Origin of the sequence: Paracoccus sediminilitoris (assembly GCF_003259195.1) — a bacterium.
GTDB lineage: Bacteria > Pseudomonadota > Alphaproteobacteria > Rhodobacterales > Rhodobacteraceae > Paracoccus > Paracoccus sediminilitoris.
This window is the reverse complement of sequence record NZ_QJPK01000025.1, coordinates 1-52,126: the sequence shown is the minus strand read 5'-3', so window position 1 is coordinate 52,126 and position 52,126 is coordinate 1. Positions and strand designations below refer to the sequence as shown.

Below are 52,126 nucleotides of genomic sequence, written 5' to 3'. Positions count from 1 at the left end.
CGGTTTCAGGCGCTCAATCCGCGCCTCGGCCAGCCAGTAAAGATTGCTCATAGAGCAGGTCTCCTTGCGGAGCCTGGATCACGGCAACGGACTGAAATCAATGGGTCTGGAGCCTAAATGAACAGGCTTGGGCGGACCGATCCCAACCTGCCTGTGCACGGCGGTCAGGAGTATTGTGCGACCGACGACCACCCCGCGGACGGCGGATGGCGCTTCATCGTCAACCAGCAATGCCATTCTGGATTGACGAGGCCGGGAGGCTCTTCGCAAAGATTGGAGGCTAGGCGCACCGTCCGCGCCCTGTCACTGAGATCCTCGACAACTGGTCCGAACCTTATATTTCGTCCTGCGGGACCCCGCGGTCTGGAACACATGCAGAGGGGCGGCGCGACCTCGTCCAAGCCTGTTTTTGATACTTCGTAACGACGACACAACTGCATTGTCGCGGTCGCGCGACAGGGCGCCATCGCGGCCAGAGGCCCGGTCACCGGGTTCATCATCCTGCGGAGTAAGGAGGGATGCCCGGATGAAAACCGCCGTGCCGGGCTGCACAATCCGCCGAGCGCGGTGATCATGGGCTGCATCGCTGCGCCGGAGGGAGGATTAACCTCGCAGCGGATGAGGCACCAAGCAGCAGGGGACCTGAACTGACCGCGAAAACAAACTTTAAGCATCTCAACCTCAGTCAAATATCATCGCGCATAAGGGTCAATAAAGTTGACCTTACGTCGCCTGTTGCAGATCATGCAGAAAATATTCCAGACATTTGCGTAAATGATGGAACGTGGTTCCGGCAGGTTGTATGCCTAAGGAATGACCATCATGAAACCGGCGCGAAAAGTCGGGCACGAAGACCAAGGTTCAACAGAGACTGGAAGGATAATCCGAATGACATATCTCTCGCGTGGCATGATCGCGGTTTCGGCGCTGGCGCTGATGACCGTGGCGGCGCAGGCCAAGACGTTCGTTTACTGTTCCGAAGCATCGCCCGAGGGTTTCGACCCGGCGCCCTATACCGCCGGCAGCACCTTCGACGCCTCGGCGCATCCGATCTATAACCGCCTGACCGAGTTCAAGAAGGGCACGACCGAGGTCGAGCCTGGTCTGGCCGAAAGCTGGGAAGTGTCCGAGGACGGCACTGAATACACCTTCAAACTGCGCCAAGGCGTCAAGTGGCACTCGAACGAGATTTTCACGCCCACCCGCGATTTCAACGCCGATGACGTCATCTTCTCCTATGAGCGTCAGGCGAATGCCGATCACCCGTGGCACCAGTACATCCCCGGCGTGACCTATGAATACTACACCTCGATGGCGATGCCGTCGCTGGTCAAGTCGATCGAGAAGATCGATGACTATACCGTCAAGTTCACCCTTAACCAGCCCGAGGCCCCGTTCCTGGCCAATATCGCGATGCCCTTCGCGTCGATCGTGTCCAAGGAATATGCCGACAAGCTGGTGGCCGACGGCCGTCAGGAAGACCTGAACAACATGCCGATCGGCACCGGTCCCTTCACCTTCCTGGCCTATCAGAAGGATGCCGTGATCCGGTACCAGAAGAACGCCGACTACTGGGGCACCGCACCCAAGATCGACGACCTGATCTTTGCGATCACCCCCGACAGCGCCGTGCGCCTGCAAAAGCTGAAGGCCGGCGAATGCCAGCTGATGCCCTATCCCGCGCCCGCCGACATCGAGGCGATCCGCGCCGATGACAGCCTGAAGCTGGACGAACAGCCCGGCCTGAACGTCGGCTATCTGGCCTATAACACCACCGTCGCGCCCTTCGACAATCCCAAGGTCCGCAAGGCGCTGAACATGGCCATCAACAAGCAGGCCATCGTGGACGCCGTCTTCCAGGGTGCTGCCGAACCGGCCAAGAACCCGATCCCGCCGACCATGTGGTCCTATAACGACGCGATCCAGGACGATCCGTACGATCCCGAAGCCGCCAAGGCAATGCTGGAGGAAGAGGGCGTCACGGACCTGTCCATGAACATCTGGGCGATGCCCGTCCAGCGTCCCTACATGCCCAACGCGCGCCGCACGGCGGAGCTAATGCAGGAAGACCTGTCCAAGGTCGGCGTCAGCGCGCAGATCGTGTCCTATGAATGGGGCGAATACCTGTCCAAGTCGATGGAGCCGGGCCGCGATGGCGCCGTGCTGCTGGGCTGGACCGGCGACAACGGTGACCCGGACAACTTCCTGTCGGTGCTGCTGTCCTGCGATTCCGCGGGCGAGGGCGGTGCGAACCGCGCCTTCTGGTGCAATGAGGAATTCTCGGGGCTGCTGAAGGACGCCAAGGTCACCGCCGATCAGGCAGAACGGACCGCGCTTTACGAAAAGGCGCAGGAGGTCTTCAAGGATCAGGCGCCCTGGTTCACCATCGCGCATTCGACGCAATACGTGCCGATGTCCAGCAAGGTCTCGGGCTTCGTCATGAGCCCGCTTGGCGATTACACCTTCGAGACGGTCGACCTGGCCGAATAATCAGCCCGATCGCAACTCTGCAACCGGACGCGCGGGGCCCATGCCCCGCGCTTTCCTCAAGGTAAAAGGGCAAATGGTCCGTTTCATCCTCTCAAAACTGTTGTTCCTGATCCCGACCTTCCTGGGCATCACGATCATCGCGTTCGGCTTCGTGCGCATCCTGCCGGGCGATCCGGTGCTGCTGATGGCCGGCGAACGCGGCGTCACGCCGGAACGTCATGCCGAACTCAGCGCGCAGCTGGGCTTCGACCGTCCGCTGGTGATGCAATATCTGGAATTCCTGAACCGGCTGTTCCATGGCGACCTCGGCAATTCGCTGGTCACCAAGAAGCCCGTCCTGACCGAATTTCTGGCCCTGTTCCCGGCAACGGTCGAACTGGCCCTGTTCGCCATCATCATTGCGACTGTCATCGGCGTTCCGGTCGGTGTCCTGGCAGCGATCAAGCGGGGCAGCTGGTTCGACCAGGTGTCGATGACCGCCGCGCTGGTCGGCTTTTCGATGCCCATCTTCTGGTGGGGTCTGCTGCTGATCATCTTCTTTTCCGGCATCCTGGGCTGGACGCCTGTGTCCGGTCGGATCGACCTGCTGTATTATTTCCCCGACGCCACCGGCTTCATGCTGATCGACAGCCTGATGTCGGGGCAGGAGGGGGCCTTCACCTCGGCCGTCAGTCACCTGATCCTGCCGTCCGTGGTGCTGGCGACGATCCCCTTGGCCGTCATCGCGCGCCAGACCCGTTCGGCGATGCTTGAAGTGATGGGCGAGGATTACGTCCGCACCGCCCGCGCCAAGGGCATGCCGCAACGCCGCGTCATAGGCGTGCATGCACTGCGCAACGCGATGATCCCGGTCGTCACCACCATCGGCCTGCAGATCGGCGTGCTGATGGCCGGAGCCATCCTGACCGAGACGATCTTTTCCTGGCCCGGCATCGGCAAATGGATGATCGACAGCATCTCGCGCCGCGATTACCCGGTGGTCCAATCGGGCCTGCTGCTGATCGCGGGCATGGTCATGGTGGTCAACCTGCTGGTCGACCTGACCTATGGCCTCATCAACCCCAGGATCCGTGCATCATGAGCGATACGACCGTCAAACTCTCCGACGCCGCCATCCGCCGCAGGATGCTGGCCGAATTCTGGTTCTATTTCAGCCAGAACCGTGGGGCCGTCGCGGGCCTTGTGGTCTTTTCACTGCTGGTGGTGGTGGCGATCTTCGCGCCGCTTCTGGCCCCGCATGGCGCGGCCACGCAGTATCGCGACGCGCTGCTGTTGCCGCCCGTCTGGCAGGAGGGCGGCAACAGCCGCTTTCTGCTGGGCACCGATGCGGTCGGGCGGGACATGCTGTCCCGCCTGATCTATGGTGCGCAATATTCGCTGTTCATCGGCGTCGTGGTCGTCTCGATCGCGCTGGTCGGGGGCATCATCATCGGGCTGGTCGCGGGCTTCTTCCGGGGCTGGGTCGATGCGATCATCATGCGCATCATGGACCTGATCCTGGCCTTCCCGTCGCTGCTGCTGGCACTGGTGCTGGTGGCGGTCCTGGGACCGGGACTGACCAACGCAATGATCGCCATCGCCATCGTCTATCAGCCGCATTTCGCCCGCCTGACCCGCGCCGCTGTCATGGGCGAGATGGAGCGTGAATACGTCACCGCCGCCCGCGTGGCCGGTGCCGGCAACATGCGCCTGATGTTCAAGACCATCCTGCCCAATTGCCTTGCGCCGCTGATCGTCCAGGCCACGCTGTCGTTTTCCTCGGCGGTGCTGGATTCCGCGGCACTTGGTTTTCTGGGCATGGGCGCGCAGCCGCCCACGCCCGAATGGGGCACCATGCTGGCCGAGGCGCGCGAGTTCATCCTGCGCGCATGGTGGGTGGTGACATTCCCCGGCCTTGCCATCCTGATCTCGGTGCTGGCCATCAACCTGATGGGGGACGGTCTGCGCGACGCCCTTGATCCCAAACTGAAGCGGAGCTGACGAATGGCCATTCTGAACATCCGCAACCTGACCGTCACCTTCGCGACCGCCACCGGCAGCTTCACGGCCGTCAACGGAATCGACGTCCATGTCGACCGGCACGAGGTTCTGGCGATCGTGGGCGAATCCGGGTCGGGCAAATCGGTCTCGATGCTGGCGGTGATGGGCCTTCTGCCCGACACCGCCACCGTCACCGCCGATGAGATGACCTATGACGGGCGCGATCTGCTGAAGATGTCGCCCGCCGAACGGCGCAAGCTGATCGGGCGCGAGATCACCATGATCTTCCAGGAACCCGTCGCATCCTTGAATCCGTCCTTCACGGTCGGTTTCCAGATCGAGGAGGTGCTGCGCATCAATCTGGGCCTTTCGGGGCGCGCCGCACATGACCGCGCGGTCGAATTGTTCACCGCCGTGGGCATCCCCGACCCCGAGGCCAAGCTGAAGGCTTATCCGCATCAGATGTCGGGCGGGCAATGCCAGCGCGTCATGATCGCCATCGCCATCGCATCCGAGCCTCGCCTGCTGATCGCGGACGAACCGACGACGGCGCTGGACGTGACGATCCAGAAGCAGATCCTGGACCTGCTGATGAAGCTGCAGGAGGATTACGGCATGGCCCTGATCCTGATCACCCATGACATGGGTGTCGTGGCCGAAACAGCCGACCGGGTCGTGGTGCAGTACAAGGGCCGAAAGATGGAGGAGGCCGACGTGCTGTCCCTGTTCGAGGCCCCTCAGAGCCCCTATACGCGGGCGCTGCTGTCGGCCCTGCCGGAACATGCGACGGGCGACCGCCTGCCGACCGTGTCCGACTTTTTCCAAGAGGAGCCCGTGCGATGACCCCCGTAGTCGAAGGCCGTGCCATCACCCGCGATTACCACGCGGCGGGCGGCATGTTTTCCAAGGGCAGCACGGTGCGCGCCCTGAAGGGCATCGACTTTCAGGTGCAGAAGGGCAAGACGCTGGCCATCGTCGGCGAAAGCGGTTCGGGGAAATCCACCCTGGCCCGCATCATCGCGCTGATCGACCCGCCCAGTTCCGGCGAGATCCTGATCGAGGGCAAGCCCGTCGACATCGCCGCCCGCCGCCCGGGCCCCGAGATGCGGTCCAAGGTGCAGATGGTGTTCCAGAACCCTTATGGCAGCTTGAATCCCCGCCAGAAGGTCGGGGACGTACTGATGGAGCCGCTGATCATCAACACCAAGGTCCCCGCCGCCGAACGCCGCGAAAGGGCGCAGGCGATGCTGGCCAAGGTCGGGCTGCAGCCCGAGCATTTCAACCGCTATCCGCATATGTTCTCGGGCGGGCAGCGGCAGCGGATCGCCATCGCTCGGGCGCTGATGCTGAACCCCTCGCTGCTGGTGCTGGACGAACCGGTCTCGGCGCTGGATCTTTCGGTGCAGGCGCAGGTGCTGAACCTGCTGGCCGATCTGCAGGACGAACTGGGGCTGACCTATGTCTTCGTCAGCCATGATCTGTCGGTGGTGCGCTATATCGCCGATGACGTGATGGTCATTTCCAAGGGTGAGGCAGTCGAACAGGGCAGCCGCGAGGAACTGTTCGCCAATCCGCGCCACCCCTATACGCAGCAACTGTTCGCCGCGACCCCGGCGACCGACCTGGAGGCGATCCGCGCCCGCGTAGAACGCCGCAAGGCCGCGCGCATGGCGGCAGAGGCGTGACCTGATTGTCGCCGCCCTTCGGGGCGGCGGCGGTTTTCAGCGGCGTTTGCCGCCGCGGGGCAGCGTGACGCGATTGTTGCGCGGACCTGTCTGAACGGGCGTATTGGCGGTGTTTTCCTGATCCAGCTTGCGCCACCGTTCCAGCCGATCGGCCGACAGATCGCCCGCCTTGACGGCCGCCTGCACCGCGCAGCCCGGTTCATGTTCATGGGTGCAGTTGCGGAACCGGCACAGCGGCGCCAGTTCGGTGATTTCCGCAAACAGCACCTCCAGCCCCGCCGCCACGTCGCTGACATGCAGCGTGCGCATGCCCGGCGTGTCGATCACCCAGCCCCCGCCCGCGATGCCGTGCAGCGACCGCGCGGTGGTCGTATGGCGGCCCTTGGCGTCGCCTTCGCGGATGCCGCCGGTCAGCTGCTGCTGGTCTGGGGCCTTTTCCGCCAGGGTGTTCAGCAGCGTCGATTTCCCCACGCCGGACGATCCGACCAGCGCCACCGTCTGTCCCGGCCCCGACCACGGCAGCAGCGCATCGGTCGCATCGGGGTCCTTGGCATTGACCATCACCACCTGCAAGTCACGCTGGAGTTCCAGCGCCTGGTCGCGATAGCCAGCCGCGTCATCGGTCTTGTCGATCTTGGTCAGGACGATCACGGGGGTTGTGCCGGCTTCGTTCGCCAGCGCCAGATAGCGTTCCAGCCGCGCCGCGTTGAAATCGTCGTTGCACGAGGTGACGATGAACAGCGTGTCGACATTGGCTGCGATCAGCTGGGGACTGCGCATGTTCTCGTTCCGGCGGCGCAGCAAGGACGCCCGTTCCAGCCGCCGCATGGCCACGCGGCTGTCGGGATCGACCAGCACCCAATCTCCCACGGCGAAATCGTTTGTGGTGACATGCAGCGGCAGTTCCAGCCGGATCTGGTCCTGTCCCGTCTGCGCCGAGAGCCGCGACCGATGGACCGAGGCGATGCGCATGGGCACCAGTCCCGCATCCTCGGGGGTGATCTGTTCGGCATAGAAATCGGTCCAGCCAAGGCCGGAAAGCTGGGGAAATGTCATCTGCTGCACCTGTCCTGTCCGTCCTGAATGGGCATGCAGGGGTTCGGATGCAAGCCTTTCCTTGCGCGCAGGGCTGCCCCGCATAAGGTCTTATGGACAGGAAACGTCCTGCGTGCTGCCATCGGGTGGGGGACAGGCCATGCGCGACACCGACCACATGACCGAGATCGACCGCGTTCTGCGCGGACAGGCCACCGGGCGCGACGACGTGGTGCGCAGCAGCTGGCGGCGTTGCGTCGAAAGCTGGGGGCTGGACCCCACGCGCCCTTCGCCCGCCCATGTCGTGTCCGATGCACAGCTGCGCAGCCACCGGGAACAATCCGAACGCCTGATCGCCATCGCGCGGTCGGGCCTTGATGCGCTGTTCCGCCAGGTGGCGGGGCAAAGCTATGTCCTGCTGCTGGCCGATGCCAAGGGCGTGACGGTCGATTTTCTGGGCGACCTGCGCCAGGCGGATGATCTGCGCGGCGCGGGGCTGCATCTGGGCGCCGACTGGTCCGAACCGCTGGCCGGGACCTGCGGGGTGGGGTCCTGTATCGTGACGCAGAAGGCGATCACCATCCACCAGACCGACCATTTCGACCTGCACCATACGCCGCTGTCCTGCACCGCGGCGCCGATCTTCGACACGTCGGGGCAATTGGCGGCGGTGCTGGACCTGTCGCTGTTGCGGTCGCCCCGTGCCAAGGCCAGCCAGGATCTGGCGATGGGGCTGGTGCGGACCTCGGCCCGGCGGGTGGAAATGGCGAACCTGATGGCCATGACCCGCCGCGACTGGGTGCTGCGGCTGTCGTCCAGCCCCGAATTTCTGGATGTCGACCCCGAGGCCGCCATCGCCCTTGACAGCAATGGGCGCATCATTGGGCTGACCCATGCGGCGCAGGCGGCCCTGGGCGGCGACGCACCCCTGCTGGGCCAGCGGCTGGACCAGGTGGCCGAACTGTCGGTCGATGAGCTTCCCGACCTGATGCGCGGCCGCCCGACCGAGGAACGCCTGATCTGCCTGCGGGACGGTCGGGCGCTGTTCGGCCACGCGATCGCCCCGCAAAGCGCGCGCCTGCCACGGGGCCGGCCGGTTCTGCCGGGCGGGTTGTCCAGCCTTGCCGGACCGGACCCCGCGATGCAATCGGTTCTGGCGCAGGCGGCGCGCCTGTCGCGCAGCGCCGTGCCGTTGCTGATCACCGGCGAAACGGGCAGCGGCAAGGAACGGCTGGCGCGCGCCATCCACATGTGCCTGCCATCCGGCACGCCCCTTCACCGCATCGACTGCGCAGGGCTGGCGGCGGATGCGCTGGTGAATGCCGACTGGCCGGACCATGGCACGCTGGTGGTGAAAAGTCCCGGCGATCTGGACCCGGCGGGGCAGGCGGCCTTGCTGCGGCGGCTGGCCGACACGCGGCTGAGGGTCATTGCGGCCTCGGGCACCGATCTGGCGGCGATGGTGCGGCGGGGCGAATTCCGCGCCGACCTGTTCTTTCGCATTGCGGGGGCGGGGCTGGACATTCCGCCGTTGCGGCTCAGGCAGGATCTTGATTGGCTGGTGGACCGGATGCTACGACGGGGCGACGGGGACGGGTTGCGCCTGTCGGCGGCGGCGCGCGCCGAGCTGCGGTCGCGGCTGTGGCCGGGCAATCTGCGCGAACTGGCCATGACGCTGGATACCGCCGCCCTGCTGGCCGAGGGGCGGGTCATCGACGTTCCCGACCTGCCGCCCGCGCTGCTGGACCCGCGTGCCGAACCCGAGCCCGCCGAGGATCTGCGCGCCATCCTGCTGGCCTGCCACGGCAACATGGCGCAGGCCGCGCGACGGCTGGGGGTCAACCGATCGACCGTGCTGCGGCGGATGCAGCGGGCGGGGCTGAAGCCGCAACCGTGATGTTGCGCGCTGTTGCAGGCGCAACAAGGCTGCGCCGCAGCGATGAATTGCCGCGATGCCGCGTGGGTTTTTCCTGTCGCGATGCCCGGCAAGGGACCAGCCTGACCCCAGGGAGACCATTTCCGATGGGAGGAAAACATGCTGGATTCATCCGTGGCCGACCGCGCACAGGCGGCCCTGACCGAATTGGGACAGGCGTTGGAGGCGGGCGATATCGACCGTGCTACCCAGCTTTTCGTGACCGACTGCTATTGGCGCGATCTGGTCAGCTTCAGCTGGAACCTGCGCACCTTTGAAAGTCGCGACCAGATTGCCGACATGCTGCGCGCCCAGCTGGATCACATCGAACCCACGGGCTGGGAGCTGGATCCCGCCGAGATCCCGTCCGAGGAGGATGGTGTCATCACCGCCTGGTTCCGGTTCGAAACCAAGGTCGGGCGCGGCTATGGCCTGATGCGGCTGCGCGACGGCCGCATCTGGACCCTGCTGACCGCGCTGCAGGAACTGAAGGGCCACGAAGAGGCCAAGGGCTTTGCCCGCCCGATGGGCGCCAAGCATGGTGCCGACAAGAACCGCCAAAGCTGGCGCGAGGAGCGCGAGGCCGAACAGGCCGAACTGGGCTATGACCGCCAGCCCCATACCGTGATCATCGGTGGCGGGCAGGGCGGCATCGCGCTTGGCGCGCGGCTGCGCCAACTGGGCGTGCCCACGATCATCATCGAAAAGAACGACCGCCCCGGCGACAGCTGGCGCAAGCGCTACAAGTCTTTGTGCCTGCATGACCCGGTCTGGTACGACCATCTGCCCTATATCAAATTCCCTGACAATTGGCCGGTCTTTGCGCCCAAGGACAAGATCGGCGACTGGCTGGAAATGTACACCAAGGTGATGGAGCTGAACTATTGGACCCGCAGCGCCTGCACCCGCGCCAGCTATGACGAGGCGAAGGGCGAATGGACGGTCGAGGTTGATCGCGACGGCGAAAAGGTCACGCTGCACCCCAAGGAACTGGTGCTGGCCACCGGCATGTCGGGCAAGCCGCGCATCCCGGTCTTTCCGGGACAGGACAAGTTTCGCGGCGAACAGCAACATTCCTCGGCCCATCCCGGACCTGACGCCTATGCGGGCAAGAAGGTGGTGATCGTGGGGTCCAACAATTCAGCCCATGATATCGCGGCGGCGCTGTGGGAACATGATGCCGACGTGACGATGGTGCAGCGGTCATCGACCCATATCGTCAGATCCGACAGCCTGATGGAGATCGGGCTGGGCGCGCTTTATTCCGAAGAGGCCGTGCAGAACGGCGTCACGACCGAAAAGGCCGACCTGATCTTTGCCTCGCTGCCCTACAGGATCATGCATCAATGGCAGATCCCGCTTTATGACCAGATGAAGGAACGCGACAAGGATTTCTATGCCGGGCTGGAACAGGCGGGGTTCAAGCTGGATTTCGGCGATGACGGGTCCGGGCTGTTCATGAAATACCTGCGCCGCGGATCGGGCTATTATATCGACGTGGGCGCCAGCCAGCTGATCATCGACGGCCAGGTCAAGCTGGCCCATGGGCAGGTGGCCGAAATCACCGAAACCGGGGTGCTGCTGGACACGGGGCAGGAACTGCCTGCCGATCTGATCGTCTATGCCACGGGCTTCGGGTCGATGAACGGATGGGCTGCCGACCTGATCGGTCAGGACGTGGCAGACCGCGTCGGCAAGGTCTGGGGCCTGGGGTCGGACACCACCAAGGACCCCGGCCCGTGGGAGGGTGAACAGCGCAACATGTGGAAGCCCACCCAGCAGCCCGGCCTGTGGTTCCATGGTGGCAACCTGCACCAGTCGCGTCACTATTCGCTGTATCTGGCGTTGCAGCTGAAGGCCCGTCAAGTGGGGATCGCGACCCCGGTCCATGGGTTGCAGACGGTGCATCACCTGGGCTAGGGGATCAGCCCAGCTTTTCCTTGCCGATCAGGGCGGCCTGGGTGCGGTTCACCGCGCCCAGCTTGCGGCAAAGCGTCTTGACATGCAGTTTGACCGTCACTTCGGCCAGCTGCAGGTCGTTGGCCATCACCTTGTTGGATTTCCCCGCGCAAAGTCCGCGCAGGACGTCCGTTTCCCGCTTGGTCAGGTTGGCGATGGGGTTGTTTTCCTCCTGCTCCATGAACTCATAGGGCACGAAGACCTGCCCCGAGGCGATCAACCGAATGGCCATGCCCAGAGAGGTCGAGGCCAGGGTCTTGGGCAGGAACCCGCGCGCCCCGGCATCAAGCGCCTGTCGCGCGACCGTGGGCGAGGCCGCCCCCGAAATCAGCGCCACGGCGGCATCCGGGGCAAGCTGCATCACGCGATGCAAGCCCGCCAGTCCGCCCATCCCCGGCATGTCATAGTCCAGCAGGATGACATCGAAGGGATGTTCGACAGATGCCTCGATCGCCTCGACGGCCAAGGGCAGGGACGCCACCCCGGTGACATCCGCGAAGCCCTGGCCCTTCAGCAGGGCGGCAATGGCTTCCCGGACAAGATCATGGTCGTCGGCAATCAAGAGGCGCATCAATCAACCTGTTTAGCAATGGCACGACCCGGGCGGGTTGCCATCAGGTCCTGATCTGAAGCTTCGTGCAATCCGTGGTTGCACGCAACAGCGAAGCGTCCTTGCGCATCATTTCGCGCGATTGCGGCGTGCGGGCGGCCCGAAACCCGGTCTCCAGCCGGGCCAGCGCGACGCGCATGCTTTCCTGGCCGATGACGGCGGCGCTGCCGGCCATCTTGTGGGCCAGGCGGGCCAGGTCATCGGGCTCCATATCGGCGGGCGCCTCGGACAGGCGGGCCAGCCCATCGTCCAGCTCGCGGCGGACCCGGTCCAGAAGATCCGCGGCTGCATCCGCACCCAGCAGGGACGCAAGATCGGACGCGGGCCTGGGGTGCGACAGGGGGGCGCGGCGTACCAGATGGCGGTCCAGAAGCGCCTTGAGCACGGCCCTGTCCAGCGGTTTGATCAGCGCGTCCTCCATCCCGGCGGCCCGGAAACGGGCCAGATCCTCGGGCGTGGCATGGGCTGTCAGCGCGATGATGGGGGTCGCGGCATTCGCACCGTCGCCCGCCCGTATCCTGCCGGTCGCGTCCACGCCGTTCAGGCGCGGCATGCTGATATCCATCAGGACAAGGTCGAAGGGGTGATGCTGCGCCGCCTCGACCCCGGCCATGCCATCAACGGCTTCGGTCACGACGCAGCCATAGCTTTTCAGTATCTCGCGGGCGACAAGGCGGTTGATCTCATTGTCCTCGACCAGAAGGATCCGACGGTCATCGTGGCGGTCATCGCGATGGGCCACGACGTTGGCAGGGGTCAGATCCTGCGCTGCGATGCTGGCCGTTTCATCGGCGATGGCCAGGGGCAGGCGGATGGTGAAGGCGCTGCCTTCACCAAGCTCGCTGACCACGTCGATCTCTCCGTTCATGGCCGTGACCAGACGCTTGACGATCGCAAGGCCCAATCCGGTGCCTTCGGCCTTGCGGTCAAAGAACGAACCCAATGTGACGAATTCGTCAAAGATGCGGTCCAGATCCTGATCGGCGATGCCTGTGCCGGTATCGCCGACCTGCAATTCGATCAGGCCCGATCCGCCGATCCTGTCCAGCTGGACAGTGATCTGGCCGCCTTGGGTGAATTTGATGGCATTGCCGACCAGGTTGACCACGACCTGCCTTATCTTTCCGACATCGCCCAAAAGCAGCCGGTCGTCCTGGCCAAAGCTTTCGAAGGTCAGCTCGTTGCCGCATTGGCGGGCGCTGGCGCGCAACCCGTCCAGCAGATCCCGGATCGTGGCTGCGGGATCGAAGGGGGTCAGGTTCAGCTGGATCTGTTCGTTATAGGTGCGGGATGCGTCCAGCACATCGTTGACATGGTGCAGAAGCAGGTCGGCAGAGTGCTGCATGGCGGCCAGATAGCGCGCCTGATCGGCCGTCGGTGCGGTATCCCGCATCAGGTCGAGCGTCCCCAGGATGCCGTTCAGCGGCGTGCGCATCTCGTGGTTCATGACGGCGATCATGCGCGCCTTGGCCTGTTCCCCCTCCAACGCGCGGTCGCGGGCGGCGATCAGTTCGGCCTCGGTCTCGACCCGGTGCGTCACGTCGCGGACAAAGGCGACCAGCAGATTTCCGTCGCGGTCCTCGTTGAAGGAAACCGAAACCTCGACGGGGATGGTGTGGCCTTGCTTGTGCAGGGCGCGCGACTGGGTGATGCCGGCGGCATTGTCATCGACCAGCAGTTCGCCGCGGCGCAGGCGTTCCAACAGGGCTTCGACCGCTTCCAGCCTTTCGGGCGGGGTCAGCAGATCGCGGATATCGGCGCCGATGGCCTCGGCGCGGGTATAGCCATAGATCCGCTCGGCGGCCGAGTTGAAATTGCGGATCGTGCCGCGATGATCGGCGACCACGATAGCGTCGATCGAGGTTTCGAAAAGCGCGTTCAACCGGTTGCGCGCCAAGGTGATGCTGTCGCGCTGGGCGATGATCGAACCGATAGTCAGGAACAGGAACAGCACGCCTCCTGCCAGAACGATGAACAGCAGCAGGATGATGCCCGCCAATTCGTCCAAGGTGGCGACGACCGTCTGACGCCGCGCGTCCGACGTCTGGGAAAAATGGCTGATGCCCTCCAGGGAAATCGTGCGCAGGTCAGGCGCCACGGCATTGATCCGGTCCAGCAGGTCGGGCGCTGCGGCGCGCAGCGTGGCGTCATCGCCGTCAATCAGCGGGATCGCATCCGCCAGCATTGTCTTGACGGATTGCAGCGCCGTCGCCACCGCGGGCTCCTGCCGCAGTTGGGCAAAATTCTGCCCGAATTCGACCGTGTTAATGCGCGAATAAAGGATGTCGAAGCGGTTGCGCAGCGCCTCCAAATCCCCGCCCGGGGCTGCGATCAGCGCCATTGCGGCATTGCGCAGGGCGAACATCTCGACCTCGGACTGGGCCAGGAACCATTGGGTGCTGTCGGAATTGGCCCTGCTGAGTGCCTGGATCTGGTCGCGCATGTCGCGGTTGAAATGCAGGACGCCCACGACTGCCGTCACGATCACCAGGAAGAAGAGCCCAAGCCCGATCCGGGCGCGGCGCGACCCGAAGCCATACCGCATCAGGCGCAACCCCGATCCGTGTGCCACAGGGCGGACCTAGTCGGCCTGCACGATCCGGTCCAGTTGCCAGATGCTGCGCGAGTAATTGGTCTCGGTCTGATAATCCACCGACATGTCATAGGGATAGACGATCCAAAGCGGTCCCTTGTCGCGAACGGACATCGGTTCGCCATTCAGATGATAGGCGACGATGGGGGCAATGTCATCGATCTCGTCCAGGGGGATCTCGACGGCGTAATCGTTGATGGCGGTCGCCATGATCTCGCCGTCGGTGATGCCCGCATCGGACAGCAGATCCGACAGCAGCACACCGGTGAATTCCTGTTCGCCCTCGGTCCAGATGGTCGAGGTGGAAAAGCTGGTCTGCGGCAGCGCCTGCAGCGCCTGCAGGTCGTATTCGCGCTCGCCCTCGGTGGTTGTGATGGTCATCAGCACCTCGGATGCGACGACGGCATCCGCCATCGCGGCTTGCAGGCCTGCAAGACTGATTGCGGCAATCGCCGCCGATCGAAGCATGTTCATGGCGAAATTCCTGACAAATCCTGAAAAAGGGCGGTCCCGGCGTTATCTCATGGAACGGGGGCGGGCGACAAACCCGCAAAGGTATAAAGCGCTAGCCTTTGGCATAGATGCAGGGGAAACGTCATTCGGTCATGGCGTGGCGAAACATCGTGCGATAGCGGCTGGGGGTCGTGGACCTTGCGGCCCTGAACTGGCGGGCGAAATGGGCCGCATCGCTGAAGCCGCAATCGGTCGCGATCAGCGCCATGCTGCGATCGGTGCGGACCAGCAGCTGGCAGGCCTGCCCAAGGCGCAGCTGGTTCACGTATTGGCTGATCGACATGCGGGTCGCGCGCTTGAAGACGCGTTGCAGCTGACTTTCGGTCAGATTGGCCAGATCGCACAGGGGGGCCAGCCGCAACGGTTCGCGGTAATGCAGGTGCAGCCAGTCCAGCACGCGTTGCATCCGGTCGCGGTCGCGTGGGATCTGGCCGACGACGATCTCTCCGGCGGCCAGGGGTCGCGCGTCCGGGGCGCGGGCCAGCTGACCCAGGATCGCCTGCATCTCGATCGCGCGCTCCATGTCGGGCAGGTTCGGCATTGCCAGCATCCGGTCGCGCAAGCGGTCCGAGGTCGCCTGCCCGAAGGCCAACCCCCGGCGCGCCCGATCCAGCAGCGCGGCCATGGGGGCCAGTTCGGGGACCAGTTCGGTCAGGCGCATCGCCCATGTGCCGTCGAACCAGCAGACCAGCGCCCGATGCAGGTTTCCCGGACCCGAATGCCCGGCAATGACCGCGCCTGATTGCCAGGCATGGGGAACATTGGGGGCCAGCAGAACCAGATCGCCGTCACCATAGGGCTCGACGCTGTCACCCACGAACCGCATGCCGCGGCTGTTCAGGGTCAGGGTCAGTTCGTATTCGGGGTGATAGTGCCAGTTGAACGGGAACTCCGCCAACTGGCGGTCGTAAAGCAGCCACGATCGATCCTGTGGAATGCCCACCTGTTCGAAAAAGGGTTGCATGATGGTTCCACCCCTTTGGCGCCCGCAGAATGCGGCAATCCTACAAGAAAAGGCGGCCCGTGGGAATGGCGTCCTCTGCCTGTGGGGCTACTGTCCAAGCCCGAAAGACAGGGAGGCCGCATGGATCAGGATATTTCGCCGGATGTGATCATCATCGGCTCGGGCGTGGGCGGAGGGGCGGTGGCCCATCAGCTGGCAGGGACGGGGGCCAGGATCCTGATCCTGGAACGCGGCGATTTCCTGCCGAACGAGCCGCAGAATTCCGATCCCGACGCGGTCTTTGCCCAGGCCCGCTATCGCACCACCGATGAATGGCAGCATGCCGATGGGCGCCGCTTTCGGCCGGGGCAGTATTATCACGTGGGGGGACACACGAAATTCTATGGCACGGCGATGTTCCGGTTCCGCGACAGCGATTTTCGCGAACAATCCTTTGCGGGGGGCGTGTCGACGGGCTGGCCCGTCACCTATGACCAGCTGCGTCCCCATTATGATAAGGCCGAGCGTCTGTTCGGCGTGCGCGGCCAGGCGGGCGCCGATCCGACCGAGCAGGACCGCGACCCCTATGCCTATGCCGCCATCCCCCATGAACCCGTCATCGCCGACATGGCGGAGCGGCTGGCGAGGCTGGGGTTGCATCCCTTTCCCATGCCCTCGGCGGTGGACTATGGGCCGGGCGGGACGTGCCGGCGGTGCGGCACCTGCGACGCCTTTGCCTGCCGGTGGGATGCCAAGGGCGACGCCGACACGCGGCTGATCCGTCCCCTGCTGGATCATCCCGACGTGACGCTGTGGACCGGTGCCAAGGTGACGCGCCTGATCTCCGACGACCAGGACGGCCGGATCACCGGGGTCGAGCTGACGCATGGCAACACCCCCTTGCGGATATCGGCACCCCTGGTGGTCCTGTCGGCCGGGGCGATCAATTCGGCGCTGATCCTGCTGCGCTCGGCCAATCAGGCGATGCCGCAGGGTTTGGCGAACCGGTCGGGCGTTGTCGGGCGATACCTGATGAACCACCACCTGACGGGGCTGATGGGCCTGCGCCCCTTTGCCACGAACCCGACACGCTTTCCCAAGACGCTGTCGGTGAACGATTTCTATCACGGGCTGCCCGATGACCCCGATGCGCGGGGCAACCTGCAGATGCTGGGCAACATCAGCGGGCCGATGATCCGGTCCACCTATCCGCAGATACCGCGCGCCATGGCCGATTGGCTGGGCCGGCACAGCGTCGACTGGCTGTGCATGTCCGAGGATCTGCCCCACCACGACAGCCGCGTGCGCCTGTTGCCCGATGACCGGGTCCAGATCGAATACGCCCCCGGCGGGCGCGAGGGTCATGACCGCTTCGTGCGCCATATCCGCAGCCAGCTGCGTCGCGCGGGTTTTCCGGTGGTTCTGCGCCACAGCTTCGGGATCGAGGCACCGTCGCATCAATGCGGCACCGTGCGGATGGGGGACGACCCCGCGACCTCGGCGCTGAATCACCTGTGCCGGGCGCATGACCACCGGAACCTCTATGTGGTGGATGGCGGATTCATGCCCTCCAGCGCCGCGTTGAACCCCGCCCTGACCATCGCGGCGCAGGCGCTGCGCGTGGGCGACCATCTGCGCGGGCAGTGGCGTCTGCTGGCCGCCGCCTGACCCTGTTCCCGACCCTCTGACAAGGACATGACATGAATTTTCTTCTGCCGCTGACCGGTTCTTTTGCCAAACCCGCCGCCGAAAACCCCACCGTCGCCATGATCGAGGCCGCATATCGCGCCATGGGGCTGGATTGGCGTTACCTGAACTGCCAGGTCGATCCGGCAGATCTGGGCGATGCCGTGCGCGGCGCGCGGGCCATGGGGTGGCGCGGTTTCAACTGTTCCATCCCCCACAAGGTCGCCGTGATCCCGCATCTGGACGAACTGGGAACCTCGGCCCGGATCATCGGGGCGGTGAACACGGTCGTGCGCGAAGGGGATCGGCTGATCGGGGAAAACACCGACGGGCGCGGCTTCGTCAAGGCGCTGCAGCAGGTCTGCGACCCCAAGGGAAAGCGCGTCGTCCTGTTCGGGGCAGGCGGTGCCGCCCGTGCTGTGGGTGTCGAGGTCGCGCTGGCGGGTGCTGGCGAAATCACCATCGTCAACCGCAGCAAGGATCGTGGCCAAGAGGTCGTGGACCTGCTGAACGACAACACCGAGGCCAAGGCCAGCTATGCCGCGTGGGAGGGGACGTTCAGCGTTCCAGCGGGGACCGACATCGTGATCCACGCGACCTCGGTCGGGCTTTATCCCGATGTCGACGCCATGCCCGACATCGACCTGGACAGCATCACGCCCGACATGGTCGTGGCCGATGGCATCCACAACCCGCCGCTGACGCGTCTTTTGAAGGCCGCGCAGGACAAGAGATGCAAGACCGCCGACGGGTTGGGAATGCTGGTCCAGCAGGGTGTGATCGGCATCCGCTACTGGACCGGCAAGGATGCCGATCCGGCAGTGATGCGGCAGGCGCTGCTGGACCTGGGGTTGTAAGCGCGGCGGGTCAGGCCTGGCGGTCCAGATGCGATTTCAGCGCGGCGATATGGGGGGCGTCGATGCCGCAGCATCCGCCGATGATCGTCGCGCCCGCCGCCAGCCAGCGATCGACCCAGACGCCATAGCCCTGGGGATCAAGGTCCTTGCGGATCGCGGACAGGACCTCGTTGGCGGCACCTTCGTCTTCTGCGGTGAAGGCATTGGCATAGACGCCGACGGGGATGTCGCGGCCGCTCCGTTCCACGACCTGCAGGGCCTGGCGGATGGCAGGTTCCATCGCCTCGGGCATCGAGCAGTTGAACAGGACCGCCTGTGCGCCGGCGTCGATGGCCGCCTGAACAGCGTCGGCCACCGGCTCGCCCGACCGCAGTACGGGGCTGTCCAGCTGATCGGGCAGTTCGTCGCGCAGGGTATAGGAAATCCACAGCGGCAGGTCTGTGCCTTGGATGGTATCGGCGGCGGCGCGCGCCTCGGCGATGCAGCTGAGCGTTTCGCCCAGCCACAGGTCCACATGCGGCTTCAGGTTTTCGACCAGTACCGCCAGCACCGCCTGCGATGCGACGGCGTCGAAATTCTCGGGCTCATAGGAACCGCCGACGGGCGGCAGGCAACCGGCGACGCGAACGTCGCGACCGGTATCCGCCGCCGTCCGCGCCAGCTGGCCCGACCGTTCCGCCAGCATCGCGCCATCGCGGTCAAAGCGGTCCTGACCCAAGTGATAGGGCACCACGGCATAGCTGGCGGTGGTGACGACCTGCGCGCCCGCCGCGACGAAGTTTTCATGGGCCTGCCGGACCTTGTCGGGTTCGTTCATCAGGGCCAGCCCCGACCATTCGGGTTGACGCAGCGTCGCGCCGCAGCGTTCCAGTTCGCGGCTGAGGCCGCCGTCAAGCAGGGTGATCTTGGCCATGGAAAGGCTCCGTTCGTTCATGTTCAGCGCCCCGTCGGGACGCGGTTTTCCAGCCAGCGCAGCCCCAGAATCAGGATGCCGCTGAGGCAGAGATAGACCGCCACCAGCAGCAGTAGGGGTTCATAGGTCAAGAGCGTGGTCTGCCGGATGCGAGTGATCACCGCGTAAAGGTCGGTGACCGTGATCGTCGCCAGAAGGGGCGTGGATTTCAGCTGCAGGATGATCTCGCCCGTCAGGGTCGGCAGGGCGCGATGCAGGGCGCGTGGGAACCAGACGCGGCGAAAGACCAGCCATGGCGACATGCCCATGGCGCGCGCGGCCTCCAATTCGCCATGCGGAACGCCGGTGAAGGCGCCGCGCATCACCTCGCCCTGATAGGCGGCAAAGGACAGGGTCAATGCCAGGAACCCATAGGGCCAGGCCTGCCGCAGATAGGGCCAGGCCCAGGAGTCGCGGATTTCGGGAAATTGCGCGAAAAGCGCCCCCAGCCCGAAATAGAACAACCACAGCTGCAGCAGCAGCGGCGTGCCGCGGATCAGTGTGCAAAAGCCAAGCGACAGCCAGCGCAACGGGCGCGGTCCCATCACCTGGAACAACGCCAGCGGCAGCGCCAGCACGAACCCCGCCGCCACGCTGGCCGCCAGCATCGCCAGCGTCATCAGCAATCCGTCCCACAGGCGCGGCAAGTTTTCGGGCAGCCAGTCCCATTGCATGGTCAGCGCCATGGCGACCAGCCCGGCCAAGGCCAGCGCGGCCATGACCAGCCGGTGCGGCATCATCATCTGGGTCACGATATTGCGCATCATCGGGCCTGATGGGCGGCGATCAACCCGCGGCGCGCGCGCGCCTCATAGCGGCGCAGGATCACGTTCGAGACCAGTGTCAGCATCAGATAAAGCGCCCCCGCCGACAGGAAGAACAGGAAATAGGCCCGCGTCGAGGAGGCCGCCTGCCGCGTCACCTGCGTCAATTCGCTGAAGCCGATCACGGCCAGCAGCGCGGTGTCCTTGGTGGCGATCATCCAAAGGTTGGCCATGCCGGGGATGGCATGGGGCGTCATGGCGGGCAGGGTGACGCGGCGCATGACCTTCAGGGGCGACATGCCGAAAGCCTGCGCCGCCTCGATCTGGCCATGGGGGACGGCGCGGATGGCGCCGCGGATCACCTCGGTCGCGTAGCCGCCCTGGACCAGCCCGATGACCAGGATGCCCGCCGCCAGCCCGTCCACCTCGATGCCCTGAAAGCCCATGCCCTGCGCCGCACGGTTCAGAAGGTCGGTACCGACGTAATAGAACAGCAGCATCATCACCAGTTCGGGAACGGCGCGGATGACGGTGGTATAGACCTGCGCCAGATCGCGCATCACCAGCCCGCCATAGAGTTTCGCGCTGGCGCCCAGGATCCCGATGACGATGCCCATGACATAGCCCCCCGCCGCCAGCTGGATCGACCGCCAGAAACCCTGCAGCAGCGCGCCGCCCCATCCGGGGGCGTCCAGCGCCAGCAGGCTGAAATCGATCGACTGGAACATGGGGCGGGGGTCCTTTCGCAGGGCCGGTCGGGGCCGGATCAGTCGCCGTAGATGTCGACGGTGAAGTATTTCTGCGTGATCTGGTCATAGGTGCCGTCTTCGCGGATCTCGGCCAGGGCCTTGTTCACGCGGGCCAGCAGCTCGGTATCCTCCTGGCGCAGGCCGGCACCGGCGCCATAGCCCAGCACCTCGGGGTCGGGTTCGACGGCACCCTTGTATTCGCAGCAGGCCTGGCCTGCCTCGGATTCGGCGAAGGGCTGCATGGCCAGCGTGTCGCCGATGACCGCGTCCAGGCGACCCGCCGCCAGATCCTGCAGTTCCTCGTCCAGGTTCTGATAGATGCGGATCGAGCCTGCGGTGTCTGCGTAATACTTGTTGGCATAGACCTCTTGGATCGATCCCGACTGGGCGCCCACGAAGGCGCCGCTGACGCCTTCGGCGGTCGGTTCGATATCCGATCCCTTCTGCGTCATCAGCCCGGTCGGCGCGGCATAGTACTTGTCGGAAAAGGCGATCTGTTCGGCCCGCGCGGGCGTGATGGTCATCGACCCCATGATCATGTCGATCTTGCCGGTGGTCAGGGCCGGGATGATGCCGTCCCACGCGATGGGGGTGACCACGCATTCGGCCTCGATCCGGGTGCAGATTTCGTTCATCAGGTCAATCTCCCAACCCGACCAGCTGCCGCTGGCATCGGGGGTGAAGAAGGGCGGATAGGGTTCGGCGGACACGCCGACCTTCAGGGTTTCGGCCATGACCGGACCCGCAAGTCCAAGGGCCGCGACGGCGGCGAGGGTGAATTTGCTGAGCATGGGAAATCCTTCCGAAAATCAGGAAAATGGATGGCGGGTCACATGACCGACCGGATGAACTGTTTCAGATGCGGGGATTGCGGGTCGCCGAACAGCTGTTCGGGGGTGCCTTCCTCTTCGATCCGGCCATCGCGCAGATAGATGACGCGGTTGGCCACGTCACGCGCAAAGGCCATTTCATGCGTCACCAGGATCATGGTGCGGCCCTCGCGGGCCAGGTCGCGGATGACGCCCAGAACCTCGCCCACCAATTCGGGGTCCAGCGCGCTGGTCGGTTCGTCGAACAGCATGGCCAAGGGATCTACCGCCAGCACACGGGCGATGGCGGCGCGTTGCTGCTGGCCGCCAGACAGGCGGACGGGATGGGCATCGGCCTTGTCGCCCAGGCCCACGCGGTCCAGCACCTGGCGGGCACGGACGATCGCCTGGGCGCGCGGCTGGCCCAGAACATGGATCGGCGCCTCGGTCACGTTTTCCAGGACCGTCCGGTGGGGCCACAGGTTGAAGTTCTGAAAGACCATGCCCAGCTGCGCGCGGATGCGCTGGACCTGCCGCCGGTCGGCGGGTTCCAGGCTGCCGTCGCGGGTCGGCCGCATGCGATAGGTTTCGCCCTGAATCGCGATCTCGCCCGCGCTGGGATGTTCCAGCATGTTGATGCAGCGCAACAATGTTGATTTGCCCGACCCCGATCCGCCGATGATAGCAATCACATCGCCCGGATGGGCGGTCAGCGAGACCCCCTTCAGGACTTCCAGGTCGCCAAAACGCTTGTGCAGGTCGCGGATTCGTATCGCGGGCTTGTCATCCATGGCCATATCCTTGTCGCACGGCGCGGCCTGCGGCGGGCGCAGACAACGACGTGTTTGGCGGCTCTTAGGGGGAAAGGGGCCGGGGTGGCAAGGGGAACCGACCGGTCCCCCCGTCGCAAAATGGTGACCGGCACCCCGGGGTCAGCGCGCGGCGGGCTGCCGTTGCGTCAATCGGGCGGTCCCGGCAGGGTGCGTCGGGTCGTGGCGCAGCAGGCGCATGGCGTTCAGCGTCACCAGCACCGTGGCCCCCGTATCGGCCAGGATCGCGATCCACAACCCGGTGATCCCCAGGATTGAGGTGACCAGAAACACCCCCTTCAGCCCAAGCGCCAGCGCGATGTTCTGGCGGATGTTGCCCATCGTGGCGCGCGACAGGCGGATCATCGCGGCGATGTCGGTGACGCGGTCGCGCAGGATCGCCGCATCCGCCGTTTCCAGCGCCACATCCGTGCCCGACCCCATCGCCACGCCCACATCGGCCTGCTTCAGCGCGGGCGCGTCGTTGATGCCGTCGCCGATCATCATCACGCCACCATCGGCGGACAGGTCGCGGATGGCGGCCTGCTTGTCCTGCGGCAGCATCTGGGCGCGGTGATCGATGCCAAGCGTGCCCGCGATGGCTGCGGCGGTGCGGGGGTTGTCGCCGGTCAGGATCACCGGGGTCACGCCCAGATCGCGCAGCTGCCGCATGGCGTCGGCTGCATCGGCGCGGGGTTCGTCGCGCAAGGCGATCATGCCTTGGACGTCATCGCCGAACAGCACCGTCACGGTCTTGCCCTGTGCCTCCAGCGCCTGCGCGCGGCCCAGCAGGTCGCCGGTCAGCACGCCCGCCTCGGTCGCGTGGCGGGGGCTGGCGACGGTCAGGGTCCGTCCCCCGATCACCGCCTGCACGCCCTTGCCGGGAATGGCGCGGGCCTCGGTCGCGGCGGGCAGGGGCAGGTCGCCCGCATGGGCCACGATAGCCCGCGCCAGCGGGTGGCTGGAGGCGCCTTCGACGGCGGCCATCCGCGCCAGCAGCGTGTCGGCGTCGATGCTGATGGGCAGGATGTCGGTGACCTGCGGGCGGCCATGTGTCAGGGTGCCGGTCTTGTCGATGGCGACGTGGCGGATGCGGGCGGCGGCCTCGATCACCGCGCCGCCCTTCATCAGCAGCCCCCGCCGTGCCCCCGACGACAGCGCCGAGGCGATCGCCGCCGGAACTGAGATGACCAGCGCGCAAGGGCAGCCGATCAACAGCAGCGCCAGCCCACGATAGATCCAGACATCCCATGGCAGCCCGAAGGCCAGCGGCGGCACCACGACCGTCAGCGCGGCCAACGCCACCACGGCGGGCATGTACCAGCGGCTGAAACGGTCGATGAAGCGTTCGGTCGGCGCGCGGGACTCCTCGGCCTCCTCAACCAAGCGGATGATGCGGGAAATGGTGTTGTCGGCGGCGGCGGTCGTCACCGTGACGCGCAGTGCGGATTCCGCGTTGATGGCGCCGGCAAAGACATCTTCGCCCGGGCCGCGGGTGATGGGGACGCTTTCGCCGGTCACCGGGCTTTCGTCGATGCCGCTGGTGCCCTCAAGGATCCGCCCGTCCGCCGGGATGCGATCGCCCGGACGGACCAGCACGACCTGTCCGGGTTCCAGCGATGCGGCGGGCACCTCTCGCGTCCGGCCGTCCTGTTCCAGCAGCGCGGTCTTGGGCACCAGGTCCGACAGCGCACGGATGCTGTCGCGGGCCTTGTTCGAGGCGACCCCTTCCAGTACCTCGCCCACGGCGAACAGAAAGACGACCAGCGCGGCCTCCTCGGCGGCACCGATCATCAGTGCACCGGCCGCGGCAATGGTCATCAGGCTTTCGATGGTGAAGGGCTGGCCCCGGCGCAGCATGGCAAGGGCGCTGCGGGCGACCGGGGCGACCCCGATCAGACACGCCGCGACAAAGGCCCAATGCCCCACCGCGCCCGCGGTCGTCAGGCGGATCGCCCAAGCCAGGACAAGTAGCAGCCCCGTGACGATCACCAGCCGTCCCTTGGCCGAGGCATGCCATGGCCCATCGGTCGGCTCGTGGTCATGGCCGTGATCGGCGTCGCGATGGGGGGGCTCGATCCCGAAGCCCAGCTTGCGGACCTCAGCCTCGATCTGCGACGCCGAGGTGGCGTCATCGTCCAGCTGCAAGGTCAGCTTGCGCGACATCACCGTGACCCGCGGGTCGGTGACACCCGGCAGGCGCTGCATCGCATGGGTGATCTTGGACGCGCAGCCCGCGCAATCCATCCCCGTCACGGTCCATTCACGGCGATTGTCCATCCTGCTGTCCTCTTTTTCCGGCGGCCTTGTTCGATGCGTAATCCGAACATAGGATCTCTAGTCACTAGAGGTTCAAGGGGTCAAAATGCCAAGCATCGGAGAGACGAGCAAAAGGACCGGGGTCAAGGTCCCCACGATCCGCTATTACGAACAGATCGGCCTGCTGCCCGCACCGGGGCGCAGCGCGGGCAATCAGCGCGTCTATGACGCAGCCATGCTGGAACGGCTGGCTTTTATCCGTCATGCCCGCGACCTGGGCTTTCCGCTGTCCGACATCCAGGACCTGCTGGCCATGGCCGACGACCCGGACCGGTCCTGCGCGGCCGCCGATGTCATCGCCACGCGGCAGCTGGCCTCAGTCAAGGCGCGCATCGCGCGGCTGACCGCCTTGCAGCAGGAACTGGAGCGGATGCTGACCCAGTGTTCGCATGGCACCATCGCCGATTGCCGCGTGATCGAAGTGTTGGGAAACCACGACCTTTGCACGCAGGACCACACCGGATAAGCAGATGGCGCGCCGTTGCGGGCGCGCCATCCTTTGCCTGAAGGGGCGGGGGATCAGCCGATGGTCTGGCCATCCTCGCGCCAGACGGCGATCACAGCGGAACGGGGCTTGCCCGTGTTGTCGGGCCAGGACCCGCCGGGGTGCTGGATGCCGACAAAGGCGGTCTTGCGGTCGGGCGACCAGGTCAGGCCGGTCACCTCGGCGCCCTTGGGGGCAGTCAGAAAGCGGGCGATCTGGCCGGTGTCGGGGTTGCCGACCAGCATCTGGTTGTTGCCCTGGCCCGCGAATTCGCCTTCGTTGCTGTCCTCGCCGTCGGTCTGGATCCACAGCATCCCGTCGGACGAAAACGCCATCCCGTCGGGCGAGTTGAACATATTGCCCTCGTTGATGTTTTCCGACCCGGCATAGGCATCGTCGAAGACCGTCGGATTGCCTGCCATGACATAGAGGTCCCAGGTGAACCCGGTCGCGCCATGATCCTCGTCCGAGGGACGCCAGCGCACGATCTGGCCGAAATTGTTGGCCTCGCGCGGGTTCGGGCCGCCGACCGGGGTGGCGTCGCCGCCCTCGTTGGGTTCCACGCCGCGGTTCTTGTTGTTGGTCAGCGCGCAATAGGCCTCGCAGCGCAGCGGATGGCAAGCGACCCATTCGGGGCGGTCCATCGTGGTCGCGCCGACCTTGGACCCGGCCATGCGGGCAAAGACCAGCATTTCGTCCATGGCCATGCCGGTGGTCTCGGGGGTCAGCGGCAGCCATTCGCCTGTCATGTCGTCGTTGAAGCGGGCGACATACAGCGTGCCGTCCGACAGCAGGCCGTCGGTGGGCTGACCTTCGGCCCAGGTCCCGTTCGACACGAACCGGTACAGGAACTCGCCGCGTTCATCATCGCCCATATAGACCACGACGCGACCATCCTTAGCCTGCACCATCTCGGCGTTCTCATGCTTGAAACGGCCAAGGGCGGTGTGCTTGACGGGGATGGACTGCGCGTCGAGCGGGTTGATTTCGGTGACCCAGCCGTGGCGGTGGGGTTCGTTCGGTTCGGCCATCAGGTCGAAGCGTTCGTCGAATTTCTCATAGGCATAGCGGCTTTCGCCCCCGATGCCGTAACGCGTCTCGGCTTCGGTCGGCTGGTGATCGGCGGCGGCGCCGAAATAGCCGTTGAAGTTTTCCTCGCAGGTCAGATAGGTGCCCCACAGCGTCTTGCCCGACCCGCAATTGTTCATCGTGCCTTTGGGCGACATCCCCTCGGGGTCGGCCTTGGTGCGGACCAGCGCGGAGCCCGCGGCGGGCCCGTCCATGGTCATCGGCGTTTCATGCGTGATGCGGCGGTTGTAGGGGCTGTCCAGAACGATCTGATATCCATCGTCGCCTGCGGCGATCTCCATGACGGTGACGCCCTGGATGTTCTTCAGCATGCGGACCTGATCAGCGGATTGCGGCATCCCTTCGGTTTCGGCGGGCAGGTTGATTTCGGGGTTGGCATATTCCGAATTGATGGCAAGGATGATCCGGTCGCCATCGGTGAAGGTTTCCATGCCATCGGTGTTTTCGCCGAAGACCTTGTCCGACATCTCGACCGGGACGCCGTTTTCGGCCGAATAGGCACCCTCGGCATCCGAAAACAGGGCGTCGCCCCACCGCACAAGCGGCTTCCATTGATAGCCTTGCGGGACGTGGACGTCGAAATCGGTGGCGATGCCGATCGGCTGGAAGGCAAAGGCCGCAGCCTGCGCCCGGGCCGAACTGGCCGAGCCCAGGATGCCCGTCCCCATCACGGCCGCGCCCGAACCGAAGGCCAGCGCCGCACCCAGGAAGCCCCGGCGCGACAGGGCGCGTTCGACCACGGCGTCGAAACCGTTGGTATCCGGGCGCGGGTCGCGCAGTTCGTCATATTCGTCCCACGACAGGTTGGCGATGTCCTGTTTGTTCATGGTGAAGCCCCTCTTGCGTCTTTGTGTCCGGCGTCGGTCAGGGTGACCGCGCGATGCCGCAGGGCCTACGCCTGATTTCCTTCAGTTTTCTGACAGGGTCGCGAAGGTTTCATGTCAGCAGGTGGCGCATCAGGCGGGCGGCCTCGGGGATGGGGCGGATCAGGGGGACGGGGCTTCGGGCGGCGATGCGCTCGGCCGCCTGCGCCAAGGGGCCTCCGCCGATGATGACGGCCTTGGCGCCCGCGCGGGCGGCGTCATGGGTCGCGGCCAGCAGGGCCGGGTCCAGCCGATCCGGGTCCGACATCACCGCCACAGCAGGCCCGGGGGTCAGGAAGCATCCCAGATAGGGCGCATCCCCCGCATGGGTCCGCATCAGCGCATCGATGCCGTCGCGCAGGTCCGGGGTCGTGGTAGCGACCGCGAAGGCACGCCCCCTGGCAGCACGCGCTGCCGCCGCGCCGATGCCGATGACCGGGCAGGACAGACGCGCGGCCAGCCGGTCGGCGCCCGGATCGCCAAAGGCCGCCACGATCACGCCCCGGCAGCCCGGCGGCAGTTCCAGCAGGGCGACCTGATCGGCGGCTTGGGCCAGCTGGCCCGGCGTCTGGATGACCTGCGGCCCGCGCGGGGCGGTCCACCCCTGCAGATCGGGCAGGAAAGGCGCTGCGATGGCGCAGATCTGTGCCGTCGTCGTCGCGTTGCTGTTGGGGTTCACCACAAGAATCATGCAGACCTCTTTTCCTTGCCGCGATGGGCGCGTCCGTCGCGGATCAATGTCCATCGCCATGCCCCGGACGAAGGCATGGTTTTCCTGCATGCAGAAATTGTCATCAATCTGACCGCCCTTTGTGCAGGTCGGCGCCGATCCATGTCTGGCTGCCGGTCTTCCTGACCCCGACTGGTGCGGTTTTGGGCGACCGCGACAATGGTCGGTCCCGAAAGCGGGCGATCAAGACCCCTGCGGATCTGTCCCAAGACCTGTTGTCCATCAAGGAGAATGACATTGCTTCACCTCAGAAAAGGCCTTGCCGCATTGGCGCTGTCGGTCGCGATGCTGGGCGCCCAGGGTGCCGCGGCGCAGGGAACGCTGCGGATCGGGATGACGGCATCCGACATCCCCCTGACCACCGGCCAGACCGATCAGGGCGGCGAGGGGCTGCGCTTCATCGGCTATACCGTCTATGACGCGCTGATCAACTGGGACCTGACCAGTGCGGACCAGCCCTCGGTGCTGGTGCCGGGGCTGGCGACGGAATGGGCGGTCGACGCCGAAGACAAGACGAAATGGGTCTTCACGCTGCGCGACGGCGTGACCTTCCACGACGGCAGCACGTTCAACGCCGAAAACGTGGTCTGGAACCTGGACAAGCTGTTGGACGAGGGTTCCGAACAATACGACCCGCGCCAATCAGCCCAGGGCAAGTCGCGCATTCCCGCCATTGCCGGCTATCGCGCCATCGACGACCTGACGCTGGAGATCACCACCACCGAACCCGACGCCACGCTGCCCTATCAGCTGGCCTGGATCATGATGTCCTCCAAGGCCAACTGGGAGGCGCAGGACAAGGATTGGGAAAAGGTCGCGCAGCACCCTTCGGGGACCGGTCCGTGGAAGCTGGAGACCTTCGTGCCGCGCGAACGGGCCGAACTGGTCCCCTTTGCCGAATACTGGGACGACACCCGCGTCCCCAAGCTGGACAAGCTGGTGCTGATCCCGCTGCCGGAATCCAATGCGCGCTCGGCGGCGCTGATGTCGGGGCAGGTCGACTGGATCGAGGCACCGGCCCCCGACACCATTCCCGCGATGCAGGGGAACGGCTTTGTCATCTCATCGAACGCCTATCCGCATAACTGGACCTGGCACCTGAGCCGGGTCGAAGGTTCGCCTTGGAACGACATCCGCGTGCGAAAGGCCGCCAACCTGGCCATCGACCGCGAGGCCATGGGCGCGCTGCTGGGTGGGCTGATGATCCCCGCCGAAGGTTTCGTGCCGCCCGGATCGCAGTGGTTCGGCGAACCCGATTTCAAGCCGACCTATGACCTTGAGGCCGCACAGGCCCTGATGACCGAAGCGGGCTTTGGTCCCGACAACCGGCTGAAGGTCAAGGCGCTGATCTCTCCCTCCGGTTCGGGGCAGATGCTGCCGTTGCCGATGAACGAATACATCCAGCAATCGCTGGCCCAGGCCTGGATCGATGTCGAGTTCATGGTCGTCGAGTGGAACCAGATGATCAACCTGTGGCGCGCGGGCGCCGCCGATCCGTCGGTCGAGGGATCGCAGTCGATCAACTTCACCTATTTCATCCAAGACCCGTTCACCGGCTTCATCCGGCACCTGGATTGCGATCTGGTCGCCCCGAACGGCACCAACTGGGGCCATTACTGCGACGACGAGATGAAGGACCTGTTCGAAGAGATCAAAACCACCTTCGACCCGGCCGCCCAGGACGAGGTGCTGCGCCGTACGCACGAGAAATTCGTCGACGACGCGCTGTTCCTGATGGTCACGCATGACGTGGCACCGCGGGCGATGTCGCCCAAGGTGCAGGGCTTTGTGCAGCCGCAGAACTGGTACTTGAACTTCTCGTCCATCACGATGGCCGAGTGATCCGATATCGGCCGCGCCCCGTACGGGTGCGGCCAAGACAGGGACGCATCCATTGCTCAGCTATTTCCTTCGACGTCTGATCCTGGTGCTGCCGGTGGCCTTCGGGGTTTCGGTCGTGTGCTTCGCGCTGGTGCAGATCGCGCCGGGCGATCCGCTGACGGCCATCATGCCGGTCGACGCCACCGCCGAACAGCAGGCCGCGATGCGCGCGGCATACGGTTTGGACAAGCCCTTGCCGGTGCAATACCTGATCTGGATCGGCAACCTGCTGCAGGGAGAGATGGGCCGCTCCATCGCCAGCGGCCGCCCCGTCGCGGACGAGGTCTTCGGTGCGGTCGGCAATTCGCTGCTGTTGGCGGCCGCGGCGGCGGTGATTGCCTTTCCGATCGGCACCTTCCTGGGGTTTCTGGCGGGCTATTTCCGCGACACGATCCTGGACCGCCTGATCACCGCGCTGTCGATCACCGGTGTCTCGGTGCCGAATTACTGGCTGGGGATCGTGCTGGTCATCATCTTTTCTGTCAATCTGGGCTGGCTGCCCTCGATGGGCGCAGGGCCGGGCGGGTCGCAGGATTGGCAGTGGGACTGGGCGCATATGCGCCACCTGGTCCTGCCTGCGGTGACGCTGGCGGTGGTGCCCATCGGCATCGTCGCACGCACCGTGCGGGCGCTGGCGGGCGACATCCTGTCGATGGATTTCGTCACCGCGCTTTATGCCAAGGGCCTCAGCCGCGGCGACGTGCTGCGCCACGTGGCGCGCAACGCCGCCGCCACCGCGCTGTCGGTGATGGGGTTGCAGCTGGGATACTTGCTGGGCGGGTCGATCCTGATCGAGACCGTCTTCAACTGGCCCGGATCGGGGTTCCTGCTGTCGAACGCGATCTTCCAGCGCGACCTGCCGCTGTTGCAGGGCACGATCCTGATCCTGGCCATGTTCTTTGTCGGCATGAACCTGATCGTCGACGTGGCGCAGGCCGCCATCGACCCCCGCATCAAGAGGAGCTGACATGGCGCAGACCGAAACCGCCATCGCGGCAACCGCTCATCGCGGCTATTGGTCGGCCGTCCTGTCACGCCTGCGGCGCGACAAGGTGGCCATGACCTGTCTTGTCATCCTCGGCCTGCTGGTGGGGTCGGCGGTCTTCGCGCCTTGGCTGGGCCTGGCCGATCCCTATCAGGGCAGCATGATCGCGCGGCTGAAGCCGCCGGGCGCGCCGGGCTATCCGCTGGGCACGGACGAACAGGGGCGCGACATGCTGGCCCGCCTGATCTATGGCGGGCGGCTGACGCTGTTCATCGGGCTGATGCCGGTGGTGATGGCTTTCTTCATCGGTGGCGCGCTGGGGGTCGTAGCGGGCTATGTCGGCGGCATCACCAACACCATCATCATGCGGGTGGTCGACGTGTTCTTCGCCTTTCCCTCGGTCCTGCTGGCCATCGCCATCTCCGGGGCGCTGGGCGCGGGCATCGTCAACAGCCTTGTGTCGCTGACCATCGTCTTCATCCCGCCCGTGACGCGGGTGGCCGAGGCCGTGACATCGGGCGTTCGACAGCTGGACTATATCGATGCGGCGCGGGCATCGGGGGCCAGCGCGCTGACGGTGATCCGGGTGCATGTGATCGGCAACGTGCTGTCGCCGGTCTTCGTCTATGCGACCTCGCTGACCTCGGTCTGCATGATCCTGGCGGCGGGGCTGTCCTTTCTGGGCATCGGCGTGCGCCCGCCCGAACCTGAATGGGGGCTGATGCTGAACACGCTGCGCTCGGCCATCTATGTGAACCCGTGGCTGGCGGCGCTGCCGGGGGTGATGATCTTTGCCACCTCGCTGTGCCTGAACCTGCTCAGCGACGGCCTGAGGAGTGCGATGAATGTCCGCGACTGACAAACCCCTGCTGAGCGTGCGCGACCTGAAGAAGCACTTTCCCATCAAGGGCGGCATCCTGGGCCGCACGCAGGGTATGGTGCAGGCCGTGGATGGCGTCAGCTTCGACGTGGCCCCCGGCGAAACCCTGGGCATCGTCGGCGAATCCGGCTGCGGCAAGTCCACCACCGCGAAACTGCTGATCGGCCTGACCGACCGGGACGAGGGGGACATCGTCCTGAACGACAGGACCCTTGGTCGCGACATGACCCTGCGGGCGCTGCGTCGTGATATCCAGATGGTGTTCCAGGACAGCTATGCCTCGCTGAACCCGCGGATGACCATCCTGGACAGCGTGGCCTTCGGGGCGCGGGTGCAGGGGCTGGACGATCCGTTGGGCCGCGCGCGGCGCCTGATGGACCGCGTGGGTCTGGCCGCTGACCGCTTTGCCCACCGCTATCCGCATGAATTGTCCGGCGGCCAGCGCCAGCGGGTGAACATCGCCCGCGCCCTGGCCATGTCGCCCAAGGTCGTGGTCCTGGACGAGGCCGTCAGTGCCTTGGACAAATCGGTCGAGGCGCAGGTCCTGAACCTGCTGGCCGATCTGCGGGCGGAATTCGGGCTGACCTATATCTTCATCAGCCATGACCTGAACGTCGTCCGCTATATCTCGGACCGCATTCTGGTGATGTATCTGGGCGAAGTGGTGGAGATCGCCCCCGTGGACCAGATCTGGGCCGATCAGGCGCATCCCTATACCCGGTCGCTGTTCTCGGCGATGCCTTCCATGGACCCCGACAACCGCACTGAAAAGCCGCCGCTGGCGGGCGATCCGCCGAACCCGATCGACCCGCCCTCCGGCTGTCGCTTCCACACGCGTTGTCCCTTGGCCGGCCCCGTCTGCAAGACGCGCCACCCGGTCCTGGGACCGCGTGCGCAGGGGTCGACGCACTGGGTGGCCTGCCACCTGCATGACGCCCATTCGGGCCATCCCGAGGCCGGAAAGGTGGTGCCCGCATGACCAACACGCTGTTGCAGATCGAAAATCTGGATGTCCGCTTCAAGGGCGCCCGCAATGTCCATGCCATCAACGACCTGTCGCTGGAGCTGAAGCAGGGCGAAACCCTGGCCCTGCTGGGCGAAAGCGGGTCGGGCAAAAGCGTCACGCTGAAGACGCTGCTGCGGTTGCTGCCCGAAAAGCGCACCGATCTGGGGGGCAGGATCCGCTTTGACGGCACCGACATTATGACGCTGTCGGGGCGGGCGCTGCGATCCTATCGCGGCGGTGATGTGTCGATGGTGTTCCAGGACCCTGGGCTGGCGCTGGACCCGGTCTATACCATCGGCCAGCAGATCGCCGAAACCGTGATGCGTCACAAGGGCATCAGCCGCGCCGACGCGATGGAGGTCGCGCTGGACATGCTGCACCGCGTCCGCATCCCGTCGGCAGAACGGCGGATGAAGAACTATCCGCACGAACTCTCGGGGGGGATGCGTCAGCGGGTGATGATCGCGCTGGCGCTGGCCTGCCGTCCGCGCCTGTTGCTGGCGGATGAACCGACCACGGCGCTGGACGCTACCGTGCAGATCCAGATCCTGCTGCTGATGCGCGAATTGCAGCGCGAATTCGGCATGGGGGTGATCTTTGTCACCCATGACATCGGCGTCGCAGTGGAAATTTCCGAACGGATCGCAGTCATGTATGCTGGCCAGATCATCGAGGAAGGCACCACGCATGAGGTCATCCGCAACCCCCAGCACCCCTATACCCAAGGGCTGCTGGCGGCGAACCTGCATGACGTGGCGCGCGGCACGCGGCTGGACGCAATTCCCGGATCGCCCCCCGCGCTGGAAACGCGCCCCGATGCCTGTCCCTTTGCGCCGCGCTGCCCGCTGGTCATGGATGCCTGCCGCCAGGCGCTGCCGCCGACGCAGCGCCCCGGTCCGCGGCGTCGCGTCGCCTGTCTGCGTGCGGGCGAACCGATCCCGGCCTAGGGGGTCAGGATGGTGGCGGCGGGGCGGTCAAAGCTCTGCCGTCCGCGTTTGAAGCCCATCAGCGGTTGCGCGATGCCGGCAAAGGCATCTGTGGCCGAAGCCGCGTCCAGCACCACCAGATCGGCCCAGGCCCCGACATGCAGCCCGTAATCCGCCAGCCGCAGGATGCGCGCAGCGTCATGGGTGATCATGGCCATGCAGCCCGCGAAATGGTTGGCGCCCAGATGCATGGCGTTGGCATAGAGATTGGCCATGCGCATCAGCGACGCATCGCCATAGGGCGTGAAGGGGTTCATCACGTTGTTCGTGGCCACCGATACCTGCACCCCGGCCTGCGCCAGCAGATGCACCGGCGCGATGCCGCGGGGCGCACGATGCCCCATTTCCATCCCGTTCAGATAGAGATCGGTCGCGGGCAGGGCCGTCACCGCCACCCCCGCCTGCGCCAGCATGGCCGCATATCGGGCAAAGCGCACGTCATCCATCATCGCCAGCTTGGTCGCATGGCCGATATTCACGCGCCCCTGCCAGCCGTGACGGACGGTCGCATCGCAGACCGCGTCCATCTGCGACCCGTCCGGGTCCAGGTCGAAATCCAGGTGAAAATCCAGATCGACATCGTGGCGGACGGCCATAGCGAACAGACGTTCGATCTGTCCCACCGGGTCGGTGTCGGTATAGGGGCAGCCGCCCAGCAGATCGGCCCCCTGATCCAGCGCCTGTTCCAGCAGATCCTCGGTGCCCGGATCGTTGGTCAGGCCTTCTTGGGCAAAGGCGCAGATCGACAGATCCAGTGCGAAAGCGAAATTGCGTTTCAGCGCCAGCATGGCCTGGAAGCTGCGAAGGCCCGCCCTTGGGTCGACCTCGACATGGGTGCGCATGTGCATGGTGCCTTGGGTGATGGCCTTGCGGATGACGCGGGCCGCACGGTCATGGACATCGGCCACGGTGAAGTCGCGCTTGGCCGCCGAGACTGCCGCGACCGCCCCTGCCAGCCCGCCCGCCTGGCCACATCGGCACAGCAAGCCCGCCTTGTCCAAGTGGATATGGGTTTCGACCAGCCCCGGAATGACCACCCGCCCGGCCAGATCATGCATGCAGGCCGCCGGACCAAGACCCTTGCCGATGCCTGCGATCCGACCATCCCTGACGCCGATGTCGCAAACCGCGTCATCAAGGCGGGAATTCAGCAGCAGCAGGTCGAATGGGGCGGTCATGATCTTGCATTCCTGTGCTATTGTGTATGGGATAAGTGTATGCAGTTGGAATCCAAAACTTCAAGGATCAAAGAGGCGCATCATGGACCCGAAAACCGAACGTGACCTGCAGGCGGTCAAGGATTACCTGGATGCCTCGATGGCGCGCGACACGGAAAGGGCGGCGCGTTTCGTCGCGCCGGGCTTTGTCTGCCGCTTTACCGGCGGGCGGGTCTATGACGCGCCGGACGGGCCGACCGGCTTCAACGCCGGGCGTTACAAATGGGTCAGGAAACGGATCGAGCGTTATGACGTGATGCCCGGCGATGGGCAGACGGTGATCTACAGCCTGGGCTATCTCTATGGCGAATGGCCCGATGGGACGGCCTTCGACAGGAACCGTTATGTCGACCGGTTCACGGTCAGGGACGGGCTGATCCTGGATACCGATGTCTGGAACGACAGCGCCGAATGGATCCTGGACCCCTCCATCGCCCGCAGCTAGTCGCCGCGATAGGGCGCCAGGATGCTGACCAGATCGCGGCCACGCGCCTCCTGTCCGCCCAACAGCGCGCGCGAGGCGACGGCCTCAAGGTGATCGGCCATCATCTGGGCGGCCTTGTCGGCGGGGCCCTTGGCAATGGTGTCGATCAGCTGCAGATGCTCGCTAATCGCGCATTCCGATGAATGCGGCCGGCCAAGCGATGACAGCGAAAGCCCCGCCCGATAGCAGATTTCCGTGACATAGCGCACCAGGATCGGACGGCCGGTCATTTCGGCCAGCCTGATGTGAAACTCGGTCGCCAGCCTGATCGAGGCGCCCTCGGGGCCGTCGCGCGCATCATGTTCCTGCCGGACGATATCCTTCAATTCGCGGATCTGGGCGTCGGTCAGATGACCGGCCAGATGCCCCACGACCTGGCGTTCCAAGGCCACGCGGATGTCGAAGATATCGCGGGCATCGGCGGGGGTGGGGGCCGCAACGGTGGCGATGCGGTTGCGCCGCAGGTCGACCAGCCCCTCGGCCGCCAGCTGCCCCAAGGCGTGGCGGGCGATGGTGCGGCTGACGCCGAAGCTTTCGCCCAAGGCATCCTCGGGCAGGCGGTCGCCGGGGAACAGCGCGCCCTCGATGATGGCGCGGCGGATGCCGTGGCAGATGGCGGACATCCGGTCGCCTTCGGATCTGCTTGCCGTCTTGCGTGTCGTCATGGCCCGTTCCCCGCCTGCATCATTCCTGCGCATCGACCCGTCCAATGCGGAAAAAACCCGCACAAGGCCGCTGCCCCGATGCTTCCCGTCCCGAACATTGTTGTCGCCCGCCGGAATGCCGGCATAGATCGAAGCAGTGAAGTGCATGCACTTTCGTCATGCATCTTGGACGGGAAGCCACCATGCAACCTGAAATCGCACAGATCGCGACCGAACAAAAGCGCCCTGCGGTGCAGCTGTCCCGCGCCGGCGTGTCCTTCGGGCAGGGCGATGCCACGGTGCAGGCCCTGCAGCCCACCGACCTGCGCATCGACGAGGGAGAGTTTCTGGCGCTTGTCGGCCCGTCGGGCTGCGGCAAGTCCACCATCCTGAAATTGGCCAGCGGGCTGCTGCGCCCCACGACCGGCGCGGTCATCGTCGGCGGGCGCGAGGTCGCGGCCAGGGCCCTGCGTGTCGGCATGGCCTTCCAGAACCCGACCATGCTGCCTTGGCTGACCATCGAACAGAACGTCATGCTGCCGCTGAAGATCGTGCAGCCATTCCGCCGCGACTTTGCCCGCAAGAAGCGCGGCGAATACCGCGACCGGGTCCATGCCCTGCTGGAGGATGTGGGCTTGGGCAAGTTCGCGGGCAGTTTCCCCTGGCAGCTGTCGGGCGGCATGCTGCAGCGCGCCAACCTCTGCCGCGCGCTGATTCACGGCCCCAGCCTGCTGCTTCTGGACGAACCCTTCGGCGCGCTGGACCAGTTCACCCGAGAAGAGCTGTGGGGCACCATGCAGGACCTGTGGACCAAGCGCCGCCCCACCGTGCTGCTGGTCACCCACGACCTGAAGGAGGCGGGCTTTCTGGGCACCCGCATCTGCGTCATGAGCGCGCGCCCCGGCCGCATCATCGACGACAGCCCCGTGACCTTCCCGCGTCCGCGCACGGTCCAGATGACCTTCCAGCCCGATTTCGTCGCCCTGAACCAGCGCCTGCGCGAACGCATCATCGATGCCCGCAGCGAAACCTTGGAAGAGGTCTGAACCATGCCCTATGCCATCCGCCGCCGCATCTGGGCGGCCCTGCTGATCGTCGGTTTCTTCGCCGCCTGGGAAATCCTGTGCATCGCCATGGACGTGTCCGACCTGGTCGTGCCCCGCCCCAGCCAGGTCTTCGCCACGCTGTTCGACCGCTTTCCGGTGCTGGTGCCGCATATCATCCACACGCTGTGGACCACGATGATCGGCTTTGTGCTGGGGGTCATTGTCGGTGTCGTCATCGGGGCCGCGATCGGCACGTCGCGCACCGCCTATGACACGGCCTATCCGCTGCTGATCGGCTTTTCGTCCATCCCCAAGGTCGCCGTCGTGCCGATCTTCGTACTGTGGTTCGGGGCAGGGCCAGTGCCTGCGGTCCTGACGGCGCTGGCCATGTGCTTTTTCCCCATCGTCGTGAACATCGCCACCGGCCTTGCCACGACCGAGCCCGAGCTGGAGGACGTGCTGAAATCCCTGGGTGCCAGCAAGATGGACCTGCTGCTGAACGTGGGCCTGCCGCGCACCATGCCGTTCTTTTTCGCATCCCTGAAGATCGCCGCGACCTTTGCCTTCGTCGGCACCGTGCTGGCGGAAACGGTCGCCTCGAACAAGGGCATCGGCAACGTGATGATGAGCGCGTCCTCCAACTTCGACGTGCCCCTGGTCTTTGCCGGGCTCTTCATTCTGGCCTTCCTCGGCGTCGCTCTCTACGTCCTCTTCTCTCTCATCGAGGGACGGTTCGTGGGATGGGCCAACCGCCGCGACGATTTCGCATCCACCTGAACCCCCCTTGGAGTCCCGACATGCCGATGAAAACCCTGCTTGCCACCGTCGCCACCCTGACCATAGGGACCGCCGCCATGGCCGATACCGATATCCGCTTTACCCTGGGCTGGAAGACCCAAGGGTCGGACGCGCCCTTCCTGATGGCCCTGGAAAAGGGCTATTTCGCCGAGGAAGGCCTGAACGTCACCATCGATCAGGGCGAAGGATCCGCCGCCACCGTCACCCGCATCATGTCGGGCACCTATGACGCGGGTTTCGGCGATATCAACGCCATCATCCAGAACGCCGCGACCCGCCCCGACGAAACCCCGGTGATGGTGTATCAACTGTGGAACAAGCCGCCCTTCGCGGTTGTCAGCGCCAAGGCCACGGGCATCACCACCCCCGCCGATCTGGCGGGCAAGACGCTTGGCGGGGCGCAAGGGACGCCGACTACCCGACTGATGCCGGTGCTGGCCCGTCAGAACGACGTCGATATCGACGCCATCGACATTCAGAACATGGCTCCGAACCTGCAGGAACCGATGCTGATCCGCGGCGATATCGATGGCGCAATGGTCTTCAACATCACCAGCTGGTTCAACCTGATCAACAACCGCCAGGACCCTGCCGCCGATTACAACTGGCTGAATTTCGGGGATTTCGGGCTGGATCTTTATTCCAACGGGATGATGGTGTCGCAGGCGTTGATCGCCGAAAACCCCGAAGCGGTGACCGGCCTTGTCCGCGCCGTGAACCGCGCCGCCGTCGAGATCGCCAAGGACCCCGAGGCGGGCGCCGATGCCGTCATGGCCTATGACAACCTGGCCAAGCGAGATCTGGAAAAGGCGCGGATGCTGTTTTCCTATGAAAACCTGATCGCCTCGCCCGAGGTCGAACGCATCGGCCTGGGTGATCTGGATGACGAACGGCTGGCGCGGTCCATCGATCTGGTGGCCGAAGGCTATCAGCTGGAAACGAAACCCGATGCCGCGGCCATTTTCACCCGCGATTTCCTGCCGCCGCTGGAAGACCGCCAGCTGATCATGGCCGACTGATGCCGGGCATGGTCACCAGCCCGCACCCCCTGGCCAGCCATGCGGGAGCCGAGGTGCTGTGCCGTGGCGGCAATGCCGCCGAGGCCGCCGTGGCCATGGGGGCGGTCCTGACCGTCGTCATGCCGCATTTCTGCGGCCTTGGCGGGGATGCGGTCTGGATGCTGGCCGACCGCAACGGGCTGGAGACGTCGATCCTGGGGATCGGGCAGGCGCCGCATGTGCTGCCCGATCTGGACGGTCCGCTGCCGATGCGCGGGGTGGGGTCGATGCTGACCACGGCCTGCGCAGTGGACAGTTGGGATCAGGCGCTGGATGTCTGGGACGGGGGGATGGATTTTGCTGACCTGATCGCCCCGGCCATCGCCCTGGCGCAGGACGGGTTCACGCCATCGCGCAGCCAGAATTTCTGGCTGGATTTCCGCGCCGCCGACTGGCCCGCATGGCCGGGCTTTGCCGGGCGTTTCGACCACCGCAGCAGCGACGGTCCCCTGCGCCAGCCCGAACTGGCCGATATGCTGACCCTGATCGCGCGCGACGGGCCGCGCAGCTTCTATGATGGGCGGGCGGCCGAGAGGGTGGCGCAGGGGCTGGCTGATCTAGGTGCAGCGATCACGCCCCCCGATCTGGCCGCCACGCGCAGTCAGCGATGCGAGCCGGTGGCCCTGGATTATCGCGGGCTGCGCCTGTTGGTACCGCCGCCGCCGACCCAAGGCATCACCACCCTGGCGATCATGGGCATCCTGGCGCAGCTCGATGTGGGCGACCCCACGCATCGGATCGTCGAGGCGGTCAAGCAGGCCTTTCTGGATCGCCATCAGATCGCCGATCCCGACATGGTTCCGGTCGATTGCGCCGCCCTGCTGTCGCCTGCGCGGCTGCAGGCCAAGGCCGCTGCCATCCGCCCGGACCGCGCGATGGACTGGCCGCAACCGTTCCAGCATGGCGATACGGTCTTTCTGGCCGCCCGCGACGATCAGGGACGCTGCGCCAGCGTGCTGCAAAGCACCTTTTTCGACTGGGGCAGCGGGGTCGTGGTGGGCGATACCGGCATCATCTGGCAGAACCGCGGCGCCGGTTTCTCGACGCTGCCGGATCATCCGAACTGCATCGCGCCGGGCAAGCGGCCCTTCTATACGCTGAACCCCGGCATCGCGATGAAGGATGGCGCGCCGCATCTGCTTTACGGAACCCAAGGGGCCGATGGTCAGCCCCAGACACTGGCGGTGATCCTGTCGGCGCTGATCGACGGGGGGATGATGCCCGCCGAGGCCTTGGCGCAGCCGCGTTTTCTGCTGGGCCGGACCTTTTCGGACAGCGGCGACAGCCTCAAGCTCGAGGCGTCGCACGGGCCACAGATGGTGGCAGCGTTGCGTGACATGGGGCATCAGGTATCGGAACTGCCCGCCCTGTCGCCGATCTTCGGATGCGCGGGCGTGATCCGGATCGATGATGGCGATGTCAGCGGCGCGCATGATCCGCGCGGCGAAGGCATCGCGATCGGAACCCACCCCCGGCCGTGACCGGGGGCGGGTCGTCGGTCATTCCGCGGCGATCGGCGGGTTGGTCTCCGGCGGGATCGGGCAGGCATAGGGATGTTCGGCCAGATGATCCTGATGGGCCTTTTTGGCTGCGGCGATCAGCGCCGGGTCGGTCAGCGCCGCCCGCGCGGTCGCGGCCATCACCTTGGCGGCGTGCAGCATGCCCTTATGCGCGGCCGGGGCCTTGCCCTGGGCCGTCTGCTGCCAGCTGTGCAGCGCCGTGCCCACTGCGCAGGTCGCCACGCGGGCCTGGACCGTCGGCACCGCCCAGCTGACATCGCCCACATCGGTCGAGCCCATCCCGCCCATGAAGGGCCGGTCCAGCGGCGCGATGAAATCGCACAGCGGCATGTCGTAATCGGGCTTCATCGCCAGGCGTTCGAAGGTGTCGGCGATATCCTCGCGCGAGAGGCTGTCGCGGATGGCGGTGGCGAAGGCTGCGTCCTCGGCGTCGAAGGGGACGGGGCCCAGGGCTTCGAATTCGGCCTGCATGGCCTGGGACAGGGGGCGGTTCTCGGTCAGGTTCGACACCGCCGAAAAGACGCGTGATGTGACCTTGGTCCCCGACATCAGCGCCGCACCGTCGGCGATGGCGCGCACCCGTTCGACCAGCGAGGACAGGCCCCCCAGGCTGGGGCTGCGGATCAACTGGCGCACGGTCGCCTTGGCCTGCACGACGTTCGGCGCGATGCCGCCCGCGTCCAGATAGGCGTAATGCACCCGCGCCGCATCCGGCATGTGTTCGCGCATGTAGTTGATGCCGATATTCATCAGCTCGACCGAATCCAGCGCCGAACGGCCCAGTTCGGGCGCCCCCGCGGCGTGCGCCGCCTTGCCGTGGAAGGTGAAATCGATCCGGGTGTTGGCCAGCGACCGCATGTCGTCGACCGCGTTGAAGCTGGCCGGGTGCCAGGTGATCGCGATGTCCACATCGTCAAACTGCCCGTCGCGCACCATATAGGTCTTGGCGGCGCCGCCTTCCTCGGCGGGGCAGCCGAAATAGCGGACGCGGCCGGGGAGCCCTTCGGCCTCCAGCCAGTCCTTGACCGCGGTGGCTGCCGACAGCGCGGCCGATCCCAGCAGGTTGTGCCCGCAGCCATGGCCGAAACCATGATCGGCAATCTGGCGCGGTTCGGCCAGGCCCGGCTCCTGCGACAGGCCGGGCAGGGCGTCGTATTCGCCCAGGATGGCGATGACGGGGCCGCCGGCGCCCGCCTCTCCCATGACCGCGGTCGGGATGCCGGCAACGTTTTCGGTCACGCGAAAGCCCTGGTCGCGCAGCATCTGGGTGTGGGCGGCGCAGGACTTCACCTCGCCATAGGCCAGTTCGGGGGTGTCGAAGACGCGGTCGGCCAGGCCGGTGAATTCCGGGCCCTTGGCATCGACATGGGACCAGATCGGATTGTCGTTACGCAATGGTAGTCTCCTTGGAAGGGGGCGTCAGGCCGCCCGGTCGTTCAGGTGGCAGGCCGACATGCGGCCGGGGGCCACCTCGCGCAGGACCGGCACCTCGAGGCGGCAGCGGTCATGGGCATGGGGGCAGCGGGGGTGGAAATGGCACCCCTTGGGCGGGTTCAGGGGCGAGGGGATCTCGCCCTTGATGGCGTGATAGCTGCGCTTGCCGGTCTCGAAAGTCGGGATCTCGCTGATCAGCGCCTGGGTATAGGGGTGGTTCGGCCGCGCGATCAGATCCTCGGCATCGCCCAGTTCGACCAGGCGGCCCAGATACATGACCGCGATCCGGTCCGAGATATGTTCGACCACGCCCAGATCGTGGCTGACGAACAGATAGGTCAGGTCGAAATCCTGCCGCAGCTTCACGAACAGGTTCAGCACCTGCGCCTGGATCGACACGTCCAGCGCAGCGACAGATTCGTCGCAGACCAGGAAATCGGGCCGCACCGCCAGCGCGCGGGCGATGCCCACCCGCGCCCGCTGCCCGCCCGAGAACTGATGCGGATAGCGTTTGGCGGTGGCCGGATCCAGACCCACCTGGTTCAGGATATCCTCGACATAGCCGTCGACATCACCCTTGGGCACGATGCCATGGACGCGCGGCGCCTCGCCGACGATGTCGCGGACGCGCATGCGCGGGTTCAGCGACGACATCGGGTCCTGGAAGATCATCTGGATCTTCAGCGCCGCATCGCGGGCGGCGGCACCCTTCAGGCCCGCCACGTCCTGGCCGTTATAGACGATGCGCCCGTCCGACGGCGCGGCCAGCCCCGCCACCATCCGCCCCAGGGTGGACTTGCCGCAGCCGGATTCGCCGACCAGGCCCAGCACCTCGCCCCGGCGGATGTCCAGGCTGACGTTGTCGACCGCATGGACGGTGACCGGCGCGATCTTGGCGCCCAGCTTGCGGGCGGTGCGTTCGGCGATGTCCAGGTCCTTGGAAAAGCGCTTGGACACGCCGTCGATGGTCAGGATGGTGTCTTGGGTCACGACAGGGCCTTTCCGTCGGCATCGCAATGGGGGTGGTGGCAGCGCACATGGCGGTCGGCGCCTGCGGGGTCCAGCGACGGCTCGACCCGGCAGGCGGCGTCGGCGCGGGGACAACGGGGGGCGAACTTGCACCCGTCCGGCAGGTTCAGAAGCGACGGCGTCATGCCGCGGATCTGGGTCAGCATCGCGCCGTGACGCTTGCCCTGCGGCACGCTGTCGATCAGCCCGCGCGTGTAGGGATGTCGCGGGTTCGCGATGATCTGCGCGGTCGGCCCTTCCTCGATGATGCGGCCGGCATACATGACGGCCAGGCGGTCGGCCAAACCCGACACCACGGCCAGATCGTGGGTGATCCAGATCAGCGACGTGCCCGACCGGGCACACAGCGCCTGGACCTCGGACAGGATCTGCGCCTGGATGGTCACGTCCAGCGCCGTCGTCGGTTCGTCGGCGATGATCAGGTCGGGCTTGTGCAGCAGCGCGATGGCGATGGCCACGCGCTGGCGCATGCCGCCCGAGAACTGATGCGGATAGCTTTGCAGCCGTTCGTCCGGGGACGAAATGCCGACTTGGACCAGCGCCTCGCGGCAACGGGCCAGAGCCTCGGCCTTTGACACTTTGTCATGGGCGCGCACGGTCTCGATCATCTGGGTGTCGATGCGCAGGACCGGGTTCAGCGTCATCATGGGATCCTGGAAGATCATCGCGATGCGCTTGCCGCGCAACTGGCGCAGCATCGGCTCTCCTCCGGCGATCAGGTCGTCGCCGTCAAACAGGATCTGCCCCCCGGTCACCCGGCCCGGCGGATCGACCAGACCCAGGATGGAAAAGCCGGTGACCGACTTGCCCGACCCGGATTCCCCGACCAGGCCCAGGATCTGGCCGCGTTCCAGCGAAAAGCTGACCCCGTCCACCGCCTTGGCCACGCCGTCGCGGGTGAAGAAGTGCGTCTGCAGGTTCTTGACGTCCAGCAATCTGTTCATTTCTGCAACCTCGGGTTCAGGACGTCGCGCAGCCGGTCGCCGACCAGGTTGATGGCGATGATCGTCACCACCAGCGCGATGCCGGGAAACAGGCTGATCCAGTAGCTGCCCGACAGAAGGTAGTCGTAGCCATTGGCGATCAGCAGCCCCAAAGACGGTTCGGTGATGGGCACGCCCACGCCCAGGAAAGACAGCGTCGCCTCCAGCGCGATGGCCTGGGCGATCTGCACGGTGGCGACCACGATCAGGGGCGGGACGCAATTGGGCAGCAGGTGGCGGAACATGATCCGCCGGTCCGACAGCGCCAGGCAGCGCGCCGCGTCGATGTAATCCTTGCGCCGTTCGACGATGGCCGAACTGCGGACCGTGCGCGCGTAATAGGCCCATTGCACGATCACCAGCGCCAGGATCACCTTGTCCACGCCGCGGCCCAGCAGGGCCAGCAGGATCAGCGCGATCAGGATGGCCGGGAAGGACAGCTGCAGATCGACGATCCGCATGATGAAGCTGTCCAGCCGGCCGCCGAAATAGGCCGCCGAGACGCCGACGATGGTGCCGATGGTGATCGCCAGCGCCAGGGAGACCAGCGCGACCATCAGGCTGATGCGCAGCCCGTACATGATCGCCGACAGCATGTCGCGGCCCTGCTGGTCGGTGCCCAGCCAATAGGTCATGTCGGTGCCGAAGCTGGTCTCGCCCGGGGGCAGGGCGCTGTCCATGATGTTCAGCTGCGCCAGGTCATAGGGGTTCTGCGGCGCGATCCAGGGCGCCGCGATGGCGATCAGCGCCACCAGGATGAACAGCGCCAGTCCGACGACGGCGACGGGATCCTCCAGGAATTCCTTGGCGATGCGCCGGGTCGGGCTGTCGATGCGGACGGGGGGTGCGGGGGGGGCGATATCGGTCATCCCTTCATCTCCGACAGGCGGATGCGCGGATCCAGCAGCGAATAGATCACGTCGACCAGCAGGTTGATGCCCACGATGATCAGCACCGTCAGCATCAGGTAGGCCACGATGACCGGACGATCCAACAGGTTGATGCTGTCAATCAGCAGCTTGCCCATGCCCGGCCAGGCAAAGACGGTTTCGGTCACGATGGCGAAGGCCACCATGGAGCCCAGTTCCAGCCCGATGATGGTGACCACCGGAATCATGATGTTCTTCAGGACATGGACCAGCACGACGCGGCGGCCCGACAGGCCCTTGGCGCGGGCGAATTTCACATAATCCTGCAGGCAGACTTCGCGCGTGTTGGCGCGGGCCAGGCGGATGATCAGGGACATCTTGAACAGCGCCAGGTTGATGGCGGGCAGGATCAGGTGGGTCAGCCCGTCCCAGGTCAGGAAACTGACCTGCATCCCCAGAAACTCGGTCGTCTCGCCGCGGCCACCCGCGGGCAGCCAGCCCAGCAGCACGGCAAAGACCAGGATCAGCAGCATCCCCTGCCAGAAGTTCGGCAGCGAAAAGCCCAGGATCGACCCGCCCATGATGGTGCGGCCCGCGATGCTGTGGGGGCGCAGGCCCGCCCAGACCCCCAGGGGAATGCCGATGCCCACCGACAGGGCCAGCGCGACCAGTGCCAGTTCCATCGTGGCAGGCAGGCGGTCCAGGATGATGTCCAGCGCCGGGCGGCCATAGACGAAGGATGTGCCCAGATCGCCCTGCAGCGCGTTCCAGATGAAGATGCCGAACTGCTGGTACAGCGGCTTGTCCAGGCCCAGACGTTCGGTCGTGGCCAGGATGTCGGCCTGCGTGGCCTCGGGGTTGATCAGCACATCCACGGGATTGCCGATGAAATAGACGCCAAGAAAGACCAGGACGGCCATTGCCATGACGGCAAGCAGGCTCTGGCCCAGACGGCGGACAAGATAGACGATCATGGCGGAGGTCCTTCGCGATCCGGCATTCGGCAAGGGTCCGGCATCCCCGCGAAGGGATGCCGGAGGGGTCGGATCATTCGGCCTTGGCGGGCTTCACTTCGGACGCCATGGTGTATTGGTCGACGCGCGGCTCGTAGGTCAGGTCCGGCTTCATCGCCCAGACGGTCTGTTCGTAATGCAGCGGGATGATGCCGAAATCGTCCAGGACCATGGTTTCGGCCTGTTGCAGCATCTGGTCGCGCTTGGCGTCGTCGATGGTGGCCATCGCCTCGACCAGCACCTTGTCCATCTCGGGGTTGGAATAACGCCCGGCATTCGTCGGACCCATGCCCGTGTCGGCGTCATAGGTCGCGACCAGCGATTTCAGCGGCGAGGACATGTCCCCCGACGATGCGCCCCAGCCCGCCATGTAGATGGGGAATTCCAGCGCGTTGCGGCGGCTGAAGAACTGGCTGGCGGTGCTGGCATCCACATTGGTCTGGATGCCGATGCGGGCCATCATCTGGGCCACTGCCTGGGCCACCTGTTCGTCGTTGATATAACGGTCGTTCGGCGTGCCGAGGGTGATGGTGAACCCGTCCGGATAGCCGGCCTCGGCCAGCAGCTCCTTGGCGCGTTCGGGGTCATAGGCATCCACCGCCCGCCCCGAGGTGCCGAACATCGGCGGCGGCAGCAATTCGCCCGCGGGTTGGGCATAGCCGCCCATGATGCGTTCGGCGATGGCGTCCCGGTTGATCGAGATTGAGATCGCCTCGCGGACGCGCGGGTCCAGCAGGGGGTTCTTGCCATCGGTGCCGCCGATGCCTGGGGCGTCCTCGGTCTGCTGCATGTGCAGATAGATGATGCGGTTCGACAGGGCGTCGACGACGTTGAAGCCCGCATCCTCGATGCGCTTGATGTCCTGGATGGGGGGCGATTCGATCATGTCGACATCGCCCGCCAGCAGGGCCGCCACGCGGGGGCCGTCGCTGGTGATCGGGCGCATGACGACCCGATCCCAATCGGGCGCGCCGCCCCAGTAATCGTCAAAGCGGGTGACGACCATTTCCGACCCGCGGGTATAGTTGTCCAGCTTGTAGGGGCCGGTGCCGACGGCGACATCGGGCGAATTGAAGGCCGGCGACTGGGGCACGTCGCCCATGCCTTCGCAGTTGCCTTCGGGGCCATAGGTGACGGTCTCCTCGGCGCCCAGGGCATTGGCGGACACGACTGCCAGGCTCCACAATTCGGTGGGCAGAAGGGGGTTCGTGGCCTTGGTGGTGATGGTCAGGGTGTGGTCGTCCTCGGCCTGCATGTCGGCGATGCCGCCGGTGAAGATCGTGAAGGCCGAGGGCGAGTTCTGAACCAGCGGCACCCGGCAGAAGGAATAGATCACGTCGCGGGCGGTGAAGTCGCTGCCGTCATGGAATTTCACGCCCTGGCGCAGCTTGAAGCGCCAGGTGGTGTCATCGACGGCCTCCCAGCTTTCGGCAAGGCCGGGGGTCACCTTCTGCACGGCGTCCTGGGTGGTCAGGGCCTCGAAGATGTTCTTGGCCACCTGGATGTTGGTGGACAGCTGATGGAATTGCGGGTCCATCGAGGTCGCTTCGGATTTCAGGCCGATCGACAGATCCTGCGCCATCGCCGGGGCAAGCCCTGCGACGATGAAACCGGCCATCAGCGGAAAGGTCAGTGCTTTCACGGGGATATCCTTCCTGTTGTCGTATTTTTTTCGCGTTTTTCAGCCCCGAAGTTGATCCCCGGTGGTGCAATCAGCTTGGCTGTCACGGTATTATGCGATAATCAGAAGTCAATCACGAATATCAATGCGTTTTGGTAATACCACAGGATGCCCCCAAAATGACCACTGACAAGGCAGCCGAGGCCAAGGACCGCCGATCCGGCATCACCCTGCGCGAGCTGGAGGTGCTGCAGGCCCTTGTGGGGGCGGGCACGGCTATCAATGCGGCGCGCAGGCTGGGCATCTCCCAATCGGCGGTCAGTCGCAGGCTGGCCCAGCTGGAAGACCGGTTGGGGTTTCAGCTGTTCATGCGGGCAGGGGGGCGGCTGGTCCCCACGGTCGAGGCGATGTCGATCAACGAACAGCTGACCCCGGTCTTCGACACGCTGGCGCGCATCGCCAACCATGCCGATCAGCCCCAGAAGGCCCATGCCGGCAGCTTGGCCATCGTCGCCCCGCCGACCATAGCGCATCGTTTTTTGCCGGCGCGCATCGCGGCCTTCAAGAAGCAGAACCCTGACCTGCAAATCACCTTCGAGGTGCTGGCCAGTGACAGCCTGCTGACCGGGATCGCCGAACGTCGCTTTGATATCGGACTGACCGACAGCGTCACCGCGCACGAAGGGATCCAGTCCGAACTGCTGCTGGAAACCCAGGCGATCTGCATCCTGCCGCAGGACCACCCGCTGACCGCACAGGACGTGATCCGGCCCGACGATCTGCAGGCGCAGGATTTCATCGCCCTGTCGCGTCGCCATTCAAGCCGCGTCATCATCGATCGCGTTCTGGACAAGGCCGGCGTGCGGCCCAACATCGTCATCGAGGCCTCGACCAATGTCGCCGCCATCGAATTCGTCCGCGCGGATCTGGGGATCGCGGTGCTGAACCCCTTTCCGTTGGTCCATCAGCTGGGCGACGGGGTGGTGATGCGGCCCTTCATGCCGGCGCTGTCCTACAGCACGAATTTTCTGCTGCCATCCAGCCAGGCGCCTTCCGCGGCGACCTTGGCCTTCATGCAGGCGACACGCGCCAGTCTGGATCGTGCCGCCTATCCCGCCCTTGCGCCGCTGGCCTGACCCGACAAAGGAACAACCGATGCCCACCCCCTCCAGCCGTGACATCCTGGCAGAACTGGTCGCTTTCGACACCACCAGTCGGAATTCCAACCTTGCGCTGATCGACCATGTGCAGGCGTACCTGTCGTCGCATGGCGTCGAAAGCCGCCTGGTAATGGACGCGACCGGACAGAAGGCCAACCTGTGGGCCACGATCGGCCCTGCCGACCGGGCGGGGGTGATCCTGTCGGGGCATACCGACACCGTGCCAGTGGACGATCAGGACTGGGCCAGCGATCCCTTTGTTTTGGATGCACGGGACGGTCGCCTTTACGGGCGCGGTGCCTGCGACATGAAGGGGTTTCTGGCCTGCGCGCTGGCCGCCGTTCCGGCGCTTGTCGCCCGCGATCTGAGCCGACCCGTGCATCTGGCCTTTTCCTATGACGAAGAGGTCGGCTGCGTCGGCGTCGTCGGCCTGCTGGAGATGCTGCAGGCGGAAAACATCCGGCCCGACATGTGCATCGTGGGCGAACCGACGCTGATGGAGGTGGTGATCGGCCACAAGGCCAAACGCTCGATGCGGGTGACGGTGCGGGGCAGGGGGTGCCATTCCTCGCTGGCGCCCCAAGGGGTGAACGCGGTCGACTATGCCGCGCGCCTGGTGGTCCGGATGCAGGACATCGCAGCCCGGCTGGCGTCAATGGGGGACCGTGACGCGGATTACGACATCACCCACAGCACTGCCCATACTGGCGTGATCCGCGGCGGGACGGCGCTGAACATCGTGCCCGACAGCTGCACCGTCGACTGCGAATTCCGTGTCCTGCCCCATGAGGATGCCGACGCGCTGGTGCAGGAATTGCGCGACTATGCCACCGAATTGGAGGCGGGGATGCAGAAGATCGCCCCCGAAGCCGGAATCGAGATCGAAGTCTTTGCCCAGTTCCCCGGTCTGGACACCGACCCCAACGCCGATGTCGTGACCCTGATCAAGCGCATGACCGGCACCAATGGTCATTCCAAGGTCGCCTTCGGGACCGAGGGTGGACGCTTTGATCAGATGCTGGGTGTGCCGACCGTCATCTGCGGGCCGGGATCGATCGGCCAGGCCCACAAGCCGAACGAATATATCGATCAATCACAGCTGGATGCCTGCGACGATTTCCTGGCCAAGATTGCCGACTGGGCCGCGCAACCGACCTGAACTGCATGCACCGGATCGCCCCGCAGGCGATGGCAATCGTTCGGAGGGCCCCGTCGTCTCTCCGAATGTCATCATCCTTTGCCGCGGACAATGTGACATGGGTTGCGATGGTGGAGATAGTGCACCCGACAGGAGCCCGCTTAGGGTGAGCTTTCAAACGTTTGCGCGGGAAACAGGGGTGGGGTCCACCTATCGGTTTTCAATAGGTTACAGACATTATTGGAAACAAGTTTGGCCACCGCGTCGAGCATGGCGTGCAGCTTCTTGAGCATGAATATCTGTTTGGGATGCAGATGAGGCGACCATGCAGCGGCAGCGATGGGGTGAGGGCTCAACAAGCCGCCGCATCTCGCCCATGGAACAACCAAGTTTGACCCGCGTTGTGACTGCAACTCGACTGAAGGAGAGATTACATGCTGAAAAGTTCAATCATTGCCGCGTTGGCGATCCCGCTGGCCAGTGTCGCAGTTGCGCAGACGGCGGACGTGTCTGGCTATACCAATATCGACGACATCGCCGTCATCGGAAGCGACGATAACAAGATTGGGGAGGTTGAAACCGTCCTGGTCGATGAGGCTGGCATGCCTGTCGCCGTGGTAATCGAGGTCAACGACGGGTTCCTTGATCTTGGCGATTCCGACGTGGTTGTGCAGATGGACGCCCTCACTTGGGAGGACGGCCGTTATAAAACGACGATGACTGCCGAGGCTATGGGCGAACTTCCGAAGTGGGACGATTGATCACTCGGTCACTTTGATCAGCAGATCAGGGAGCCGTAGCTGCGGCTCCCTTTTTTTATGCCACCCAATCGAACGGCGTTCCCCGTCCCGATGCTGCCGATTGGCTTTCGTAGGCTACTGCACTGCGGCTTTCCGAAACCGGACGTCAGCACTTGGAGCAGGGAGAGCTACCCATCGTTTTTTGTCCGTGGACGATTTGGTCATGCACTGCAGGTGCAGTGTCAGCACTTCGCGCTCACAGATCTTCCGCGAAGAGCGAAAGCTAAGCAAACGGCGTGTCGGCGGAAATACAGTCAGCTTGGTCAGTGGATACGGATGTTTATACTGGTTCACTGCAACCAATGCCTAGCTTGTTGCATGGGGAGCTTCCGGCGGCTGGAACGTTTTAAGAAGCCTACCGCCAGGTTCGCTTAATCTTTGCCAATACCTTTTGCAAAGCGATCCCAGTCATCGATGATCATCGATGCAAATACATTTCCAACTCGGAATGCATTCTCGGTGGCGGGACCGAAGCCTCCGGATTCCGCTGCCAGAGACGCGGCGGTGTCCTGCCCTTCATATGCACGGTCGAAATTCGATGCGGTTCGAAGGACGGCAATGCGGTCCATGTCCAGCCGTCCCGCCTCGGCAGCGCGCGACAATGCGGTGAGGGTTGCATTATCTTCCATCTGACTCATGCAGTAATCCGCTGCCCCGTCGGTCATCAGGCTAGTATGCTCGGCAACCTCCTGTGCGATCGTCTGGCCATGCCAATAGGTGTCGCCCGAAACCGAAGCGCACACCAACACCTGCGGGGATGCCTTCGCGGCCTCCTGCGCGTAGTTCGCCCGATACGCAGCCGCTCCTTCGCTGTCGGCAAGTTCGACATCCTGGGTGGCCTCGTAGGCGGCGGTGACAAGGGCGGGGTTGAGGGTGAAGACTTCGGTTCCAGCGCTCCATCCCGGTTTTTCGCCAGGTGCCTTGGCGCCAAGCTCGACGATCTGGGTGGTCCAGTCCGAGGGGGCATCGCGACTGTCGATTCTGTGGACCAATCCGGCATCCACCACATGATCCGCCCACGCCGCCGAACCAAGCGTTCCATTTTCGGGGTCGACGCCAGCAATGCCTGCGATCAGCACGTAAGTTTGGGACAGGTCGAGCTTGTCAGAAAACCCGACAGCCATCGCCGAGCTGGCCGCATTCGCGAAGCCCATCGTCGTCGTCATGACGCAAAGGTCTGCGTTGCAGGACAGGGAGTCATATTCCTTCGGCAAGCCGGGAACGGTGATCTTGTTCGGCAGGTCGAGGTTTTTAAGCCAAGGCGCGGCTTCCGCCTCGAACATCGCCATCACGAGGACCTTCGGAGCGAAGACCTCGGCGGCGGCATATGACGGCAGCGCGGAGGCAGCTGCCATGACAGCGGCGCTGACATGAAGAGTGGTGCGATTCATCTTGTTGTTCCTTGGTCGGCTTTCATGCGGGTCGTAGCGATCTAAGCCTGAACCTGCCAGATCGTGCTGCCACCTTGACCAACCTAGAGAACGCGTATGCTGCACAAGTTTGCAACGTGTGCATTTTTTAGGCGGCTTGATGCGTGATCAAGGGAACTGGCCCATTGCGGCCAGACAGCATCGGTCCGGCGCCGCACTGCAGCGTCCTCAAACCGTACGTATGTGCTTGGCGCAGCCTGACCTGCCACGGGATTTCTCCACCGCTGATTAGAGTCCGGCCCAACTTGAGGACGGACAATGAAGCGCACAAGGTTCACGAATGAACAGATCATCGGCATCCTTGGGGAGC

45 protein-coding genes are annotated in these 52,126 nt (G+C 65.1%); 23 read left to right on the top strand and 22 right to left on the bottom strand.

Annotated elements, in window-relative coordinates:
* Positions 1-888: 888 nt before the first annotated feature.
* From DKT70_RS14930 to DKT70_RS14910, 5 genes are all read left to right on the top strand, one after another.
* Positions 889-2,490 (top strand): ABC transporter substrate-binding protein, encoded by a 1,602-nt coding sequence (locus DKT70_RS14930; protein WP_111559885.1) that lies wholly within the window; start codon positions 889-891, stop codon positions 2,488-2,490.
* Positions 2,491-2,563: 73 nt separating this feature from the next.
* Positions 2,564-3,571, top strand: coding sequence for an ABC transporter permease subunit (locus DKT70_RS14925; RefSeq protein WP_108503497.1), 1,008 nt, complete (start codon positions 2,564-2,566; stop codon positions 3,569-3,571).
* Positions 3,568-4,470, top strand: coding sequence for an ABC transporter permease subunit (locus tag DKT70_RS14920; protein ID WP_111559884.1), 903 nt, complete (start codon positions 3,568-3,570; stop codon positions 4,468-4,470). The genes DKT70_RS14925 and DKT70_RS14920 overlap by 4 nt, the downstream gene beginning before the upstream one ends.
* Before the next feature lie 3 nt (positions 4,471-4,473).
* Positions 4,474-5,313, top strand: a complete 840-nt coding sequence (locus DKT70_RS14915) for an ABC transporter ATP-binding protein (protein ID WP_108503495.1) — start codon at positions 4,474-4,476, stop codon at positions 5,311-5,313.
* Positions 5,310-6,155, top strand: a complete 846-nt coding sequence (locus DKT70_RS14910; protein ID WP_111559883.1) for a dipeptide ABC transporter ATP-binding protein — start codon at positions 5,310-5,312, stop codon at positions 6,153-6,155. The genes DKT70_RS14915 and DKT70_RS14910 overlap by 4 nt, the downstream gene beginning before the upstream one ends.
* A gap of 36 nt (positions 6,156-6,191) precedes the next feature.
* Here DKT70_RS14910 and rsgA read toward each other — a convergent pair whose 3' ends face one another.
* The gene (gene rsgA / locus DKT70_RS14905; RefSeq protein WP_199559618.1) at positions 6,192-7,211 is read right to left on the bottom strand and encodes a ribosome small subunit-dependent GTPase A; all 1,020 of its coding nucleotides are present in this window, start codon (positions 7,209-7,211) and stop codon (positions 6,192-6,194) included.
* Positions 7,212-7,350: 139 nt separating this feature from the next.
* Here rsgA and DKT70_RS14900 point away from each other — a divergent pair, with 139 nt between their 5' ends.
* Complete coding sequence (locus DKT70_RS14900) at positions 7,351-9,087, top strand: sigma-54-dependent Fis family transcriptional regulator (protein ID WP_111559890.1); 1,737 nt, start codon at positions 7,351-7,353, stop codon at positions 9,085-9,087.
* Between the two features lie 138 nt (positions 9,088-9,225).
* Positions 9,226-11,025, top strand: coding sequence for an NAD(P)/FAD-dependent oxidoreductase (locus tag DKT70_RS14895; protein ID WP_111559881.1), 1,800 nt, complete (start codon positions 9,226-9,228; stop codon positions 11,023-11,025).
* Positions 11,026-11,029: 4 nt separating this feature from the next.
* Here DKT70_RS14895 and DKT70_RS14890 read toward each other — a convergent pair whose 3' ends face one another.
* The 4 genes from DKT70_RS14890 to DKT70_RS14875 all read right to left on the bottom strand — a co-directional run bounded on the left by DKT70_RS14890 (position 11,030) and on the right by DKT70_RS14875 (position 15,744).
* A complete protein-coding gene (locus DKT70_RS14890) occupies positions 11,030-11,635 on the bottom strand; it encodes a response regulator transcription factor (RefSeq protein ID WP_111559880.1) in 606 nt (201 codons plus the stop codon).
* Between the two features lie 43 nt (positions 11,636-11,678).
* Positions 11,679-14,246: an ATP-binding protein gene (locus DKT70_RS14885; protein ID WP_146612649.1), complete on the bottom strand. Its 2,568-nt coding sequence runs from the start codon at positions 14,244-14,246 to the stop codon at positions 11,679-11,681.
* Between the two features lie 9 nt (positions 14,247-14,255).
* On the bottom strand, positions 14,256-14,741 hold the full coding sequence (locus DKT70_RS14880) for a molybdopterin-dependent oxidoreductase (RefSeq protein ID WP_111559878.1): 486 nt from the start codon (positions 14,739-14,741) through the stop codon (positions 14,256-14,258).
* 121 nt (positions 14,742-14,862) lie between these two features.
* Positions 14,863-15,744, bottom strand: coding sequence for a helix-turn-helix domain-containing protein (locus tag DKT70_RS14875; protein WP_111559877.1), 882 nt, complete (start codon positions 15,742-15,744; stop codon positions 14,863-14,865).
* Positions 15,745-15,864: 120 nt separating this feature from the next.
* Between DKT70_RS14875 and DKT70_RS14870 the strand changes: the two genes are divergently transcribed.
* Both DKT70_RS14870 and aroE read left to right on the top strand, forming a co-directional pair.
* The gene (locus DKT70_RS14870) at positions 15,865-17,391 is read left to right on the top strand and encodes a GMC oxidoreductase (protein WP_111559876.1); all 1,527 of its coding nucleotides are present in this window, start codon (positions 15,865-15,867) and stop codon (positions 17,389-17,391) included.
* 32 nt (positions 17,392-17,423) lie between these two features.
* Positions 17,424-18,266 (top strand): shikimate dehydrogenase, encoded by an 843-nt coding sequence (gene aroE, locus DKT70_RS14865; protein WP_111559875.1) that lies wholly within the window; start codon positions 17,424-17,426, stop codon positions 18,264-18,266.
* A 10-nt stretch (positions 18,267-18,276) separates the two neighbouring features.
* On the opposite strand, the gene DKT70_RS14860 is transcribed toward aroE, so the two are convergent.
* The 6 genes from DKT70_RS14860 to DKT70_RS14835 form a co-directional block, all read right to left on the bottom strand.
* A complete protein-coding gene (locus tag DKT70_RS14860; RefSeq protein WP_111559874.1) occupies positions 18,277-19,179 on the bottom strand; it encodes a homocysteine S-methyltransferase family protein in 903 nt (300 codons plus the stop codon).
* A 23-nt stretch (positions 19,180-19,202) separates the two neighbouring features.
* Positions 19,203-19,982: an ABC transporter permease gene (locus tag DKT70_RS14855; RefSeq protein WP_199559617.1), complete on the bottom strand. Its 780-nt coding sequence runs from the start codon at positions 19,980-19,982 to the stop codon at positions 19,203-19,205.
* Complete coding sequence (locus tag DKT70_RS14850; RefSeq protein ID WP_111559872.1) at positions 19,982-20,710, bottom strand: ABC transporter permease; 729 nt, start codon at positions 20,708-20,710, stop codon at positions 19,982-19,984. The genes DKT70_RS14855 and DKT70_RS14850 overlap by 1 nt, the downstream gene beginning before the upstream one ends.
* 38 nt (positions 20,711-20,748) lie before the next feature.
* A complete protein-coding gene (locus DKT70_RS14845) occupies positions 20,749-21,522 on the bottom strand; it encodes a transporter substrate-binding domain-containing protein (RefSeq protein ID WP_111559871.1) in 774 nt (257 codons plus the stop codon).
* A 38-nt stretch (positions 21,523-21,560) separates the two neighbouring features.
* Positions 21,561-22,331, bottom strand: a complete 771-nt coding sequence (locus DKT70_RS14840; protein ID WP_111559870.1) for an ABC transporter ATP-binding protein — start codon at positions 22,329-22,331, stop codon at positions 21,561-21,563.
* A 141-nt stretch (positions 22,332-22,472) separates the two neighbouring features.
* Complete coding sequence (locus tag DKT70_RS14835; RefSeq protein ID WP_111559869.1) at positions 22,473-24,629, bottom strand: heavy metal translocating P-type ATPase; 2,157 nt, start codon at positions 24,627-24,629, stop codon at positions 22,473-22,475.
* A gap of 85 nt (positions 24,630-24,714) precedes the next feature.
* On the opposite strand from DKT70_RS14835, the gene DKT70_RS14830 reads away from it, so the two are divergent.
* Positions 24,715-25,134 carry a MerR family transcriptional regulator gene (locus tag DKT70_RS14830; protein ID WP_111559868.1) on the top strand — a complete coding sequence of 140 codons (420 nt, stop codon included), beginning with the start codon at positions 24,715-24,717 and terminating at the stop codon, positions 25,132-25,134.
* A 53-nt stretch (positions 25,135-25,187) separates the two neighbouring features.
* Here the strand turns inward: DKT70_RS14830 and DKT70_RS14825 are convergent, their stop codons facing one another.
* Both DKT70_RS14825 and DKT70_RS14820 read right to left on the bottom strand, forming a co-directional pair.
* On the bottom strand, positions 25,188-27,068 hold the full coding sequence (locus DKT70_RS14825; protein ID WP_111559867.1) for a PhoX family protein: 1,881 nt from the start codon (positions 27,066-27,068) through the stop codon (positions 25,188-25,190).
* Positions 27,069-27,177: 109 nt separating this feature from the next.
* Positions 27,178-27,795 carry an aspartate/glutamate racemase family protein gene (locus DKT70_RS14820; RefSeq protein WP_146612648.1) on the bottom strand — a complete coding sequence of 206 codons (618 nt, stop codon included), beginning with the start codon at positions 27,793-27,795 and terminating at the stop codon, positions 27,178-27,180.
* A 270-nt stretch (positions 27,796-28,065) separates the two neighbouring features.
* Between DKT70_RS14820 and DKT70_RS14815 the strand changes: the two genes are divergently transcribed.
* From DKT70_RS14815 to DKT70_RS14795, 5 genes are read left to right on the top strand one after another with little or no spacing between them, the layout of a single operon-like run.
* Entirely contained in the window at positions 28,066-29,676 is a 1,611-nt protein-coding gene (locus tag DKT70_RS14815; RefSeq protein WP_111559865.1) for an ABC transporter substrate-binding protein, read from the top strand.
* A gap of 52 nt (positions 29,677-29,728) precedes the next feature.
* Entirely contained in the window at positions 29,729-30,682 is a 954-nt protein-coding gene (locus DKT70_RS14810) for an ABC transporter permease (RefSeq protein ID WP_111559864.1), read from the top strand.
* Between the two features lies 1 nt (position 30,683).
* On the top strand, positions 30,684-31,559 hold the full coding sequence (locus tag DKT70_RS14805; protein WP_111559863.1) for an ABC transporter permease: 876 nt from the start codon (positions 30,684-30,686) through the stop codon (positions 31,557-31,559).
* Positions 31,546-32,559 carry an ABC transporter ATP-binding protein gene (locus DKT70_RS14800; RefSeq protein WP_111559862.1) on the top strand — a complete coding sequence of 338 codons (1,014 nt, stop codon included), beginning with the start codon at positions 31,546-31,548 and terminating at the stop codon, positions 32,557-32,559. The genes DKT70_RS14805 and DKT70_RS14800 overlap by 14 nt, the downstream gene beginning before the upstream one ends.
* Positions 32,556-33,533 (top strand): ABC transporter ATP-binding protein, encoded by a 978-nt coding sequence (locus tag DKT70_RS14795; protein ID WP_111559861.1) that lies wholly within the window; start codon positions 32,556-32,558, stop codon positions 33,531-33,533. The genes DKT70_RS14800 and DKT70_RS14795 overlap by 4 nt, the downstream gene beginning before the upstream one ends.
* Here DKT70_RS14795 and DKT70_RS14790 read toward each other — a convergent pair.
* Complete coding sequence (locus tag DKT70_RS14790; protein ID WP_111559860.1) at positions 33,530-34,750, bottom strand: amidohydrolase family protein; 1,221 nt, start codon at positions 34,748-34,750, stop codon at positions 33,530-33,532. The genes DKT70_RS14795 and DKT70_RS14790 overlap by 4 nt on opposite strands.
* Positions 34,751-34,832: 82 nt before the next feature.
* Between DKT70_RS14790 and DKT70_RS14785 the strand changes: the two genes are divergently transcribed.
* A complete protein-coding gene (locus DKT70_RS14785) occupies positions 34,833-35,234 on the top strand; it encodes a nuclear transport factor 2 family protein (protein ID WP_111559859.1) in 402 nt (133 codons plus the stop codon).
* Here DKT70_RS14785 and DKT70_RS14780 read toward each other — a convergent pair.
* On the bottom strand, positions 35,231-35,938 hold the full coding sequence (locus DKT70_RS14780; protein WP_072298214.1) for a GntR family transcriptional regulator: 708 nt from the start codon (positions 35,936-35,938) through the stop codon (positions 35,231-35,233). The two genes, DKT70_RS14785 and DKT70_RS14780, sit on opposite strands and share 4 nt — an antisense overlap.
* A 182-nt stretch (positions 35,939-36,120) precedes the next feature.
* Here DKT70_RS14780 and DKT70_RS14775 point away from each other — a divergent pair, with 182 nt between their 5' ends.
* From DKT70_RS14775 to DKT70_RS14760, 4 genes are read left to right on the top strand one after another with little or no spacing between them, the layout of a single operon-like run.
* The gene (locus tag DKT70_RS14775; protein WP_233490600.1) at positions 36,121-36,963 is read left to right on the top strand and encodes an ABC transporter ATP-binding protein; all 843 of its coding nucleotides are present in this window, start codon (positions 36,121-36,123) and stop codon (positions 36,961-36,963) included.
* Positions 36,964-36,966: 3 nt separating this feature from the next.
* Positions 36,967-37,740 (top strand): ABC transporter permease, encoded by a 774-nt coding sequence (locus tag DKT70_RS14770; RefSeq protein WP_111559857.1) that lies wholly within the window; start codon positions 36,967-36,969, stop codon positions 37,738-37,740.
* A gap of 20 nt (positions 37,741-37,760) precedes the next feature.
* The gene (locus DKT70_RS14765) at positions 37,761-38,780 is read left to right on the top strand and encodes an ABC transporter substrate-binding protein (protein ID WP_233490599.1); all 1,020 of its coding nucleotides are present in this window, start codon (positions 37,761-37,763) and stop codon (positions 38,778-38,780) included.
* Positions 38,780-40,300, top strand: a complete 1,521-nt coding sequence (locus DKT70_RS14760) for a gamma-glutamyltransferase family protein (RefSeq protein WP_199559616.1) — start codon at positions 38,780-38,782, stop codon at positions 40,298-40,300. Before DKT70_RS14765 ends, DKT70_RS14760 begins: the two co-directional genes overlap by 1 nt.
* Before the next feature lie 18 nt (positions 40,301-40,318).
* Here DKT70_RS14760 and DKT70_RS14755 read toward each other — a convergent pair whose 3' ends face one another.
* The 6 genes from DKT70_RS14755 to DKT70_RS14730 all read right to left on the bottom strand — a co-directional run bounded on the left by DKT70_RS14755 (position 40,319) and on the right by DKT70_RS14730 (position 47,309).
* Positions 40,319-41,734: a M20 family metallopeptidase gene (locus DKT70_RS14755; protein WP_111559856.1), complete on the bottom strand. Its 1,416-nt coding sequence runs from the start codon at positions 41,732-41,734 to the stop codon at positions 40,319-40,321.
* A 24-nt stretch (positions 41,735-41,758) separates the two neighbouring features.
* Positions 41,759-42,763, bottom strand: a complete 1,005-nt coding sequence (locus DKT70_RS14750; RefSeq protein WP_111559855.1) for an ABC transporter ATP-binding protein — start codon at positions 42,761-42,763, stop codon at positions 41,759-41,761.
* Positions 42,760-43,746: an ABC transporter ATP-binding protein gene (locus tag DKT70_RS14745; RefSeq protein ID WP_111559854.1), complete on the bottom strand. Its 987-nt coding sequence runs from the start codon at positions 43,744-43,746 to the stop codon at positions 42,760-42,762. Before DKT70_RS14745 ends, DKT70_RS14750 begins: the two co-directional genes overlap by 4 nt.
* On the bottom strand, positions 43,743-44,654 hold the full coding sequence (locus DKT70_RS14740) for an ABC transporter permease (RefSeq protein WP_111559853.1): 912 nt from the start codon (positions 44,652-44,654) through the stop codon (positions 43,743-43,745). The genes DKT70_RS14745 and DKT70_RS14740 overlap by 4 nt, the downstream gene beginning before the upstream one ends.
* Positions 44,651-45,628 carry an ABC transporter permease gene (locus DKT70_RS14735; protein WP_072298207.1) on the bottom strand — a complete coding sequence of 326 codons (978 nt, stop codon included), beginning with the start codon at positions 45,626-45,628 and terminating at the stop codon, positions 44,651-44,653. The genes DKT70_RS14740 and DKT70_RS14735 overlap by 4 nt, the downstream gene beginning before the upstream one ends.
* Before the next feature lie 73 nt (positions 45,629-45,701).
* Complete coding sequence (locus tag DKT70_RS14730; RefSeq protein WP_199559615.1) at positions 45,702-47,309, bottom strand: ABC transporter substrate-binding protein; 1,608 nt, start codon at positions 47,307-47,309, stop codon at positions 45,702-45,704.
* Positions 47,310-47,467: 158 nt separating this feature from the next.
* Between DKT70_RS14730 and DKT70_RS14725 the strand changes: the two genes are divergently transcribed.
* The 3 genes from DKT70_RS14725 (at position 47,468) to DKT70_RS14715 (ending at position 50,347) form a co-directional block, all read left to right on the top strand.
* Complete coding sequence (locus DKT70_RS14725; RefSeq protein ID WP_111559852.1) at positions 47,468-48,424, top strand: LysR substrate-binding domain-containing protein; 957 nt, start codon at positions 47,468-47,470, stop codon at positions 48,422-48,424.
* Positions 48,425-48,443: 19 nt separating this feature from the next.
* Positions 48,444-49,607, top strand: coding sequence for an acetylornithine deacetylase (gene argE, locus DKT70_RS14720; protein WP_111559851.1), 1,164 nt, complete (start codon positions 48,444-48,446; stop codon positions 49,605-49,607).
* Between the two features lie 413 nt (positions 49,608-50,020).
* Positions 50,021-50,347 (top strand): PRC-barrel domain-containing protein, encoded by a 327-nt coding sequence (locus tag DKT70_RS14715; RefSeq protein ID WP_233490598.1) that lies wholly within the window; start codon positions 50,021-50,023, stop codon positions 50,345-50,347.
* A 410-nt stretch (positions 50,348-50,757) separates the two neighbouring features.
* On the opposite strand, the gene DKT70_RS14710 is transcribed toward DKT70_RS14715, so the two are convergent.
* Entirely contained in the window at positions 50,758-51,777 is a 1,020-nt protein-coding gene (locus DKT70_RS14710) for a purine-nucleoside phosphorylase (RefSeq protein ID WP_111559850.1), read from the bottom strand.
* Positions 51,778-52,126: the final 349 nt, after the last annotated feature.

Coding starts and splice junctions, on each gene's coding strand:
- aroE (WP_111559875.1), top strand. CDS start 17,424: ATGAATTTTCTTCTGCCGCTGACCGGTTCTTTTGCCAAACCCGCCGCC.
- DKT70_RS14895 (WP_111559881.1), top strand. CDS start 9,226: ATGCTGGATTCATCCGTGGCCGACCGCGCACAGGCGGCCCTGACCGAA.
- DKT70_RS14900 (WP_111559890.1), top strand. CDS start 7,351: ATGCGCGACACCGACCACATGACCGAGATCGACCGCGTTCTGCGCGGA.
- DKT70_RS14920 (WP_111559884.1), top strand. CDS start 3,568: ATGAGCGATACGACCGTCAAACTCTCCGACGCCGCCATCCGCCGCAGG.
- DKT70_RS14860 (WP_111559874.1), bottom strand. CDS start 19,179: ATGGCCAAGATCACCCTGCTTGACGGCGGCCTCAGCCGCGAACTGGAA.
- DKT70_RS14800 (WP_111559862.1), top strand. CDS start 31,546: ATGTCCGCGACTGACAAACCCCTGCTGAGCGTGCGCGACCTGAAGAAG.
- DKT70_RS14805 (WP_111559863.1), top strand. CDS start 30,684: ATGGCGCAGACCGAAACCGCCATCGCGGCAACCGCTCATCGCGGCTAT.
- DKT70_RS14875 (WP_111559877.1), bottom strand. CDS start 15,744: ATGCAACCCTTTTTCGAACAGGTGGGCATTCCACAGGATCGATCGTGG.
- DKT70_RS14820 (WP_146612648.1), bottom strand. CDS start 27,795: ATGATTCTTGTGGTGAACCCCAACAGCAACGCGACGACGACGGCACAG.
- DKT70_RS14830 (WP_111559868.1), top strand. CDS start 24,715: ATGCCAAGCATCGGAGAGACGAGCAAAAGGACCGGGGTCAAGGTCCCC.
- rsgA (WP_199559618.1), bottom strand. CDS start 7,211: ATGACATTTCCCCAGCTTTCCGGCCTTGGCTGGACCGATTTCTATGCC.
- DKT70_RS14855 (WP_199559617.1), bottom strand. CDS start 19,982: ATGCGCAATATCGTGACCCAGATGATGATGCCGCACCGGCTGGTCATG.
- DKT70_RS14845 (WP_111559871.1), bottom strand. CDS start 21,522: ATGCTCAGCAAATTCACCCTCGCCGCCGTCGCGGCCCTTGGACTTGCG.
- DKT70_RS14715 (WP_233490598.1), top strand. CDS start 50,021: ATGCTGAAAAGTTCAATCATTGCCGCGTTGGCGATCCCGCTGGCCAGT.
- DKT70_RS14825 (WP_111559867.1), bottom strand. CDS start 27,068: ATGAACAAACAGGACATCGCCAACCTGTCGTGGGACGAATATGACGAA.
- DKT70_RS14735 (WP_072298207.1), bottom strand. CDS start 45,628: ATGATCGTCTATCTTGTCCGCCGTCTGGGCCAGAGCCTGCTTGCCGTC.
- DKT70_RS14725 (WP_111559852.1), top strand. CDS start 47,468: ATGACCACTGACAAGGCAGCCGAGGCCAAGGACCGCCGATCCGGCATC.
- DKT70_RS14925 (WP_108503497.1), top strand. CDS start 2,564: ATGGTCCGTTTCATCCTCTCAAAACTGTTGTTCCTGATCCCGACCTTC.
- DKT70_RS14710 (WP_111559850.1), bottom strand. CDS start 51,777: ATGAATCGCACCACTCTTCATGTCAGCGCCGCTGTCATGGCAGCTGCC.
- DKT70_RS14915 (WP_108503495.1), top strand. CDS start 4,474: ATGGCCATTCTGAACATCCGCAACCTGACCGTCACCTTCGCGACCGCC.
- DKT70_RS14880 (WP_111559878.1), bottom strand. CDS start 14,741: ATGAACATGCTTCGATCGGCGGCGATTGCCGCAATCAGTCTTGCAGGC.
- DKT70_RS14835 (WP_111559869.1), bottom strand. CDS start 24,629: ATGGACAATCGCCGTGAATGGACCGTGACGGGGATGGATTGCGCGGGC.
- DKT70_RS14890 (WP_111559880.1), bottom strand. CDS start 11,635: ATGCGCCTCTTGATTGCCGACGACCATGATCTTGTCCGGGAAGCCATT.
- DKT70_RS14740 (WP_111559853.1), bottom strand. CDS start 44,654: ATGACCGATATCGCCCCCCCCGCACCCCCCGTCCGCATCGACAGCCCG.
- DKT70_RS14790 (WP_111559860.1), bottom strand. CDS start 34,750: ATGACCGCCCCATTCGACCTGCTGCTGCTGAATTCCCGCCTTGATGAC.
- DKT70_RS14815 (WP_111559865.1), top strand. CDS start 28,066: ATGACATTGCTTCACCTCAGAAAAGGCCTTGCCGCATTGGCGCTGTCG.
- DKT70_RS14770 (WP_111559857.1), top strand. CDS start 36,967: ATGCCCTATGCCATCCGCCGCCGCATCTGGGCGGCCCTGCTGATCGTC.
- DKT70_RS14765 (WP_233490599.1), top strand. CDS start 37,761: ATGCCGATGAAAACCCTGCTTGCCACCGTCGCCACCCTGACCATAGGG.
- DKT70_RS14850 (WP_111559872.1), bottom strand. CDS start 20,710: ATGTTCCAGTCGATCGATTTCAGCCTGCTGGCGCTGGACGCCCCCGGA.
- DKT70_RS14785 (WP_111559859.1), top strand. CDS start 34,833: ATGGACCCGAAAACCGAACGTGACCTGCAGGCGGTCAAGGATTACCTG.
- DKT70_RS14795 (WP_111559861.1), top strand. CDS start 32,556: ATGACCAACACGCTGTTGCAGATCGAAAATCTGGATGTCCGCTTCAAG.
- DKT70_RS14760 (WP_199559616.1), top strand. CDS start 38,780: ATGCCGGGCATGGTCACCAGCCCGCACCCCCTGGCCAGCCATGCGGGA.
- DKT70_RS14775 (WP_233490600.1), top strand. CDS start 36,121: ATGCAACCTGAAATCGCACAGATCGCGACCGAACAAAAGCGCCCTGCG.
- argE (WP_111559851.1), top strand. CDS start 48,444: ATGCCCACCCCCTCCAGCCGTGACATCCTGGCAGAACTGGTCGCTTTC.
- DKT70_RS14840 (WP_111559870.1), bottom strand. CDS start 22,331: ATGGATGACAAGCCCGCGATACGAATCCGCGACCTGCACAAGCGTTTT.
- DKT70_RS14910 (WP_111559883.1), top strand. CDS start 5,310: ATGACCCCCGTAGTCGAAGGCCGTGCCATCACCCGCGATTACCACGCG.
- DKT70_RS14780 (WP_072298214.1), bottom strand. CDS start 35,938: ATGACGACACGCAAGACGGCAAGCAGATCCGAAGGCGACCGGATGTCC.
- DKT70_RS14745 (WP_111559854.1), bottom strand. CDS start 43,746: ATGAACAGATTGCTGGACGTCAAGAACCTGCAGACGCACTTCTTCACC.
- DKT70_RS14930 (WP_111559885.1), top strand. CDS start 889: ATGACATATCTCTCGCGTGGCATGATCGCGGTTTCGGCGCTGGCGCTG.
- DKT70_RS14870 (WP_111559876.1), top strand. CDS start 15,865: ATGGATCAGGATATTTCGCCGGATGTGATCATCATCGGCTCGGGCGTG.